This is a genomic window from Streptomyces bacillaris (assembly GCF_003268675.1).
Classification (GTDB): Bacteria; Actinomycetota; Actinomycetes; order Streptomycetales; family Streptomycetaceae; genus Streptomyces; species Streptomyces bacillaris.
The window spans coordinates 6,877,869-6,935,539 of the sequence record NZ_CP029378.1 but is presented as its reverse complement, the minus strand read 5'-3'; the positions used below and the strand labels follow the sequence as shown (position 1 = coordinate 6,935,539).

Below are 57,671 nucleotides of genomic sequence, written 5' to 3'. Positions count from 1 at the left end.
ACGCCCAGGCGCTGGTGGTCAGCGCGTCACCGCCACCGCCGTCCCGCCCGAGCCACCGGGTGAGCAGGGTGATCGCCGCGTACCCGGCGGCGGACAGCAGCGCGAGCAGCACGCCGGACGGCACGACCTCGCCGCCCTCCCCGCCCAGGACGAGCACCGCGAGCCCGGCCAGCGCACCGGCCACGGCGGCGAGACCGCCCGGGCCGAGGCGTTCGCCGAGCAGCACGCGCGCACCGACGGCGATCAGGACGGGCCCGGCACCGAGGGTGACGACGGTCCCGACGGCGAGGCCGGTGGCGTCCACCGCCGCGAAGTAGGCGCTCTGGAACACGGTGAGCCCCACCCCCGTACCGAGGATGCGCAGCACCCGGCGGCTCCGGGGCTCGACCGGCCGGGGCGTACGGCGGGGACGCAGGGCGAGCGCCCCGGCCAGCAGGACGAGGCCCCCGGCGCAGCGCCAGAAGGAGAGGGCGAGGGGACCGAGATCGCTGACCCGGAAGATCAGGGAGGCCGCCGCACCGGCGGTGCCCCAGGCGACTCCGGCGACGACGAGATACAGCAGGCTCCGCCCGACGGGCAGAGCGGGAACACCAGGCATGGCCATGTGACTTCTCCAGAGGAAGACAGGGTGGTGGTCGCTCGACTCCGCACGCGGGCAGCGACGGACCGCTCGGGGACTGCCCGAGCCCGGTCTTCGTCAGGAGTGGCCGCCCGCGCTAGGCGGCAGGCGGCGGAAGCACAGTCAGATGCATGGCCGACACACTAATGTGAGGCCCGCCCGGCGGACAACTCGCTCTCGGCGGCCCCCGCCGCCGCACCCACACCCGCGGCCACCGGCCCCGCAGGCGGCTTGGGCGTGGCCGACTGGGCAATGAACGCCCCGGTCAGAACGACGAACCCGCCGATGAGCTGCGGGGCGGAGAGATGTTCCCCGAGCAGCACCCAGGCCAGCACGGTCGCGATGACCGCTTCCAGACAGGCGACGACCCCGGCGACCTGAGGCGAGAGCATCCGGACGGAGACGACGCCACTGCCGTACGCGAGCACGGTGGCGACCAGCACGATCCAGCCGAGCAGCACCCAGGCGGGGACCACATCGCCGTCCATGCCGGCGCTCCCGCCGAGCAGCGACCAGTCCATGCCCCACGGCCGCGCGACGACGGTGAGGATCAGGGCACCGACGATGAGTCCGTACGCGATGACGCCGAGCGGATGCGGAGGTTCGACGCGCCGCCCGTCACTCCCCTTGCCCCCCTGGCCACCGTGGTCGGAGAGGACGAAGTACCCCACCTGGCAGCAGGCCGCACCGAGGGCGAGCAGCAGGCCCAGGGCGTCGAAGCCGAGCCCGGCCCAGACCTCGACGACACAGGCGAGTCCGCCGACCGCCAGGACCACGCCGACGGCGGCCGCCCGGGTGACGGGCCTGCGCTGGACGAACCGGACCCAGCCGAGGACCAGCGCGGGGGCCAGATACTCGACGAGGAGCGCCACCCCGACCGGGATACGGGAGATGGCGGCGAAATAGCAGGCCTGGACACCGGCCACGGCGAAGAGCCCGAACCCGGCGAGGAGGGCGGGCCGCTCCCGTACGAGATTCCGGTGGCGCCAGGCGACCGGCAGCATGATGAGGGCGGCGCCCGCCACCCGTAGCCACACCACGTGCAGCGGGTCGAGCCCCGCCTCGATCAGCGGCTTGGCGGCCACCCCGGAACCGCCGAACGCGAAGGCCGACAGGAGGGCGAGCCCCAGGCCTGCGCTTCTCCTCTGAGTACCCCGAGACGCGTGCATCGGCACATCATGACAGCACGCGACAGCACCGTCATCTCTGTGACGCCTGACGAGACGCGCACCTCTATGGCACCTGACGAAACACGCGTCCCTGTGACACCTGCTGAGACGCGCGCCCCGCACGCCGCGGCCTCACACAGCAGCCGCCCCGGCACCGTCACGCGGAAGCCGTGCCCCGCACCCGGCGTTCCGTCGGCCGCACCGTCACACCCACCAGGACGCCTCCGCCGTACGCTCCTCCGCCCGCTCCCCCAGCCACCGCGCGTCCACACCGGCCCGGCTCAGCACCTCCACCGCACGGCACTCCCCGTCGGCGGCCAGGGCGGCGAGGAGGTCGAGGCCCCGGGCCCGCCGCTCCCCACGGAGGCCGGCACGGTGCAGCGCCCCCTCCATCGCGGCGACGGCGGACGGCGACCACCCCTCGGCGCCCGCCGCCACGTCCCGAGCCGGGTCCCGGACGACGGGAACGGCCCCGGAGTCCTCCACCGACCCCTGCCAGCGGAGCCCGTAACCGATGCTGCGCTGCACGAGGTAGCCGAGCACCTTCGCCAACTGCGGTCCGCCGTCGAAGACTTCACGGACCTCGGAGTCGCTCTCGACGAGAGAGTGCAGCAGGTGGGCGGTGTCGATCTGCCGGTCGCCGTCCCGCAGCGCACGCCTGCGCGCACCCGTCACCACCGTGGCCAGTTCGACGGTGAATCTGGCCTCGGGGCTGTCGGGCCCGTGGGGTCCGACGGGGTTCGGGGCGGGCTGTTCAGGGATCCGCGGCGTCCGGTTTTGCACTACTCCACCCCATCAGTCCCGGGCCACGGAAGCATCGGCAGGGCGGCCCATTCACGCGTCCCACCCAAGTTGGGCCCACCGGAACACCCCCTCCTCCTTGCGGATGAGATCGCCCCGAGGCGTACAACCATGGCTCTCAGGGGGGCGCGCCGCCTTGCGCCGCACTCCCCCGGGCAACCGCCACCCCCCGCGCACACGTCCCTCACACCACAGGGCGTGACAGCTCGCAACGCAAGGCAACGCACGTAGGGCAACGGCACGCATCGGCTCCGGGCGGAGGGAACCACGGGTGTTCTGGATGGTCGCACTGCTCGCGGAGGACGGGATGCAGTACGTCTACCGTGTGTACGCGCCGGACGACGCCCTCCCCGCCGATCTGTTCTGGGCCGCCTTCCACTGCCATGACGACGGCCCGCACCCGCGCGCGTCGGACCGCTTCGACGCGGCGGAGATCTGGCGGAACCGACAGCCCCAGCAGATCTGACGATGTATCAGTATTGAATGTTGGAGCCGCCGCCGTTACGTTCCGCGGCACCGTGACACCGTTACCGGACGAACCAGGGGTGGTCGCATGGCCGAAGTCAGCGCGGAGGCACGTATCGAAGCACCCGCCGGGAAGGTCTGGGCGCAGCTGACGGACTTCTCGTCGTACGGAGAGTGGAACGCGACCCACACCGGCTTCCCCGAGGGCGGCCCGGCCACGCTGGAGAAGGGGGCCGTCTACGAGGAGAACATGAAGCTCATGGGCTTCCCCGCCGAAGTGACCTGGACGGTCGACGAGCTGGAGAGCGGCCGGCTGCTGACGACCCGGGGCAAGGGCCCGATGGGGGTCGCCCTGGCCATGCGCTACTCGCTCGCCCCTTCCCCGGGCGGGGAGGCCACCACGGTGCGCATCGAGGGGGAGTTCACCGGCGCGGCGGTCTCGATGATGGGCGGCAAGCTCAAGGACTCCGCGACGGCGGCGCTCCAGGAGTCGCTGCGCAAGCTCGACGGCCTGGTCACCCCTTGACGATCACCGCGTAGACACGTCGGGGGCCCCGCCATCCGCGGGGCCCCCGACGTCGCCGGCGACCGAGCACGTGGAACACACAGGCTCAGTGCTCGTCGGCCAGGATCAGATAGAGCTTCTTACGGGCGTCGTTGATGACGGCCAGCGCCTTCTGCCGCTGGTCGGGGGAGCCGGTCTTCCAGACCTGCCCGAACGCCTCCATCAGCCCGAACCCGGCCTGCCGGATCTCGTTGACACCCTCCCAGTCCACGCCGCGCCCGGCCTCCTCCCAGGGAGCCTCGGGCCCGGACTCGGCCTCGCCGCGCCCGGATTCGGTGAGCGTGAAGAGCTTCTTGCCGCCCTCGCTCGCGCTGACGATCAGCCCTTCGTCCTCCAACAGCTGGAGGGTGGGGTAAACCGAACCGGGGCTGGGCTTCCACGCCCCGCCGCTGCGCTCTCCGATCTCCTGGATCATCTCGTATCCGTGCATCGGCCGGTCCTTCAGCAGGGCCAGGATCGACGCCCGCACATCACCGCGCCGCGCCCTCCCCCGACCGCCACCCCGGCCACGCCCGCCACCGAAGGGCCCGCCACCGAACGGCGGCCCGAACGGCCCGAAGGCGGCCCGGCGCCCGTCAGGGCCACCCCGACCGTGACGGCCCTGATGACCGGGCCCGTAATGCCCCGGTCCGTACTCATGCTCGTGCTCATATCCCTGTGAACGCATCGCTACGCTCCTTTCATCTTCGATCCATCGCGATGCTTCAACGATATATCGGAAGCTATCGCCTGACAAGACGCTGCCGACCCGGCCCGCCGACAGCGCCCACCGGCCACCCCCGCCGGCATGAGGTGCGCCACAGGAACCCGTACGATACGGAGCCGCCGCCGACGCCCCCGTACCGGCAACCGCCCGCCCCCACCCACCGATCGGCCGGGTCCGGCGCCCCCACCGGCCCTCACCGGGCGACTTAGGTCACCCTTCCCTGTCGTGGTGGAGGCCTGGTACAGATGGTGAGGTTTCCCCTGATACCCACCGGAAGCACCGCCATGAGCCAGGACCAGAGCCCCCCCTCGTCCCCCTCACCATCGACCTGACCTTCGAAGAAGCCTGGCGTCGAGCCGAGGTCGTCGCCGCGCTGGGGCCCGACTGGGATCCGGTGGCCGCCCTCCGCAGCGAGAACGAGGCCTACGCCCTGCTCTACTCGGGGCTGGACGCCGAGCAGCAGCGCACCTACGACCGGCTGGTGGCCGCCGGTGTGCTGCCGGACGAGGGCCCGGGCCGTGCGGCTGCCCATTGATCCGCAGGCGGACATCGCCCGGCGCGCCTGGGTGGCCTGCCCCGCCTGCGACGACGCCCGCCACTGCGCGGCCTGCGCGGACCGCCGCACCTGCGGCGAGCACTGGCGCTATCTGATCGCCAACACCGGTCCGGTCCTGCACCTCCAGTGCCCCGGCTGTACGCACACCTGGTCGCTGGACACCTTCGCCCACCGGGGCGGCACCGCCTCCCGCGCCTGAGCAGACAGCACGACGGCGGCAGGGGCCAGCGACCCCGAATTGGCCTTGGTCCACGGCCGCGCGGGCGTTCTACGGTCGCCCCATGAGAATTCGTATCGTCGACGCGTTCACCGACCGCCCCTTCTCCGGCAATCCCGCAGGGGTCCTGCTGCTGGAGTCCGCAGCCTTTCCCGACGCCGAACGGCTCCAGGAGATCGCCACCGAGGTCAACCTCTCCGAGACGGCCTTCGCCCACCCGCTGCCGCCCGGCGGCGAGGCCGACTGGGCGCTGCGCTGGTTCACCCCGGCCACCGAGGTCGACATGTGCGGGCACGCCACGCTCGCCACCGCGCACGTCCTGCACACCACGGGGCGGGCCACCGGCACCGTACGGTTCACCGCGCGCTGCGGGCTCCTCACCGCCACCGCCCACCCGGACGGCACCCTCACGCTCGACTTCCCCACCGCCCCGCTCCGCGAGGAGGCCGCACCGCCGCCCGGCCTCGCGGCGGCGCTGGGGGCGGAGCCCGTCTCGGTCCACGACACCGGTGAACACATCGGCGACCTCCTCGTCGAGGTGCGCGACGAAGCGACCGTACGGGGACTCGCCCCGGACTTCGCCGCCCTCGTCGCCCACTCGCGGCGCGGCATCATCGCCACGGCCGCCGCCGAGGACCCGGCCCGTGGCTACGACTACGTCTCGCGCGGCTTCTTCCCCGGCGTCGGCATCGACGAGGACCCGGTGACCGGCAGCGCCCACACCGCGCTGGCCCCCTTCTGGTCGGCGCGGCTGGGCCGGGACGATCTCACCGGACTCCAGGCGTCCGCCCGCTCCGGCCTCGTACGCACGGCTCTGCGCGGCGAGCGCACCCTGCTGACCGGCAACGCGGTCACCGTGATCGACGGCGAGCTGCTGACCACCCTCTGAGTCCCGAAGCGGGCCACTACGGCTGAGCCCTCGACCGGCCCACTGCGGCTGGGCCCTCGATCAGGCCGCCCCTACGGCGTCGGCAGCCAGTCCACCTTCCCCGCGAGCAGCGCGTACCCGACGAACGCCCCGATGTCGAGCAGCGTATGGGCGACCACCAGCGGCCCCACCCGCCCCCAGCGCCGGTACAGCAGGACGAAGACGACGCCCATCACCATGTTGCCGATGAAGCCGCCGATGCCCTGGTAGAGGTGGTACGAGCCGCGGAGCACGGAGCTGGCCACCAGCGAGGCCATCGGGGTCCAGCCGAGCTGGTCCAGTCTCCGCAGCAGATACGCGACGACGATCACCTCCTCCACCACGGAGTTCTCCGCCGCCGAGAGGATGAGGACGGGGAACTTCCACCAGACGTCGGGCAGCGACTCCGGTACGACGGTGAGGTTGAAGCCGCTCGCCCGGGCGACCAGGTAGAAGGCGAGCCCGGCGCTGCCGATGCCGGCCGCGACCAGCGTCCCGCGGCCGAGGTCGGACCACGGCCTGGTCCGGTCGAAACCGATGGTCCGCAGCCCCGCCCCCTCCCGGATCAGCAGATGCGCCACCAGGGCGACCGGCACCAGGGCCGTTGCGATCCCGAACATTTGCCACGCCAGATCAAGCCATGGACGGCCCGGCGCGTAGGAACCGTTGAGCGTCGCCGCCTGGTCCTTCAAACCCCCCGGTTTCGTCAGTGATCCGACAAAACTGATGAGTGAGGACACGGCACTCGCGCCCAGGGAGAGGGCCAGGACCAGCAGCGTCTCCGACCGCAGGATCCTTCGCGAATCGCCCACTTGGGGATAGGAATCAGCCACGCGCCCCACCTTCACCGGTCCACCTGCCTTTTGTTCTGCAATCGCGTCTCATCCCGCCCACCGTCCCGCTAGGGTCTCGAATGCAGGTACGAAGATCATGCGCGACAGGCCGGGGGACGACCACCATCACCGATGGTGCGGTCCCCCTTTTTCCTTGCTCACCGTTCATCTTTCGCCTTCAGGGGGGCTCCACCGACATGGGACGTCACAGCTTGCCCGACGCCTACGCGCCGGAAGAACGCGGGGAGGCGTCTCCGCGGCGCAGGCGTCGCACGATCGCCATCGCCACGCTGCTCGTCCTCGCGGTGGCGACGGGGGCCGGGGTGGCGGTCAAGGGCGGACTGCTGTCGTTCTCCGAGTCGTGCGAGGACTCCGCCGTACGCCTCTCGCTCGCCGCTTCCCCGGACATCGCACCGGCGGTCCGGGAGATCGCCGAGCAGACCCGGGCGGACGAGGTGACGTCGGACGGCCACTGCCTCGACGTGGAGGTGGTCGCCCGTGACTCCTACAAGGTGGCCGACGCGCTCGCGGGCGGCGAGGCGCCCGGCTTCCAGGTCTGGCTGCCCGACTCCGACCTCTGGCTGGACCGCGCCGAGGGACTCGGTACGGGCATCCCGATCTCCCCCTCGGACTCCATCGCCTCCTCGCCGGTGGCCCTCGCCATGGTGCCGTCCGCGGCCGGGCGTCTGGGCTGGCCGGAGAAGACGTACTCCTGGGCCGAGCTGGTCGCCACGACCCTCGGGACGGAGAAGGTCCGCCTAGGCGCGGCCGATCCGGCGCGCAGCGCCACCGGTCTGCTCGCCCTCACCAGCATCGGCGGCTCGTCCGCGCAGCAGGGCGGGGACAGCGACATCCGCGTCGCGGAGACGGCGAAGGTGCTGGCCGAGCGGATGTCGGACAGCGACGCCCAGGTGCTGGAGACCCTGGCGCGCAGCGGCTCCGGCGCCGAGGAGGGCAACCCGAAACGCAACCAGGCGGTCCTCATATCCGAGCAGGCCGCCTTCACCCACAACGCGGAGGCCGCCGACAGCGGCAGGCTGAACCTCTTCTATCCCGAGGACGGCACCCCGCTGCTGGACTACCCGTACACCCTGGTCGACGAGGAGAAGCTGACCCTCACCCAGTCCCGGGCTGCCCTGCGCTTCATGACCCTGCTGAACGACAGGGGTTCGCGGGCGGTGTTCGCGCGGTACGGGTTCCGCCCGGCGGACGGGTCGGCCGAAGACACGGTGGTCGCGTCGGCGGGCGCCAAGTCACCGCAGCCGTACGCCACATCGGCGGCCGAGGCCCCGTCGGCGAAGCAGCTCCAGGAGATGCTGGGGATGTGGACGATCACCGTCCAGAGCGCCCGGCTGACCACGGTGGTCGACGCCTCGGGTTCCATGTCCACCCCGGTGCCCGGGCGCGGCCGGTCACGGATGGACGTCACCAAGGAGTCGCTGATCCAGGCTCTTGCCCAGTTCACCCCGGACGACGAGATCGGCCTGTGGGAGTTCGCCACGACGCTGGACGGCACGAAGGACTACCGGAAGCTGATGCCCACCCGTCGGCTGGGCGACCCGGCCCAGGGCGGCTCGACCCACCGGGAGAAGCTGTCGGCGGCGTTCGCGGGTCTGCAGCCCGTGCCGGGCGGGGCGACCGGGCTGTACGACACGGTACTGGCCTCGTACGAGGAGGCCCGATCGACGTATGTGAAGGGCAAGTTCAACGCCCTGGTGATCCTCACCGACGGCTCGAACCAGGACGAGGACGGCATCTCCCGGAGCGCGCTGACCGCGCGGCTGAAGGAGCTGGCCGATCCCGAGCGCCCGGTGCCGATCATCGCCATCGCGGTGGGCCCGGACGCCGACCGCGAGGAGGTAGCCGAGATCGCCCGGATCACCGGGGGCGACGGCTACGAGGTCAGCGACCCGGCGGAGATCCAGGCGGTCATCTTCCAGGCCATCATGACGGCCGGACAGAACGGGCGCGCCGCCCAGGAGTGAGGGCGGGGCGGCGCGTGCGCGGGGGTACGGCGGGCCTGCCCACTCCGCGTACGTACAGCGCCCCGCCGCCCCCGTCCGCGTACGGAAGCCACCGAGCCGACCCGCGTACAGGACCACGCCCCGCCGTACGGAATCGCACCCTCCCGTACGGGACCACGCCCCGCCGTACGAGGGCGCGCGCCGGCGTACGAGAACACGCCCCCGTACGGGACCACGCCCGCCGCGCCCCGCTCAGGGTGCCGGGAACCCCACCGGCCAGGTGTGCACCGGCTCCCCCGCGTGCATCAGCTCGGCGTAGCGCCGGGTGGTCGCCGCCAGGGCCGCGTCCCGGCCGAGTCCGGCCTCCAGGGCCCGGCGGTAGGTGGCGACCTGCCAGGAGGCCCCGTTGACCCGCCGCTTGCACCGCTCCTCGATGACCCCGAGGTAGCGGTCCCGGTCGGCGGGCTCGATCTGCCAGGCGTCGAGCCCGGCCGCGGCAAGCGGCAGCAGTTCCTCCCGTACGAGCTGTACGGCGGGGATCTTCGCCAGCCCGCCCGCGCGGCCGGGGCGTGGCCAGAGCAGTTCGGCGTCGATGCCGTGGCGGCAGGCCTCGGTGAAGTTCTCAGCGGCGGCCTCGAACGGCAGCTTGCTCCACACCGGCCGGGACTCCTCGGCGAGCGCCCGTACGAGCCCGTAGTAGAAAGCGGAGTTGGCGATCACGTCGGTGACGGTGGGGCCGGCCGGGAGCACCCGGTTCTCCACCCGCAGGTGCGGGACGCCGTCGACCGTGCCGTACACCGGGCGGTTCCAGCGGTAGACCGTGCCGTTGTGGAGGACCAGCTCGGCCAGCTCCGGCACCCCGCCCTCGTCGAGGACCCGCAGCGGCTCCTCCTCGTCGCAGATCGGCAGCAGCGGCGGGAAGTAGCGCAGGTTCTCCTCGAACAGCTCGTAGGCGGAGGTGATCCACCGCTCCCCGAACCAGGTCCGGGGCCGTACCCCCTGGTTGGCCAGCTCCGGCGGCCGTACGTCGGTGGCCTGCTGGAACAGCGGCGGCCGCGACTCGCGCCACAGTTCCTTGCCGAAGAGGAACGGGGCGTTGGCGCCCAGCGCGATCTGCACGGCGGCGACCGCCTGGGCCGCGTTCCACACGTCCGCGAACCGGTCGGGCGTCACCTGGAGGTGCAACTGCACCGAGGTGCAGGCCGATTCGGGGGCGATCGACGGCGAGGAGCAGACCAGATGGTCGACGCCTTCGATATCCAGGGCGAAATCCTCCCCCCGGGCGGCCGCCATTTGATCGTTGAGCAGGGTGTAGCGGTCCACGTCGGAGAGATTGGCCGAGACCACGTCGTGCTCGCCGAGCGTGGGCAGGATTCCGATCATGACGATCCCCGCGTCCACCTCACCGGCCTTGCGGTGCGCATAGGCGAGACCGGTCCGCAGCTCCTCCGAGAGCTGATCGAATACCCGGCCGCCGAGCCGGTGCGGAACGATATTTACTTCCAGATTGAACATCCCGAGTTCGGTCTGGAAATCCCGGCTCGCGATGCGCTGGAGCACTTCCTGATTCATCATCCGCGGCAGACCGTCGGTTCCCGCGAGATTCAGCTCTATCTCCAGCCCCATCAGGTTTCGGGGACGGTCGAACCTCCGCTCCGCCAGCAGTCTGCCCAGCCCCTCCAGGCACTGGTTGAGCTTGGTGCGGTACGCCTGCCGATCGGACAGGTCAACGGCGCCCGCCACGACCTTCTCCCCCATCGAGGGGTCCCTCCTCCAGTGGTCGGCCCGCCGACCGGGCCGCTCGCATCACGATCGATAATGCCCAGCGGGAGTGATCCGTAACGCCCCACACGCCACCGGAAACCCGCTAGGCTGGATGAAGGAGACCTGGGGCACATTCCGGTGGCACGCGACGGACGGCATTTTCCTCCGGAAAGTGCCCGCCGGAAACACCGGTGAGTTTCGGCCTACCGCTCCACCGAAAGAAGCCCAGGCAGGGACCGGAAACAGCCGAACAAATCGCCAGGAAAACCGCGTTCCGAAGTCCGGATGTCGCCTTGCGCGAAATATCCCCGGCGGCTAGCGGAAACACTGAGTGAACACCCGTCGTATAAACTCCACCTGACGAGGCAGAGAGTTGACGCAACCGGCCCGTCATCGGCCTCATCCGGCCCCGCATGCCGACAGCGCCGTCTGCACCGCACCCGCCCCGTTTCACCGTGTCTCCGAAGTGAGAGGCGACCCACCATGCCGCTGCATGTCCCCTCGGCTCCCGCGCCCGCCCTGCGCAGCGTGTCCGCGGCCCTCGGTTCTCCCACCGCGGTCCGCCAGGCCCGCACCTCCGCTCTCCGGTCCGCCCAGGGACCGCTGAGCCCCGAACTGCCCCTGCCCGTCCACGTCCTGGACCGGATCGCGCCGACCGGGGCCGTGCCCCGGACCCGTCTGGCGGCCTGGCGCTTCCTGATCCGGAGCGAGGGCCGCGCGATCGCCGCCGCGGACACCATGCTCACCCCGGACGGCTGGAGCTTCTCGCACTTCTTCGAGGGCCCCTACCTCGCCTCGACGGAACTGGCGGTCCGTCAGGCCGAGGCCTCGCCCACGACGTACCAGGCGAGACTTCTCTCCGTCCCCGAGCTGTACATGCTCACCCTCTGGCTGCACGACGACCCCGCGGACGACGCCTCCACCGGGGTGCTCGCCCCGGCCGACGTCCTGGTGCCGCTGGCTCCGGCGCCGCCGGGCATCGCCGCGCACCGGCCGCACCGGGTCGCCGATCTGCTGCCGGTCATGACCCTGCGCGTGGGGCCGGGACCGCTGCTCAGCTCCGCCTGACCGGCGGCCGGGGAGGACACAGCCCCCGTGGTGACCGCCCGCTGGCGGGGCGGTCACCACGGGGGCTTTCCCCTACCCACTCGGACTAGCCCCATCCGGCCACCCCGAACCACCCGAAGGGACAGTGCAGTTGCGGTGAACCATCCGCGCGGGTGACGCGTCATGGGAGGAGTAAGGGAGCTGGAGCGAAATCCCTGCGGAATCATCCCCGTGGGGCAACACTGGGACCGGACCGACTGATACGGGGGCGGCCATGAACCTCTCATCCAGCCGCAGGACACTCGACTCGACGCAGCGAAAGAACGCAGCCATGTGCCAACACCAGCCACCCTGCCCCACCGCCGACTCCCCCGACCGGGAGGCGGCCCGCCTGACGGCCCACCACCCGGAACAGGGGTGGAGCCTTCTGTGCAACGGCGTCCTGCTCTTCGAGGACACCGGCGAGCTGCTGCCCGACGGGCAGATCATCGCACCGCACCGGCCGCTGGCGACGAGCAGCGTGGTGAAGGCCGCCTGAGAACGGCCGCACGGACGACAGAGCAGTACAGACAGCACAGTACGAACAGCGCGGTACGGAGAAGGGGCCGGCCCGGGGAACTCCCCGCACCGGCCCCGACGCATGTCAGCGCCCCACCCCGCAGGGTCAGCCGTCGTACTCCTCCAGCGGCGGGCAGGAGCAGACCAGGTTCCGGTCACCGAAGGCACCGTCGATCCGGCGCACCGGCGGCCAGTACTTGTCGGCGGCCGAGACCCCGGCCGGGAAGACGGCCTCCTCGCGGCTGTAGCCGTGCGCCCAGTCGCCACCGAGCGCGGCGGCGGTGTGCGGGGCGTTGGCCAGCGGGTTGTCGTCCGCGCTCCACTCGCCGGAGGCGACCTTCTCGATCTCGGCGCGGATCGCGATCATGGTGTCGCAGAACCGGTCCAGCTCCGCGAGGTCCTCGCTCTCGGTCGGCTCGATCATCAGCGTGCCGGCCACCGGGAACGACATGGTCGGCGAGTGGAAGCCGTAGTCGATCAGGCGCTTGGCGACGTCGTCGATGGAGACGCCGGTGGCCTTGGAGATCGGCCGCAGGTCCACGATGCACTCGTGGGCGACGAGCCCGGCCGGGCCGGTGTAGAGGATCGGGTAGTGCGGCTCCAGGCGCTTGGCGATGTAGTTGGCCGCCAGCACCGCGACCTGCGTGGCGCGCTTGAGCCCCTCGCCGCCCATCAGCCGGACGTACGCCCACGAGATCGGCAGGATGCCCGCCGAGCCCCAGGGAGCGGCCGAGATCGGGCCCACACCGGTCTCCGGGCCCGCGGCGGGCTGGAGCGGGTGGTTGGGGAGGTACGGGGCGAGGTGGGCGCGGACGCCGACCGGGCCGACGCCGGGGCCGCCGCCCCCGTGCGGGATGCAGAAGGTCTTGTGCAGGTTCAGGTGCGAGACGTCGCCGCCGAACTTGCCGGGCTTGGCGAGCCCGACCAGCGCGTTGAGGTTGGCGCCGTCCACGTAGACCTGGCCGCCCGCGTCGTGCACCTCACCGCAGATGTCCGCGACGTGCTCCTCGAAGACGCCGTGCGTCGACGGGTAGGTGATCATGAGGACGGCCAGCTCGTCGCGGTACTGCTCGATCTTGGCGCGCAGGTCCGCGACGTCGACCTCGCCGTCGTCGGCGGTCTTCACCACGACGACCTTCATGCCCGCCATGACCGCGCTGGCGGCGTTGGTGCCGTGCGCGGAGGAGGGGATCAGGCAGACCGTGCGCTGGTCGTCGCCGTTGGCCCGGTGGTACGCGCGCACGGCCAGGAGGCCCGCGAACTCGCCCTGGGAGCCGGCGTTGGGCTGGATGGAGACGGCGTCGTAACCGGTGACCTCGGCCAGGCGCTCCTCCAGCTCACGGATGAGCGTGAGGAAGCCCTGGGCCTGGTCGGCCGGGGCGAAGGGGTGCAGCGCGCCGAACTCGGGCCAGGTGATGGACTCCATCTCGGCGGTCGCGTTCAGCTTCATGGTGCAGGAGCCGAGCGGGATCATGCCCCGGTCCAGCGCGTAGTCGCGGTCGGCGAGCTTGCGCAGGTAGCGCAGCATCGCGGTCTCGGAGCGGTGCTGGTGGAAGACCGGGTGGGTCAGGATGTCGTCGGAGCGCAGCAGCGTCCCGGGCAGCGCGTCGGCGGCCGAGCCGTCCAGCGCCTCGATATCGCCGTCGGCGCCGAAGGCGGCCCACACGGCGGCGATCTGCGCCCGGGTGGTGGTCTCGTCGCAGGCGATGGAGACGTGGTCGGCGTCGACGCGGCGGAGGTTGACCCCGCGCTCGCGGGCGTCCGCGACGATGTCGGCGGCCTTGCCGGGCACACGCACGGTCAGGGTGTCGAAGAAGGAGCCGTGCACGACCTCCGCACCGGCGGCACGCAGGCCCTCGGCGAGGATCGTGGCGTAGCGGTGGGTGCGGCGGGCGATCGTGCGCAGCCCGTCGGGGCCGTGGTAGACGGCGTACATCCCGGCCATGACGGCGAGCAGCACCTGTGCCGTACAGATGTTGCTGGTGGCCTTCTCGCGGCGGATGTGCTGCTCGCGGGTCTGGAGGGCGAGGCGGTAGGCCTTGTTGCCGTCGGCGTCGACGGAGACGCCGACGAGGCGGCCGGGCAGGGAGCGGGCGAACTTCTCGCGGACGGCCATGAAGCCGGCGTGCGGGCCGCCGAAGCCCATGGGCACGCCGAAGCGCTGGGTGGTGCCGACCGCGATGTCGGCGCCGAGCGCGCCGGGCGAGGTGAGCAGGGTGAGGGCCAGCAGGTCGGCGGCGACGGTGACGATCGCGCCCAGCTCGTGGGCCTGCTCGATAACGGGCTCGATGGTACGGACGGCCCCGGAGGCGCCCGGGTACTGGAGCAGCACGCCGAAGACGCCGCGCTCGGCGATCTCGGCGGGGATGCCCTCGCTGAGGTCCGCGACGACGACCTCGACGCCGGTCGGCTCGGCGCGGGTCCGGATCACCGCGACGGTCTGGGGCAGGGTGTCGGCGTCGACCAGGAAGACGCCGTTCTTGACCTTGCCGACGCGCCGGGAGAGCGCCATGGCCTCGGCGGCGGCGGTGCCCTCGTCGAGCAGGGAGGCGCCGGAGGTGGGCAGCCCGGTGAGGTCGGCGACCATCGTCTGGAAGTTGAGCAGGGCCTCCAGGCGGCCCTGGGAGATCTCCGGCTGGTACGGCGTGTAGGCCGTGTACCACGCGGGGTTCTCCATGACGTTGCGCAGGATGACCGGCGGCGTGAAGGTGCCGTAGTAGCCGAGGCCGATCATCGGGGCGAGGACCTTGTTGCGGTCGGCCAGCGAGCGCAGCTCGGCCAGCACCTCCGCCTCGGTGCGGGCCGAGGGAAGGTCCAGGGCCTCCGCACTCTTGATCACATCGGGCACCGCGGCGGCGGTCAGCTCGTCGAGGGAGCCGTAGCCGACCTGGGCGAGCATCTTCGCCTGGGCCTCGGCGTCGGGCCCTATGTGGCGCTGCTCGAACGGAATGCCCTGCTCCAGCTGGGAGAGCGGAGTGCGACGGGGGGTCATGGTGGAGGCCTCCTGGTCTGTCACGACCTGCGAGGGGCACCACGGCGCGGGTGCCCGGACGGCCTCCCCCTCTGTCATCTCAACCTGAGAGCTTCACCGGCCCGCCCGGGGGCGTGCCGACTTTCACCGTCGGTGAGGGTCGAGTCCGTCCCGGCCTGCGCCCGCACGAACCCGCCCTGCTTTCCAGAGTGACCTCGTCCGTGCGGTACGGGGGCCTGAGAGATTCCGGGGAGGATTTGCTCCTTCGGCGCCTCCGGATTCTGCACCGGAGGACTCTCCCGCACGGGGTCAGCAGCCACTTGCCAGCCTACCAGCGGCCATCCCGGCGGAGTCCTCGAGTGGCCGACGCCACGGATCTGCACTTGTCTTGGTCCTGGTGGAGCGAGAGGGGCCCCTGGAGTGACCGGGATCCACCCTTGAGCAGTTGCGACCAGTGGGAGGCACCGTGCAGACCGATATCGATCCGCGCCGCCTGATCGGCCGCAAGGCGTTCGATCGCAAGGGCACCAAGATCGGGACGGTGGATGAGGTCTATCTCGACGACGCGACCGGTGTGCCCGAGTGGGCGGCCGTACGCACCGGCCTCTTCAGCCGGGACGCGTTCGTCCCGCTGGAACCCAGCGAGTTCGTCGACGACACCCTGCGGGTCCCCTTCGACCGCGCGCTGATCAAGGGCGCCCCGGACTTCGGCGTCGGCCGGCACCTCTCCCCTGAGCAGGAGCTGCAGCTCTACCGGCACTACGGTCTGGACTCCTCCCCGGCCGCGGAGACCGGCCCCGACCGCGACTTCGGCAGGCTGGCCGGCCAGGAGGAGTAGTCGACCGGGTCGCGGACCAGCGGCAGCGGGTCGGCCGGGGTCAGCTCCGGGTCGTCGATCCGGAACGTGCGGACCCGGCCGACCGGCCCGCCGGGCTCCTCGAACCGCACGGTCACCCGGCCCACCCCGCTCCCCTGCACCCAGCCGTGCCCGTGCGCCGCGTGGTGGACGTCGTGTCCGGCGGGCCAGCGCCGGGCGGCGAGCTGCTCGGCGCTCTCGGGCTCCTCCTCGGCGGGCCCGGTCCCTTCCGTACCGCTCTCCGGAGCCTGCCGCTCCGGCTCCGGCTCCCGCGCCCGCCCGGCCAGCTCCCGGGCGTCCGCGGCCTGCGCGAACAGATCCTCCTGGGTGAAGTCCGCGAGCCCCGTGACGCCCACCCCGAGCAGCCGTACGCCGCCGGTGGTGTCGACGGCCTCCAGCAGCCGCGCGGCGGCCTCACGGACCACCGTGGGGTCGTCCGTGGGGCCCCGGAGGGTCTCGGAGCGGGTCAGGGTGGAGAAGTCGTACCGGCGGACCTTGAGCACCACCGTGCGCCCCGACCGGTGGGCGGCCCGCAGCCGCTCCACGCACCGCACGGCCAGCCGCTCCACCTCCGCGCGCACCCGCACCCGGTCGTGCAGGTCCACGTCGAAGGTGTCCTCGACCGATACGGACTTGGCGTCCCGCTCGGCGACCACCGGCCGGTCGTCGAGCCCGAGCGCCATCCGGTAGAGCCCGCGGCCGTGGGCCTTGCCGACCAGCCGTACGAGCTCGTCCTCGCCCGCCTCCGCCAGGTCGTGGACCGTCGTCATCCCGGCGCGCCGGAGGTGGTCCCCGGTGGCGGGCCCGACGCCGGGCAGTGTCCGTACGGGCATGGGGGCCAGCAGCTCGCGCTCGGTGCCGGGCTCTATGAGCACCAGCCCGTCCGGCTTGGCCTGCTCGGAGGCGATCTTGGCGAGCATCTTGGAGCCGGCGAGCCCGACCGATCCGCTCAGCCCGGTCACCGCCCGGATGGCCGTACGCAGCCGCTCCCCGGTCCTGCGGGCCGAGGCCGAGTCGTCCGCGGCCCCGCCCGCCTCCAGGTCGACGAAGGCCTCGTCCAGGCTCAGCGGCTCCACCAGCGGCGAGAGCCGCCCCAGCAGCTCCATGACCTGCTCGCTCACCGACCGGTACAGCTGGAAGCGGGGCACCAGATAGGCGGCGTTCGGCGCGAGCCGCCTCGCCTGGGCCGTCGGCATCGCGGAGTGGACGCCGAGGACGCGCGCTTCGTACGAGGCGGTGGCGACCACCCCCCGGGGGCCCAGGCCCCCCACGACGACGGCCTTCCCGCGCAGGCTGGGCTTGGCCGCCTGCTCCGCCGAGGCGTAGAAGGCATCCATGTCCAGGTGGAGGATGGTCGGCGCGGGTCTCACCCCTCCGATGCTGCCCTACGCCACTGACAACGGGGCGGCCCGGCACTCCGTGGAGTGCCGGGCCGCCCCGTTCCGTCCGCTCAGCCGCTCACCCGGCGCGGTTGCGGCGCCGGGCCAGCTCGTCGGCCGGGTTGTGGCCGATGAGGGTCTCACCGGTGTCGACCCGCTCGCCGTGGAGCTGGGAGAGCGCCGCGTCCACATCCCGCCAGACGACACCCACGGCGATCCCGAAGACGCCCTGACCGCCCTGGAGGAGGCTGACGACCTCGTCCGGCGAGGAGCACTCGTAGACCGTCGCCCCGTCGCTCATCAGAGTCATGCGTTCGAGGTCCTGGAAGCCCCGGGCCCGCAGGTGCTGGACCGTGGTGCGGATGTTCTGCAGAGCGACCCCGGTGTCCAGGAACCGCTTGACGATCTTGAGGAGGACCACGTCCCGGAAACTGTAGAGACGCTGGGTCCCCGACCCGTAGGCCGGCCGGACGCTCGGCTCCACCAGCCCCGTACGCGCCCAGTAGTCCAGCTGGCGGTAGGTGATCCCCGCCGCCGCGCACGCCGTCGGTCCGCGATAGCCGATATCGCTCGCCGCTGCCACACCGTCCGTCGCCACCGCGGCCGGCGCAGCCGGCTGCCTGATGGCGTGGTCGGCTCCACTGCCGTGCTGCGGATACGGCCCACCCGCCGCCGTACCGTCGCCGCTGCTTCTCACGCCGACCTCCGTCCTTGACCTGCCCACTCGAAGGTAGGCAGTCACTGGGGGTGCGTCAACGATCGCCACACTCGGCACGCCGAGTGATAATCACCCTGAGGGTGGTTTCCCGTGTCCGACTTCCGGGAAAGGCTTCTCGAATGCGCTGACAGAACCCCCTGCGGGGGCGTCACTGGCTGTTGGTCCCGAAGTCCTCCGGTGAGATCTGGTCGAGGAATTCGCGGAACTTCTCCACCTCGTCCTCCTGCTCGTCGGGGATCGCGATGCCCGCGTCGTCCAGCACACCGTCACTGCCGTAGATCGGCGTGCCGGTCCGCAGGGCGAGCGCTATGGCGTCGGAGGGCCGGGCGCTCACCTCGACCCCGCTGGCGAAGACCAGCTCCGCGTAGAAGACCCCTTCGCGGAGGTCCGTGATCCGGACCTCGGTCAGCTCCTGGCCCACGGCCTCGAGCACATCCTTGAACAGGTCATGGGTCAGCGGCCTGGCCGGAGCCATGCCCTGCTGGGCGAAGGCAATGGCGGTCGCCTCCCCAGGACCGATCCAAATGGGGAGGTACCGGTCGCCTCCCACTTCACGCAGGAGAACGATCGGTTGGTTGGAGGGCATTTCCACCCGGACACCGACAACGTCGAGCTCGTTCACACAGCAACCCTAGGACGTGCTCGCCATGTTTGGGTAGTCGGGCTCCGCCGACCTCAGTGCAGACGGCTGCGCAGAGCGGTCTGGACGAGCGCGGCGTGCAGCCGTACGGAGAGTTCGGCCAGCTCGTTCGCCGTGGCCTCGGCATGGGCTCTGGTCTGCGGATTCCGGTGCAGGCGCAGCGGCGCGACCAGCTGCTCGACCAGGCCCGCCTCACGGTCGGCGGAGGCCCGCATGGCCCGCAGATGGCGCGGCTCCAGGCCGAAGCGGCCGAGATCGGCCACCAGCTTCGCCACGGTCACCATCTCGGCGTCGTAGCCGCCCTCGGGAGCCGCGACGATGAGCCCGTAGGACTCCCACTCCGCCAGCTGCTCCTCGTCGACCTGGGCGGCCGCCAGCAGCTCGGCACGCCCGATCCGGGCGGCGGTCGCCGCCCCGGGTCCGGACTCCCACACAGCGTCGCCGAGATCCCGCTGCGTGCCCGGCGAGGGCAGTACGGGCTGCTCACCCCGGGCGAGGGCGTCCAGGTACTCCCGGATGACCTTGAGCGGCAGATAGTGGTCCCGCTGCATCCGGAGGACCTGGGCCAGCCGCTCCACGTCACCGGGAGCGAACTTCCGGTAGCCGGACGGAGTCCGCTGCGGCTCGACGAGCCCCTCGGCCTCCAGGAAGCGGATCTTGGAAATCGTCACTTCCGGAAACTCTTCGCGCAGCCGGGTGAGCACCGTACCGATGCTCACCCAGCGCGTGTCCGCGGTGGCGGTGCCGTCACCGGCACCGCCTGTCGGTGTTCGCAGCATGGGCCTTCCTGGGGGTCCCCCCGGACGGTTCCGAGGGCTGGTCACACGCCCCGCGGGCTCGCATAGAAGACCAGACGGTACTTCCCGATCTGGACTTCGTCGCCGTTGGACAGCAGGACCGAATCGATGCGCTCACGGTTGACATAGGTGCCGTTGAGACTGCCGACGTCACCCACGGTGAAGCTACCGTCCGGACCCCTGTGGAACTCCACATGACGCCGCGACACGGTCACGTCGTCGAGGAAGATGTCGCTCTGGGGGTGACGGCCGGCGGTCGTGAGATCGCTGTCGAGCAGGAAACGGCTGCCGGAGTTCGGGCCGCGGCGCACGACCAGCAGCGCCGAGCCGCCGGGGAGCGCGTCGACGGCGGCCTGGGCCTCCGGGGAGAGCGAGGGCAGCGCCGTCTGGCCCGTCGCCTCGGCGTCGTACGCCTCAAGACCGGAGATGGAGATCGTGGACGTCGTCTCCGAGGCGCGCTCGGGGACACCGCCCCGCAGCGGCGTACCGCAGTTGGAGCAGAAACGGCTGGCCTCCGCGTTGCGGTGGCCGCACCTCGTACAGACCGGCATCGACGAGCCCTCCGGGGTGAACCCTCCACCCGTACTCGAGGCTGATGGTTCGCCGAAACCTATGCGCCCGGCACCGGCAGGGTCAACGGACGACACGCCGGGACCACCCGGAGCACCGCCACCGGACACCTCATCGCGGAAGAGCGGACGCTCCGCCTCCTGCTCGCCGCCCTGGCCGTGGCGCGGAGCGCGGTGGCGGGCAGCACTGTTGCTGTCCTCGCGTGCGCTCTTCCCGAACAACTTCGCAAACAACTTCACGGGCGATTCCCCTTGACCGACATAGACCCGCCCGTGGGGCAGGACGAACCCTGAATGAACACACCTGCCGACCCGGACATCTTCACAACGTCCGTATCCACCCGACAGTTTCCACCACGCACCACCAATCCGGTGCGCCGACCCCCCGCAACCCCCCGCCCTCGTCCACCGGCACTCCGGCCCGGCGCGATCACGGGGACGACGACCGAGCGTAGTCAGGCCGCTTCGCCGCTCGCAAGGCGTCGACGACGATGTCCTCGGAGCGCTCCACCACGGCGGTGGCCTGCTCCTTCTCCAGCGTCTGCACCACACCGCCGGGAATGTTGAGGGCGGGCTCCAGGTCCTGCGGCTTGCCGATGACCTTGAACTCGTACGGTGCTTCGATCTTCTTGCCGTCCACCTGGATGTCACCCCCCTCACCGGCGAAGTACGTATCGGCCACCACCCGGACGCCGTTGACCTCGATGGCCTCGGCCCCGGCCGCACGCAGCTCCTGGACGGTGTCGAGGAGCTTGTCGGCCGCGACCGCGCCGGACGGGTCGCTGATCGTCAGCGTGATCCCGGGCCCCTGGGCCGCCACCGTACCCGCGAGGATCCCCAGCTGCCGTTCCTTCTCCAGCGTCTGCTTCCGGGCCTCCTCGGCCTGGTCGGAGCTGTTCTCCAGCTCGGTGCGCTGGTCGTCCAGGCGCTGTTTCTCGTCCTCCAGGCGCTGGGTGCGGTCATCGACCTCGTCGAGGATCCGGACCAGGTCCTCCTGGCGTGCACCACGCAGGGCGCTGTCGTCCCCGGTGGACCGCACCTGGATGGCCAGTCCCAGACCAAGCCCGAACAGCAGCACGGCGACGATGAGTTGAGCCCGGCTCACCCGCGGCGGCCAGAGGCCCGCCAGCAGCCGCTGACGCCCGGAGACCTCCTCGGCCGCGGGCGGCCGCGCGGGGGCGTCCGGGGCGGCGGGCGGGACGGTTTTCGGCTGCTCCGGCTGCTCCGGCTGTTCGCTGCGGGGGTTCTCGTCGTGGTTCATCGGCCTCAAGCCCGGAAGACGTGCCGGCGGATCGCGGCGGCGTTGGAGAAGATCCGGATGCCGAGCACGACCACCACACCGGTGGAGAGCTGAGCGCCGACACCCAGTTTGTCGCCGAGGAACACGATCAGCGCGGCGACGACGACGTTGGAGAGGAACGACACCACGAAGACCTTGTCGACGAAGATGCCGTCGAGCATGGCCCGCAGACCTCCGAAGACCGCGTCCAGCGCGGCGACCACGGCGATCGGGAGATAGGGCTCGACCACCGCCGGTACCTCGGGCCGGACCAACAGTCCGACCACGACTCCCACGACGAGGCCCAGTACGGCGATCACGATGTGCCCTTCCCTGATTCTGCCGCATCACTGCCGGCGGCCTTCGGCTCTGCTGTACGGACGATCAGGCTGGGGGCAGCGGGGAGCCGCACCTTCGCCTGATCGGACAAGCTGGTGCGGATGTCGAAGCTCTCCTTGAGCGCGTTGAGGTACTGGCCGTCGGCACTGTCCCGGAACGCGGCGGCGAGGTTCTTCCCGTCCCCCACCGCGAGCACCGTGTACGGCGGGACCAGCGGCCGGTTGTCGACCAGTATGGCGTCGCCCGCGGCGCGGATCGCCGACAGTGCCGTCAGCCTTTGCCCATTGATGGCGATGGCCTCGGCGCCGGCCTCCCAGAGACCGTTGACGACCCGCTGCATGTCCCGGTCGCGCACCCGGCCGGTGTCGGCGAAGCTCGACGACTCACGGGGCCCGCCGCCGCCCTGATCGGTGTTCTTGGCGTCGTCCACGACGAGCTTCACCCCGGGCCCCTCCACCGGGGTCGCCCCGGAGAGCAGGGCCACCAGCTCCCCCTGGTCCCCACCGTGCTGCTCCAGGGCCTTGCGCTGCCGCTCGCTCACGTCGTGGCGGAGCGCATCGACCTCGGACTCCAGGGTGTCGGCGGCCCGCGTCTCGGCGTTGATCCGGTCGATCAGCTCCTCGCGCTCCTTGGCGACGACCGGGGCGGAAACCCGCGCCTCGGCGGCACCGAGGGTCACCACGAGGGCGGCCACCACCAGACCGGCGGCGAGCCACAGCTTCGACCTGAGCGTACGGGGCAGCCCGGCGCTCCCGTCGGCCTTGCGGCGGGCCGAGGCCTCCGCGTACCCCTCGTCGAGGCTGTGGTCCATCACGTTGTTCAGCAGCGACATGGAGGCGTCGGGGCGTGCGGGCGGCGAGGGTGTGCTCCGATCGGGGGGCTGCTGCGACATGCCGCACATCGTCGCACGTCACCACGGCTGCCGCCGAATGGCCCCACCGGTGCACCGGAACGCCCCCGGCGGGGAGTTCTGGTGCACCGGCCTCAGCAGGTCACTCGCCCGCGCTCTCCACGACGGCGGACCACTCGTCGAGCAGCGCCTGCGCCGAGGCGTCGTCCGGGCCCTCCGCCCACAGATGGGTGACGGCCTCCGCCCGGTCCGGCAGCACCATGATCCACCGCCCGTCCGCCTCGACCACCCGGACGCCGTCGGTGGTGTCCACGCAGCGGTCCCCGGCCGCCTCGACGACCCGGCGCATGACGAGCCCCTTGACCGCCCACGGCGTCGCGAGGTCCCGGCGCAGCACATGGGCCCGGGGGATGCGGGCGTCGATCTGGCTCAGGGTGAGCTGGGTCCGCGCGACGAGACCGATCAGCCGGACGAAGGCGGCCGTCCCGTCGAAGACACTGCTGAATTCGGGAACGATGAACCCGCCGCGCCCGTCTCCCCCGAAGATGGTGGTTTCCTCGCGGCCCACCCGGGTCAGGTCGTCGGGCGAGGTGGTCGTCCATTCCACCTGCGTGCCGTGGTACGCGGCAACCTGCTCGGCCACACGCGTGGTGGTCACCGGCAGGGCGACGCGTCCGCTGCGCCGCTCGGCGGCGACGAGGTCCAGCATCACCAGCAGGGCCCGGTCGTCCTCGATGATCCGCCCCAGCTCGTCCACGAGGGAGAGCCGCTCACCGACCGGGTCGAACCGCACGCCGAAGGCGGCCCGCGCCGAGGAGACGATCTCCCCGAGGCGTACGAGGCCGGCGCGGCGGGTCTCGGCGGACTCGGTGGGCCGCGACTCGTCGAGGCCGGGGTTGATCGTCAGCGCGTCCACACCGAGCCGCCCGAGGAGGCTGGGCAGAACGAGCCCGGCCGACCCGTTGGAGGCGTCCACGACGACCTTGAGCCCGGAGTCGGCGATGCCCGCGATGTCGACGTTGCGGAGGAGGGAGCCGGTGTACGAGTCGAAGACGCTGGACGGGAAGTGCAGGTCCCCGATCTCGCCGGGGAATGCCCTGCGGTACTCCTGCCGGGCGTAGACCCGGTCCAGCTTGCGCTGCTGCGCCTGCGAGAGGTCGGCGCCCCGCTCGTCGATGAACATGATGTCCACCGAGTCGGGCACCCCCGGCGACGTACGGATCATGATGCCGCCCGCGCTCCCCCGCGCCGTCTGCTGCCGGGCGACGGGCAGCGGTACGTTCTCCAGGTCCCGTACGTCGATGGCGCTGGCCTGGAGGGCCGAGATCACGGCCCTCTTGAGCGCCCGCGCGCCTCGGGAGTGGTCACGGGCGGTGGTGACCGTCGACCCCTTCTTGAGGGTCGTGGCGTAGGCGCCCGCCAGCCGGACCGCCAGCTCGGGGGTGATCTCGACGTTCAGGATGCCGGAGACACCGCGCGCCCCGAAGAGGTGCGCCTGGCCCCGGGACTCCCAGATCACCGAGGTGTTGACGAACGCGCCGGCCTCGATGGTCTTGAACGGGTACACCCGCACATTGCCCTGGATGATCGACTCCTCGCCGACCAGGCATTCGTCACCGATGACAGCGCCGTCCTCGATCCGGGCCGCCCGCATGATGTCGGTGTTCTTCCCGACGACGCAGCCGCGGAGGTTGCTGTGCTGTCCGATGTAGACGTTGTCGTGGACCACGGCCTTATGGAGAAAGGCACCCGTCTTGACGACGACGTTGGAGCCCACGACCGTGTGCTCGCGGATCTCCACGTCCGCTTCGACCTTGGCGTAGTCACCGATGTACAGCGGCCCGCGCAGTACGGCGTCGGGGTGGACCTCCGCTCCTTCGGCCACCCACACCCCGGGCGAGATCTCGAAGCCGTCGAGTTCGACGTCGACCTTGCGCTCGAGCACGTCGGCCTGGGCCTTCACATAGCTCTCGTGCGTGCCCACGTCCTCCCAGTAGCCCTCGGCGATATAGCCGTAGATCGGCTTGCCTTCCTTCATCAGCTGGGGGAAGACATCACCGGACCAGTCGACGGAGGTGTCGGCCTGGACGTAGTCGAAGACCTCGGGCTCCATGACGTAGATGCCCGTGTTCACGGTGTCGGAAAAGACCTGGCCCCAGGTCGGCTTCTCCAGGAAGCGCTCGACCTGACCGTTCTCGTCCACGATGGTGATGCCGAATTCCAGCGGATTGGGGACCCGGGTCAGACAGACCGTGACGAGTCCGCCCTTCTCCTTGTGGAAGGCGATGAGATCGGTGAGGTCGAAGTCGGTGAGCGCGTCACCGGAAATGACGAGGAAGGTGTCGTCCTTCAACGCCTCCTCGGCGTTCTTCACACTCCCTGCGGTGCCGAGTGGCTTCTCCTCGTTGGCATAGGTGAGCTCCATCCCGAGCTCCTCGCCGTCCCCGAAGTAATTCTTGACGAGGGAGGCGAGGAACTGGACGGTCACTACGGTCTCATTGAGCCCATGCCTCTTGAGAAGCCGCAGTACATGCTCCATGATCGGCCGATTGGCCACGGGCAGGAGCGGCTTGGGCATGCTCGAGGTCATGGGGCGCAGGCGTGTGCCTTCGCCACCAGCCATCACGACGGCCTTCATGTCGGAAACGTCCTCCTAGAAGAGACGACGGTCAGCCGATTTCGCCCGTCGGGGCATCACGCACTCAAGACATCAGACCAGGGGCCGGCCACACTGCACGGCACCACATCAACGAGCTGGATCGGCTACTGCATCCGCCTTGACGAGTCGGCGGACCTGGACCACGTAGAGGATCCCTGCCCACCAATACAGAGTTGTACCCCATCCTGCGAACGCCCATCCGAAAACGGCGGCCACAGTAGCCAGCCAACCACTCCCGTCGCTGAGCAGCAACAAGGGGAAGGCGTACATCAGGTTGAAGGTTGCAGCTTTTCCGAGGAAGTTGACCTGCGGCGGCGGATAGCCGTGGCGTCGCAGGATTGCCACCATCACGAGCAGCATCAGCTCACGGGCCAGAAGGGCGGCGGTGAGCCAGAGCGGCAGGATCTCGCGCCAGGTGAGGCCGAGAAGGGTGGAGAGGATGTAGAGCCGGTCGGCAGCCGGGTCCAGGAGCCGGCCGAGGCTGCTGATCTGGTTCCACCGCCGGGCGAGCTTGCCGTCCAGGTAGTCGCTGATGCCACTGAGCATCAGCACCAGCAGCGCCCAGCCATCGCTGTTGGGGCCGCCGAACACGGGGCGGAGAATCAGCCACAGGAAGAGCGGTACCCCGACAAGGCGAGCCATGCTGAGGATGTTGGGGATGGTGAGGACCCGATCCGTCTGGACCCGAGTCTCCTGGACCTCCACCCGGGGGCCTCCTGTGAAGAACGTGCGAATGATGCCCCCCGACCTTACCCTTACCCTCGGTCGCCACCCGCACAGGGGTAGGGGCAGAGCGCTGGGGAGGGGCAGAACGCAGGAAAGCCCCGCACCATACGGTGCGGGGCTTTCCCACAAAAATTGTTCGGCGGCGTCCTACTCTCCCACAGGGTCCCCCCTGCAGTACCATCGGCGCTGAAAGGCTTAGCTTCCGGGTTCGGAATGTAACCGGGCGTTTCCCTAACGCAATGACCACCGAAACACTATGAAAATTTGAACACCGGGTGTAATCACGGCTGTTCGTTATTTCAGAACTAACACAGTGGACGCGAGCAACTGAGGACAAGCCCTCGGCCTATTAGTACCAGTCAGCTCCACCCCTCACAGGGCTTCCACATCTGGCCTATCAACCCAGTCGTCTACTGGGAGCCTTAACCCCTCAAGAGGGTGGGAATACTCATCTCGAAGCAGGCTTCCCGCTTAGATGCTTTCAGCGGTTATCCTTTCCGAACGTAGCCAACCAGCCATGCCCTTGGCAGAACAACTGGCACACCAGAGGTTCGTCCGTCCCGGTCCTCTCGTACTAGGGACAGCCCTTCTCAATATTCCTACGCGCACAGCGGATAGGGACCGAACTGTCTCACGACGTTCTAAACCCAGCTCGCGTACCGCTTTAATGGGCGAACAGCCCAACCCTTGGGACCGACTCCAGCCCCAGGATGCGACGAGCCGACATCGAGGTGCCAAACCATCCCGTCGATATGGACTCTTGGGGAAGATCAGCCTGTTATCCCCGGGGTACCTTTTATCCGTTGAGCGACAGCGCTTCCACAAGCCACTGCCGGATCACTAGTCCCGACTTTCGTCCCTGCTCGACCCGTCGGTCTCACAGTCAAGCTCCCTTGTGCACTTACACTCAACACCTGATTACCAACCAGGCTGAGGGAACCTTTGGGCGCCTCCGTTACTCTTTAGGAGGCAACCGCCCCAGTTAAACTACCCATCAGACACTGTCCCTGATCCGGATCACGGACCCAGGTTAGACATCCAGCACGACCAGAGTGGTATTTCAACGACGACTCCACAACCACTGGCGTGGCCGCTTCACAGTCTCCCACCTATCCTACACAAGCCGAACCGAACACCAATATCAAACTATAGTAAAGGTCCCGGGGTCTTTCCGTCCTGCTGCGCGAAACGAGCATCTTTACTCGTAGTGCAATTTCACCGGGCCTATGGTTGAGACAGTCGAGAAGTCGTTACGCCATTCGTGCAGGTCGGAACTTACCCGACAAGGAATTTCGCTACCTTAGGATGGTTATAGTTACCACCGCCGTTTACTGGCGCTTAAGTTCTCAGCTTCGCCACCCCGAAGAGCAGCTAACCGGTCCCCTTAACGTTCCAGCACCGGGCAGGCGTCAGTCCGTATACATCGCCTTACGGCTTCGCACGGACCTGTGTTTTTAGTAAACAGTCGCTTCTCGCTGGTCTCTGCGGCCACCCCCAGCTCACGGAGCAAGTCCGATCACCAGGCGTGGCCCCCCTTCTCCCGAAGTTACGGGGGCATTTTGCCGAGTTCCTTAACCATAGTTCACCCGAACGCCTCGGTATTCTCTACCTGACCACCTGAGTCGGTTTAGGGTACGGGCCGCCATGAAACTCGCTAGAGGCTTTTCTCGACAGCATAGGATCATCCACTTCACCACAATCGGCTCGGCATCAGGTCTCAGACTTATATGCACGACGGATTTACCTACCGTGCGTCCTACACCCTTACCCCGGGACAACCACCGCCCGGGCTGGACTACCTTCCTGCGTCACCCCATCGCTTACCTACTACAAGTCTGGTTCATCGGCTCCACCACTACCCTCAACTCCGAAGAGATCGGGCCGGCTTCACGGACTTAGCATCGCCTGATTCAGTACTGGGCGTTTCAAAGCGGGTACCGGAATATCAACCGGTTGTCCATCGACTACGCCTGTCGGCCTCGCCTTAGGTCCCGACTTACCCTGGGCAGATCAGCTTGACCCAGGAACCCTTAGTCAATCGGCGCACACGTTTCTCACGTGTGTATCGCTACTCATGCCTGCATTCTCACTCGTGAACCGTCCACAACTCGCTTCCGCGGCTGCTTCACCCGGCACACGACGCTCCCCTACCCATCCATACTCCCGTTGAGGATATGTGTATGAATGACACGACTTCGGCGGTACGCTTGAGCCCCGCTACATTGTCGGCGCGGAATCACTTGACCAGTGAGCTATTACGCACTCTTTCAAGGGTGGCTGCTTCTAAGCCAACCTCCTGGTTGTCTCTGCGACTCCACATCCTTTCCCACTTAGCGTACGCTTAGGGGCCTTAGTCGATGCTCTGGGCTGTTTCCCTCTCGACCATGGAGCTTATCCCCCACAGTCTCACTGCCGCGCTCTCACTTACCGGCATTCGGAGTTTGGCTAAGGTCAGTAACCCGGTAGGGCCCATCGCCTATCCAGTGCTCTACCTCCGGCAAGAAACACACGACGCTGCACCTAAATGCATTTCGGGGAGAACCAGCTATCACGGAGTTTGATTGGCCTTTCACCCCTAACCACAGGTCATCCCCCAGGTTTTCAACCCTGGTGGGTTCGGTCCTCCACGAAGTCTTACCTCCGCTTCAACCTGCCCATGGCTAGATCACTCCGCTTCGGGTCTAGAGCGTGCAACTCAAACGCCCTGTTCGGACTCGCTTTCGCTACGGCTTCCCCACACGGGTTAACCTCGCTACACACCGCTAACTCGCAGGCTCATTCTTCAAAAGGCACGCAGTCACGACTGACAGCACAAGTGCTGCCAGCGACGCTCCCACGGCTTGTAGGCACACGGTTTCAGGTACTATTTCACTCCGCTCCCGCGGTACTTTTCACCATTCCCTCACGGTACTATCCGCTATCGGTCACCAGGGAATATTTAGGCTTAGCGGGTGGTCCCGCCAGATTCACACGGGATTTCTCGGGCCCCGTGCTACTTGGGTGATTCTCAAACGAGCCGTCAATGTTTCAGCTACGGGGGTCTTACCCTCTACGCCGGACCTTTCGCATGTCCTTCGCCTACATCAACGGTTTCTGACTCGTCTCACGGCCGGCAGACCGCAAAAGAGAACTCCCACAACCCCGCATACGCAACCCCTGCCGGGTATCACACGCATACGGTTTGGCCTCATCCAGTTTCGCTCGCCACTACTCCCGGAATCACGGTTGTTTTCTCTTCCTGAGGGTACTGAGATGTTTCACTTCCCCTCGTTCCCTCCACACTGCCTATGTGTTCAGCAGCGGGTGACAGCCCATGACGACTGCCGGGTTTCCCCATTCGGAAACCCCCGGATCAAAGCTTGGTTGACAGCTCCCCGGGGACTATCGTGGCCTCCCACGTCCTTCATCGGTTCCTGGTGCCAAGGCATCCACCGTGCGCCCTTAAAAACTTGGCCACAGATGCTCGCGTCCACTGTGCAGTTCTCAAACAACGACCAGCCACCCACCACCCCGTCCCTGAGGACGAGTTCACTGGGGCCGGATCAGAAGGAACAACCTTACGGCCGCACCCTCAGACACCCAACAACGTGCCCGACACAATCCCTCGTCCTCTGTGTTCCACGCCGAAGCAGTACTGACAGAAACCGATTGATCGTGCCGAATAGTCAACGTTCCACCCATGAGCTGACCACCGTCGAACATTTGCCGACGTAGTGGCTCTCGATTCCTTACGGAATCTAGATGCTCCTTAGAAAGGAGGTGATCCAGCCGCACCTTCCGGTACGGCTACCTTGTTACGACTTCGTCCCAATCGCCAGTCCCACCTTCGACAGCTCCCTCCCACAAGGGGTTGGGCCACCGGCTTCGGGTGTTACCGACTTTCGTGACGTGACGGGCGGTGTGTACAAGGCCCGGGAACGTATTCACCGCAGCAATGCTGATCTGCGATTACTAGCAACTCCGACTTCATGGGGTCGAGTTGCAGACCCCAATCCGAACTGAGACCGGCTTTTTGAGATTCGCTCCGCCTCACGGCATCGCAGCTCATTGTACCGGCCATTGTAGCACGTGTGCAGCCCAAGACATAAGGGGCATGATGACTTGACGTCGTCCCCACCTTCCTCCGAGTTGACCCCGGCAGTCTCCTGTGAGTCCCCATCACCCCGAAAGGCATGCTGGCAACACAGAACAAGGGTTGCGCTCGTTGCGGGACTTAACCCAACATCTCACGACACGAGCTGACGACAGCCATGCACCACCTGTATACCGACCACAAGGGGGGCACCATCTCTGATGCTTTCCGGTATATGTCAAGCCTTGGTAAGGTTCTTCGCGTTGCGTCGAATTAAGCCACATGCTCCGCTGCTTGTGCGGGCCCCCGTCAATTCCTTTGAGTTTTAGCCTTGCGGCCGTACTCCCCAGGCGGGGAACTTAATGCGTTAGCTGCGGCACCGACGACGTGGAATGTCGCCAACACCTAGTTCCCAACGTTTACGGCGTGGACTACCAGGGTATCTAATCCTGTTCGCTCCCCACGCTTTCGCTCCTCAGCGTCAGTAATGGCCCAGAGATCCGCCTTCGCCACCGGTGTTCCTCCTGATATCTGCGCATTTCACCGCTACACCAGGAATTCCGATCTCCCCTACCACACTCTAGCTAGCCCGTATCGAATGCAGACCCGGGGTTAAGCCCCGGGCTTTCACATCCGACGTGACAAGCCGCCTACGAGCTCTTTACGCCCAATAATTCCGGACAACGCTTGCGCCCTACGTATTACCGCGGCTGCTGGCACGTAGTTAGCCGGCGCTTCTTCTGCAGGTACCGTCACTTGCGCTTCTTCCCTGCTGAAAGAGGTTTACAACCCGAAGGCCGTCATCCCTCACGCGGCGTCGCTGCATCAGGCTTTCGCCCATTGTGCAATATTCCCCACTGCTGCCTCCCGTAGGAGTCTGGGCCGTGTCTCAGTCCCAGTGTGGCCGGTCGCCCTCTCAGGCCGGCTACCCGTCGTCGCCTTGGTAGGCCATTACCCCACCAACAAGCTGATAGGCCGCGGGCTCATCCTTCACCGCCGGAGCTTTCAACCCCGTTCCATGCGGAACAGAGTATTATCCGGTATTAGACCCCGTTTCCAGGGCTTGTCCCAGAGTGAAGGGCAGATTGCCCACGTGTTACTCACCCGTTCGCCACTAATCCACCACCGAAGCGGCTTCATCGTTCGACTTGCATGTGTTAAGCACGCCGCCAGCGTTCGTCCTGAGCCAGGATCAAACTCTCCGTGAATGTTTACCCGTAATCGGGTGCACACATCACGAGAGCGGAACAACAAGGTCGGAATAAGACCCGTCGTTCACAGCGTCCTCGCTGTGTATTGCCTACCGCCACACATGGCGACCGTAGGACTTTTCAAAGGAACCACCAACCTGCCGAAGCAGGCCGGGGTATCAACATATCTGGCGTTGACTTTTGGCACGCTGTTGAGTTCTCAAGGAACGGACGCTTCCTTCGGTCCCGTATCACCGGGCCCCTCCGGGCGCTTCCCTTCATTCACTTCTTTTGTGTCCTGCTGTCTTGCGTTTCCGACTCTATCAGACGCTTTCCAGTGTCCGATCCCGGTCGAAGCGGGTCCTGCTACTCGCTTTCCGGGGTTCTTCGCTTTCGCGCTTTTCCCTTTCCGGCGAGTCCGACTCTATCAGGCCTTTTCCGTTTCCTTGACCACGTCCTGCGGGCATGCCGAAGGAGCATTCATGGTTAGGATCTGGGCTTGAAGGTCGCCGCCGACCCCCGACTCAAAGTCGCGTTGGGGTCAGGCAGGAGTACGACAGTACAGGCCGCCGGGGATCGAGGCAAATCGCTTGCGGTGCACCCCTAGGCCTGTCAACCGGGCGGTCTCGGGCGGAACCGGGACTTCATATGACTTACTCTGCTGAGCAGTACGCCGTCCCCACATCAGCCGCGGCGGCGACACCTGAATCTCCACCCCCTGGGAGGCTCCCCATGACCAACGTGACGTCCCCTCTTGCCGGCCGCGCCATCGGACTCACCGAGGTTCCCGACCCGGTCTTCTCCGGCGCGATGGTCGGTCCCGGTACCGCCATCGACCCCGTACGTGAGCCCTCCGAGGCCGTATCCCCCGTCGACGGCATCGTCGTCTCCCTCCACCCCCACGCGTTCGTCGTTGTCGACAGCGAGGGGCATGGGGTGCTGACGCACCTCGGTATCGACACCGTCCAACTCAACGGCGAGGGCTTCGAGCTTCTCGTGAACAAGGGGGACACGGTCTCCCGCGGTCAGAGCATCGTGCGCTGGGACCCGGCGGGCGTCGAGGCCGCAGGCAAGTCACCCATCTGCCCCATCGTGGCCCTGGAGGCCACCGCCGAGTCGCTCTCCGACGTCCGTGAGGACGGGGACGTGAAGGTCGGCGACGCGCTGTTCGGCTGGCAGTAACTCCTCGGGCGCAGTGACAAGGCAGTTGCACAACCACCGCGGTGACACGGTCGCCGCACAACCGGAGACGGGTGAAATGGAGACAACGCTGCGAGGCGTCGGCGTGAGCCACGGTGTGGCCATCGGCGAGGTTCGGCACATGGGTACGGCGGTGCTGGAGCCGCCCGCCAAATCGATTCCCGCCGAGGAGGCCGAGCGCGAACAGGGGCGCGCCCGCCAGGCGGTGGAGGCCGTGGCCGCCGATCTGATCGCGCGCGGCAACCTGGCCGGCGGCGAGGCACAGCATGTGCTCGAGGCGCAGGCCATGATGGCGCAGGACCCCGAGCTGATGTCCGATGTCGAGCGGCGGATCGCCGTGGGCAGCACCGCCGAGCGCGGGGTGTACGACGCGTTCGCCGCGTACCGGGCGCTCCTCGCCAACGCCGGTGAGTACCTCGCGGGTCGGGTCGCCGACCTCGACGACGTACGGAACCGGATCGTGGCGCGGCTGCTCGGGGTGCCGATGCCCGGCGTGCCTGACAGCGACGAGCCGTACGTGCTGATCGCGCGTGACCTGGCTCCGGCCGACACCGCGCTGCTGGACCCGACCCTGGTGCTCGGCTTCGTGACCGAGGAGGGCGGGCCGACCAGCCACAGCGCGATCCTGGCGCGGGCGCTCGGTGTGCCTGCCGTGGTGGCTCTGCCCGGCGCCGGTGAGCTGGCCGAGGGCACGGTCGTGGCGGTGGACGGCTCCACGGGCGAGATCTTCGTGAACCCGAGCGCCGAGAAGCGGGAGGAGATGGAGAGCGCCGCTGCCGCCCGTAAGGCCGCGCTGTCCGCGTCCACCGGTCCTGGTGCCACCTCCGACGGGCACAAGGTGCCGCTGCTCGCCAATGTCGGCGGTCCGGGCGATGTGCCCGCGGCCGTCGAGGCGGGGGCCGAGGGTGTGGGGCTGTTCCGCACCGAGTTCCTCTTCCTGGACGACAGCAAGCAGGCTCCTTCCGAGGAGAAGCAGGTCGCGGCCTACCGCGCGGTGCTGGAGGCGTTCCCCGAGGGGCGTGTCGTCGTCCGCGTACTGGACGCCGGGGCCGACAAGCCGCTGGACTTCCTGACGCCGGCCGACGAGCCGAATCCGGCGCTGGGTGTGCGGGGGCTGCGAAGCCTGCTGGACCACCCCGAGGTGCTGCGTACCCAGCTGACCGCGCTGGCCAAGGCGGCCGAGGGTCTGCCGGTGTACCTGGAGGTCATGGCGCCCATGGTGGCCGACCGCATCGACGCCAAGGCGTTCGCGGACGCGTGCCGTGAGGCGGGGCTGCGGGCGAAGTTCGGCGCGATGGTGGAGATTCCGTCGGCCGCTCTGCGGGCGCGGTCGATCCTCCAGGAGGTGGAGTTCCTGTCCCTGGGCACCAACGACCTGGCGCAGTACACCTTCGCCGCCGACCGTCAGGTGGGCGCGGTGTCGCGGCTCCAGGATCCGTGGCAGCCCGCGCTGCTGGACCTGGTGGCGCTGTCCGCCGAGGCGGCTCGTGCCGAGGGCAAGAGCTGTGGTGTGTGCGGTGAGGCCGCTTCGGATCCGCTGCTGGCCTGTGTGCTGACGGGGCTGGGGGTCACCTCGCTCTCGATGGGTGCCGCGTCCATTCCTTATGTGCGCGCCACGCTGGCCAAGTACACGCTGGCGCAGTGCGAGCGTGCGGCGAACGCCGCACGCTCGGCCGACTCCGCCGACGAGGCCCGCAAGGCCGCTCAGGCGGTGCTGTCCGGCGAGTAGGCACCCCGCGGGTGGTGTGGTGGTGCAGGAGGGGCTCTCCGCCGAGGGGCGGGGAGCCCCTCCTGTCGTGTGTCCGCGTCAGCGGTGCGGTTCCGCCGGGTCGGCTCCGATGTCGAATCCCGCGCAGTACTCCACGCCGGATTCCGGGGAGACGGGCTCTCCGGTGTCGGCGTCGGTGCAGTAGGCGTTGAAGACCTCGCCCGCGGTGAGCGGGGCGAGGGCGCCGTACGCCAGGCGCCAGCCGTGGACGCGGTCGGAGGTGTCGGGGGCGCTGGTGCGGAGGACCACTCCCCCGGGTGTCTCCAGGGCGATGGCCACCGCGAGGACGCTGGCGAACTCCGCCCCCTCCGAGGCGTCGAGGCGCGCCGGTCCTGTCGCGTCGCGGTGGGTGTTGAGGACCGCCAGGAGCTGGTCGTTCTCCGTGGGGGTGGAGCAGACCAGGTGGTGCGTGCCGGGGCCCGCCGTCTCCAGCAGGCGGGTGAGGAGGTGGGAGGCCCGGTCGAAGGCGGCGCGTCCGATGTCCTGGCCGCAGTCGGCGCAGGCGCCGAGGTCCGCGAGGAGGAGGGTGGCGTACTCCCAGGTGGCCTGGCGGACCGCGCGGGAGACCAGGAGCGGGATGAGGTCGGTCAGGCGTTGGCCGGTGTAGGTGACGGTGGCTCCGGCCGCGGCGATCTCGGCGGTGAAGCGGCTGCGGCAGGCGCCGGTGTCGGCGTCGAGTCCGGACTCCGCGCAGAACTCGGCGTACTCCTCGGGGTCGAAGAGGGCGACCGTGGTGTGGATGCCCTGGGCCGTGAGGCTCTTGAGCAGGGTCTCGACCTGGTGGAGGTAGGTGGTGTGGTCGTCGAAGGGGAAGGTGCGGTAGCGGCGCATGGCCGCGAAGTCCTGCTCGTCGGCCAGCAGGCCGACGGTGCTGGGGGCTTCGCGGCGCAGGAGGCGTCGCAGGGTCGTGCCGTGTGGCGTGCGGCGTTTCCGGCCGTGCCGGGTGTCCGGCTTGATGGTGCGCTTGGTGTTCTCGTGCTGCGCCATGTGTCATGTCCCCCTGTGCGCGGTGAATCCTTGCTCACTCAGCGTAATCAGGGGGACTGACAACCGGTCCGGGACGGGTTACCGGCGGCGGCTCGCGGCCAGTTCGGCGTAGAAGTGGAGGAGGTCGAGGTTGTCGACCGAGCCCGGGTTGACCGCCTTGGCCAGCTCGGTGCCCTGGAGCAGGCGCTTGACCGGGACCTCGATGCGCTTGCCGGTGAGGGTGTGCGGGATGGCGGGGACTTCGATGACCTCGTCCGGGACGTGGCGCGGGGAGAGGTTCTCGCGGATGGTCGCCTTGATCGCGGCGCGCAGGTCGTCGTCGAGGGTGGCGCCTTCGGCGAGGTGGACGAAGAGCGGCATCCAGTAGCCGCCGTCGGGCTCTTCGAGGCCGATGACGAGGGACTCGCGGATCTCGGGGAGCCGTTCGACGGCCTCGTAGATGTCGGCGGAGCCCATGCGGACGCCCTGGCGGTTGAGGGTGGAGTCGGAGCGGCCGTGGATGACCACCGAGCCGCGGCCGGTGATGGTGATCCAGTCGCCGTGGCGCCAGACGCCGGGGTACATGTCGAAGTAGCTGTCGTGGTAGCGGCTGCCGTCGGGGTCGTTCCAGAAGCGGATCGGCATGGACGGGAGCGGGTTGGTGACGACCAGTTCGCCCACCTCGTCGGTGAGCGGCTTGCCCGAGGGGTCCCAGGACTGGAGGTCGGTGCCGAGGCAGGGGGCCTGGAGCTCCCCGATGTGGACGGGGAGGGTGGGGACGGCTCCGGCGAAGCACGAGCAGACGTCGGTGCCGCCGCTGACCGAGGCGATCCAGAGGTCGTCGGCCACCTCGTCGTGGAGCCAGCGGAAGCCGTCGGGCGGGAGCGGTGAGCCGGTGGTGGCGACGCACTGGATTCGGGAGAGGTCGAAGTCGCGGCCCGGGTGGATGTCGGCCTTGCGGCAGGCCATGACGTAGGCGGCGGAGGTGCCGTAGAGGGTGGCGCCGGTCTGTTCGGCCACCCGCCACTGGGCGCTGACGTCGGGGTAGCCGGGGCTGCCGTCGTACAGGACGACGGTGGTGCCGGTGAGGAGGCCGGAGACGAGGAAGTTCCACATCATCCAGCCGGTGGAGGTGTACCAGAAGAACCGGTCCTCGGGGCCGAGGTCGCAGTGGAGGCCGAGCTGCTTGAAGTGTTCGAGCAGGATGCCGCCCTGGGACTGGACGATGGCCTTGGGCAGGCCGGTGGTGCCGGAGGAGTAGAGGACCCAGAGCGGGTGGTCGAAGGGGACCTGTTCGAAGACCGGCTCGGTGTCGGCGGAGGTGAGCGCGGCCCAGGCGAGGGCGCCTTCGGGGGCGTCGGTGCCGAGCAGCGGGATGTGGACGACGGCGCGGAGGGTGGGCAGTTCGCGGCGGAGTTCGGCGACGGTCTCCGTACGGTCGTGCTCCTTGCCGCCGTAGCGGTAGCCGTCGACGGTGAAGAGGACGACGGGTTCGATCTGCTGGAACCGGTCGAGGACGCTGCGGGCGCCGAAGTCGGGGGCGCAGGAGGTCCAGACGCCGCCGACGGCCGCGGTGGCGAGGAAGGCGACGACGGCCTGCGGGATGTTGGGGAGGTAGCCGCTGACGCGGTCGCCGGGGGTGACGCCGAGGGCGCGGAGTTCGGCGGCCAGGGCGCCGACCTGGCGGCGGAGGTCGGACCAGCTGATCGGGACCTGGGTGTGCGTCTCGTCGACGTACAGGAGGGCCGGGGTGTCGGCGCGGGCCGGGTCCTCGGCGGTGCGCAGGGCGTGTTCGGCGTAGTTGAGGGCGGCGCCGGGGAACCAGGTGGCGCCGGGCATCGCACGGTTGCCGAGGACGCTCTCGTACGGCGTGGAGAAGCGGATGTCGAACCACTCCGCCACCGCCTGCCAGAAGGTGTCCAGCTCGTCGACGGACCAGCGGTGCAGGGCCGCGTACCCGCCCTCGGCCGGGGCGCCGAAGCGGTCGGCGGCCCAGCTCTGGAAGCGGGTGACGGCGGCCGCGGCGACGCGGTCCGGGCTCGGCTCCCAGAGGGGGGCGTCGGGCGTGGCTGCGGTCATGGGGCGGCTCCCTGGCTGGACGGGTACGCGGGTGGCGTGTCGGCGCGCACGGGCTGGGGTGTGCGCGTGAGCGGCTGACACGGACGATGCCATGTGATCGTCTTCGGCACCAGGGTGGGTCGGCGTGACGCGGGGCTCCGCAGGGGCCCACGAGGGTGGGTGGCGGGCCGTCGGTGGGCCGGGCGGTTGCGCGGCGGAGCGGGTGAACGGGAGTTGAACGGGAGGTTCTGCGGTCCTGGCGGGTGGCATGGTGTGCGCCATGGACGGTCGTGACCTGGTGCGTCGGGTGAGTTTGGTCGGTTCGGTACGGGGGCTGCGCACGCTGCGCGCGGCCTGGCGGCGCCGGTCGGCGGATGCGAAGGCGCTGCCCGCGCGCGGTGCGGAGCGGGCCCGGGTGCCCGGTGCTCTGGTGGGGGCGGAGCCCGGGCCGGGCGGGGGCGTGGTGCGGTTCGCCCGTTCGGAGCTGCGGGTGCGGGTGGCGGTGGGCGGTGCGGTGTTCTGGGCGTGGGACGGGGCCGATCCGCTGCCGTCGTACGCGCTGGCGGGCGAGGTGCCCGCGGCCGATCCGCGGGCGGTGCTGGAGCCGGGCCAGGACGGTGGCTGGCAGGTGGTCTCCGAGCGGCTGACGGTGGTGGTCTCGCGGACGGGTGCGGTGGAGCTGCGGACGCCGGGCGGGGTGCTGTTGCGGCGGGAGTTGCCGCCGCGCTGGTGGGAGCCGGTGGGCGGGGGCCCGGTGCGGTGGGTGCAGCGGTCGGAGGTGCCGGCGGACGCCCGGTTCTTCGGGCTGGGCGGGCGGGCGTCGGGGCCCCGGCTGCGGGACGGGGCGTACGGGCTGTGGAACACCGATCCGGGCGGCCGGTTCGGACCGGGGGACGATCCGCTGTATCTGACGATGCCGGTGCAGGTGGTGGTCTCGGACGCCGGGACGCATCTGGCGTTCCACGACAACACCTGGGCGGGGCGGGTGGTGGTGCGTGAGGGCGCGGAGGGGGCGGGCTCGGGGCACGACCGGCCGGGCACGTGCGAGGTGCGGATGGAGGGCGGGCCGCTGCGGTGCTGGGTGGTGGCGGGGACGCCGGCCCGGGTGCTGCGCGGGTGGACGGCGTTGACGGGCGCGCCCGCCGTGCCGCCGTCGTGGGCGCTGGGGCCGCAGCACGCCCGCTGGGGGTTCGGCAGCGAGCGGGAGGTGCGGCGGGTGGTGGCCGGGTACCGGGAGCGGGGACTTCCGCTCTCCGTGCTGCATCTGGACATCGACCACTACGACGGCCACCGGGTGTTCACGGTCGACCGGGAGCGGTTCCCCGGTCTGCCCGGGCTGGCGAAGGAGCTGCGGGCGGAGGGGGTGCGGCTGGTGTCGATCGTGGACCCGGCGGTGAAGGCCGAGCCGGGGGACGAGGTGTTCGACGCGGGGCTGGCGGTCGGGGAGCGCGGGGCGTACGTCCGGGACGCTCGGGGCGGGTGGTGGTGGGTGAGGTGTGGCCCGGGGCCTGCGTCTATCCGGATTTCACCGATCCGCTTGTGCGGGAATGGTGGGGATCTCTGTACGAGGAGCGGCTTGCGCAGGGCTTCTCGGGGGTCTGGCACGACATGAACGAGCCGGTGTCGTTCACCGCGTTCGGGGACCCGTCGCTGCCCCGTTCCGCCCGGCATAGCCTGGAAGGCGCGGGCGGCGACCACCGCGAGGCGCACAACGTGTACGGGCTGGCGATGGCCCGTGCCGGATACGAGGGGCTGCTCCGGCTGCGCCCCGAGGAGCGGCCGTTCCTGTTCTCCCGGTCGGGGTGGGCGGGGATGCAGCGGTACGGGGGCACCTGGTCCGGTGATGTGTCGACCGGGTGGCCGGGGCTGCGGGCCTCGCTCTCGCTGGTGCTGGGCCTGGGGCTGTGCGGAGTGCCGTACTCGGGTCCGGACGTGGGCGGGTTCGACGGGTCGCCGTCGCCGGAGCTGTATCTGCGCTGGTTCCAGCTGGGCGCGTATCTGCCGTTGTTCCGGACGCACTCGGCGATCGACGCGGGGCGGCGGGAGCCGTGGGAGTTCGGGCCGGAGGTGCTGGAGCACGCGCGGGCGGCGCTGGTGGAGCGGGAGCGGCTGCACCCGTACTTCGTGACCCTGTCGCAGGTGGCGCGGCTGTCGGGGGCGCCCTATGTGCGGCCGGTGTGGTGGGCGGCGCCGGGCGACCGGGGGTTGCGGGGGTGCGAGGACGCGTTTCTGCTGGGCGACGCGCTGCTGGTGGCGCCGGTGATGGAGGCGGGTGCGGACCGGCGGGTGGTGCGGCTGCCCCGGGGGCGCTGGTACGACACGGTGACCGGGCGGGCGTACGAGGGGCCGGGGCCGGTGGTGGTCGACGCCCCGCTCTCCCGGATTCCGGTGCTGGCCCGGGCGGGGGCGGTGATTCCGGTACGGGACGCGGACGGGGAGCTGGAACTGGAGGTGTGGGCCCCGGCTCCGGGGCGGTCCGGGGGCGGGCTGGTGGTCCGGGACCCCGGTGACGGGTGGGCGGAGGCCGAACTCGAACGGTATGTGGCGCGGTGGGAGGGGGACCGCGTGGTGGTGGAGCGGGACGGTGGCGGGGAGGGGGGCCCGGCGGTCGGTCTTCCGGTGCGGGTGCGGGGGGTGGCGGAGGGGTAGGGGGCGGACGGCGGAGGGTTGTCGGGTGGGGTCCCGTACGTCCCGGAGGCCGTGCGGGACCCGTACCTCTCAGCCGTAGCGGCCCGCGAACCAGGCGTTGGCCGCCTCCGTGTGCAGCGGGAACGTCAGCGGGCGCGGGGCGGGGAGGATCTCGTACCCCGAAGTCTCGTGCGTGGGGACGGAGGGCGGCAGGCTCGACAGGGGGCGGGGCGGGAGGAGCCCGAAGAGCAGGAGGTGGCCGGCGGTGTCGCTGAGGGCGTCGGCGAGGCGGACGTCCTGGGCCGCCGCCTCGATGCCGGTCTCCTCGCGCAGTTCCCGGACGACCGCGTCGCGCCAGTCCTCCGTGTGGTCGACGAAGCCGCCGGGGAGGGCCGTACCGCCCTTCTGCGGTTCGATGGTGCGCGTGATGACGACGAGTCCGGTCGGGCCGGGGCCGCTCACGGGGAGCAGGGCCACGGCGACCGGGAGCGGGTTGCGGTAGGCGGTGGTGCCGCAGCGGGCGCAGGTGCGGGGCCAGGTGCCGGGAGAGGCGAGGGCGGTGTACGGGGCTCCGCAGGTGGAGCAGTGGGAGTCCCTGACGTACGGGGACAGCGGGCGGTCGGGCGGCGGGGCGGGGCTGCTGGTGGGCTCGGACACGGGCGGACTGTAGCCGATCGTCCTTCCGCCGGGGGCGGGAAGCTGATAGACGGTGTGCCCATGACAGGAATGCGTACCGCTCTCCGCGCCCTGGCCACCGCTGCTGCCGCCACTGCCCTGCTGGTCGGCGTGGCCGTCTCCCCCGCGCCCGCACAGGCCCCCGCTCGACCCGTGAAGGCGCCCGAAGGGTTCGTGGCGTTGCGGTCGGTGGATCCGACGATCATCCAGGAGATGCGCTACACCACCGCGCACACCTTCCTCGGTGAGCGGGTCGAAGGCTATCGGCAGCCGGTCTGCATCCTCACCCGCCCCGCCGCCCAGGCTCTGCACCGGGCGCAGCAGCGGCTGCTGCGGCAGGGCTACTCACTGAAGGTGTACGACTGTTACCGGCCGCAGCGGGCGGTGGACCACTTCGTGCGCTGGGCGAAGGATCCCGACGACCAGTCCATGAAGGGGGAGTTCTATCCGCGGGTCGACAAGTCCCGGCTGTTCGAGGACGGTTACATCGCGGAGAAGTCCGGGCACAGCAGGGGCAGCACGGTGGACCTGACGCTGGTCCGGCTGCCGGCGCTGCCGACCAGGCCGTACCGTCCGGGCGAGAGGCTGACGCCCTGCTTCGCGCCGAAGAGCGAGCGGTTCCCCGACAACTCGGTGGACATGGGCACCGGTTACGACTGCTTCGACACGCTCTCGCACACGGACGATCCCCGGATCCAGGGGGTGCAGCGCGCCAACCGGCAGTTCCTGAAGCGGACGTTGGCCGAGGTGGGGTTCGTGAATCTGCCCGAGGAGTGGTGGCACTTCACCCACAAGCCCGAGCTGTTCCCGGACACCTATTTCGACTTCCCGGTGGATCGCCGGGCGGTCGCCGGGCGCTGAGGGGGCGGGTACCGAAGAGGGGCCCGGAGGGGGTGGTGAACGGGCGGACCGGGACCACCCCCGTGGGCTCCGGCCCGCCCGTTCTTCCTTTCGGACGCGCAAGGGGCGTGTTCGGTTGCCGATCGGGCGGCTACGGTGCCCGTATGTCACAGCAGACGTTCGATTCGTACGAGGAATTCTGGCCGTACTACGTCGCGATGCACTCCCGTGCCGCCACCCGCTGGGTCCATCTGACCGGCACGCTGACCGGTCTCGCGATCTCCGTCTACGGGCTGGCGCGGGGCCGGAAGCGGTATCTGGCGGCGCTGCCGCTGATCGGGTACGGCACGGCCTGGCCGGCCCACTTCCTGATCGAGAAGAACAACCCGGCGACCTTCGGGCATCCGGCGTGGTCGCTGCGCGGGGACGCGCAGATGATCCGGATGATGCTCGCGGGCCGCGACGCGGAGCTGGCGGAGACGGCGGCGAAGTGGCTGGCCGAGCACGGCAGCGACTGAGCGCCGGGACCGCCCGGAGGTTCCGTCCGGGCTCTCGCCGTGCGCGGACGACCGTGGCACACTTCTGACGTTCCGTCAGATTCGGTGTCGGGGAGGCGCTTTGTCGCGTACGCGGATACCCGTCGTGGCCGGTTGGTTCACCGAGGGCGCCACCGAGGAGGAGTTCCGGCTGCTGGGCACCCGCTGCTCGGCGTGCGGGACGGTGTACTTCCCCCGGGAGGACGGCCACTGCCGCAACCCGCTGTGCGAGGGCGGGGAATTGGCGGAGGTCGCGCTGTCGAAGCGGGGCACGGTGTGGTCCTGCACCGACGGGCGGTACCGGCCCCCTCCCCCGTACGTCAGCGATCCCGGGGTGCCCTGGGTGCCGTACACGCTGGTCGCCGTGGAGCTGGCGGCCGAGCGCATGGTGGTGCTGGGGCAGGCCCCACCCGGGGTGGGCGTGGCGGATCTGCCCGTCGGGTCGGTGGTGGAGGTGGTGCCGGGCGCGCTGGACGAGGACGCGGCGGCCGGCACCGTCCATACGACCTGGCACTGGCGGCCCGTGGCGGCGGAGGCTCTGTCGTGAGCGGCGATGTGGCCGTGCTCGGGGCCGGGATGCACCCGTGGGGCAAGTGGGGGCGCAGCTTCGTCACGTACGGGCGGGCCGCCGCGCACGCCGCTCTCGCGGACGCGGGCATCGGGTGGCCCGAGGTGGGGTCGGTGGTGGGCGCGCAGACGGTCCGGGGCGGCTATCCGGGGTACGTGGCCGGGGCGACGTTCGCGCGGGCGCTCGGGTGGCAGGGGGCGCGGGTGACCTCCGTCTACGCCGCCTGTGCGTCGGGGGCGCAGGCCATCGACACCGCGCGGGCCCAGATCCTGGCGGGGATGGCCGATGTGGTGCTGGTGGTGGGGGCGGACGCGGCGCCGAAGGGATTCTTCGCCCCGGCGGGCGGGGAGCGGCCGGACGATCCGGACTGGCTGCGGTTCCGGGTGCTCGGGGCGACGAACCCGGCGTACTTCGGGCTGTACGCCCGGCGCCGGATGGCGGTGCACGGGGACTCGCCGGAGGACTTCGCGCTGGTCAAGGTGAAGAACGCGGCGGCGGGGGCGCTCAACGCGTACGCCCGTTACCGAACTCCCGTGACGGCGGAGGAGGTTGCGGCCTCGGCCGTCGTCGCGGATCCGCTGCGGCTGCTGGACATCTGCGCCACCTCCGACGGGGCGGCGGCGCTGGTGCTGTGCGGCATGGAGTTCGCGCGGCGGCGCGGAGTGACCGACCCGGTGCGGATCCGGGCCGTCTCCACCGTGACGCCGACCTTTCCGAGGACCGTGCTCGATCTGCCGGACATCGGCACCGACTCGGCGGTGGCCGTCGAGCCCTCGCCGGTGGGCTTCCGGGCGTCGATCGCGCGGGCCACGTACGAGGAGGCGGGGATCGGGCCGGAGGACCTGTCGCTGGCGGAGGTCTACGACCTGTCCACGGCACTGGAGTTGGAGTGGTACGAGGACATCGGGCTCTGCGCTCCGGGCGAGGGCGCCCAGCTGGTACGGGAAGGGGTGACCGCGCTGGGCGGGCGCGTCCCGGTCAACGCGAGCGGCGGTCTGGCCTCGTTCGGTGAGGCCGTGCCCGCGCAGGCCATCGCCCAGGTGTGCGAACTGACCCAGCAGTTGCGGGGCCGGGCCGGGGGACGTCAGGTGCCGGGCGCCCGGGTGGGCATCACGGCCAACCAGGGGCTGTTCGGGCATGGTTCGGCGGTGATCGCCGTCCGCTGAGGAGTTCCGCCGGGAAGTCGCGTCGAGGGAGTCGCGTTGGGGAAGTCGCGTCGGAGTCGCATGGGGGAGTTCTTTTGTATACCCATGACTTGACGGGGCGTCACGATCGCAGAACACTCACAGCCCGGCCCGTCCGGACGATGTGCGGCCCGTACCCCTGTCGGCGGGGGTACGGGCCGTACGCGTACCCCCGGGTCGTCAGGGGTTCAGGTGGCGACGGGCGGGCGGTCCCGGGCCGCGCGCTCCAGGGCGTGCTCGACCACCGCGACCAGGACGTCACGGACTGACGCGCGGTCCCGTGCGTCGCACAGCAGCACCGGGACCTCGGGGTCGAGGTCGAGCGCGGCCCGCACGGTCTGTGCGGGGAACCTGCCCGCCCCCTCGAAGCAGTTGACGGCCACCGTGAACGGGATCCGGCGGCGCTCGAAGTAGTCAACCGCCGCGAAGCAGTCCTCCAGGCGCCGGGTGTCCGCGAGGACCACCGCGCCCAGAGCACCCTGGGCCAGCTCGTCCCAGAGGAACCAGAAGCGGTCCTGGCCCGGCGTGCCGAAGAGGTAGAGGACCAGGTCCTCGCGGAGCGTGATCCGGCCGAAGTCCATGGCGACCGTGGTGGTCGTCTTGGACTCGACGCCCGCGAGGTCGTCGACCGGACGGCCCGCCTCGGTGAGGCGTTCCTCGGTGCGCAGGGGCCGGATCTCGCTGACCGCGCCGACCGCGGTCGTCTTGCCCACCCCGAAGCCTCCCGCCACCAGGATCTTCAGGGTGATGGGCTCGACGGGCCGCTGCTTGGCGCGGCTAGAGCGCCCGAAGGCCATTGATCACCTCACGGAGAATGTTCACGTCCGGCAGTTCGGCCGGCGGAACGGGGCGGGTGACGTGCACCAGCTCGTCCTCGACGAGATCGCCCACCAGGACCCGTACCACCCCTACCGGGAGGTCGAGTTCGGCGGCGAGTTCGGCGATCGACTGGGGCGCGTCGCTGCAGAGTTCGACGATGGTGACGTGTTCGGGCGAGAGCGTCTGGTCCCGGCCGGGGTCCTCGGCCGCCGGTTCGGGCACGACGAGCGCGATGAGGTCGAGCCGGTGCCGGGACGCGCTGCTGGTGCGACCCCGGGTCATGGCGTACGGGCGGACCACGGGGCCGGCCTCCGCGTCGTACCAGCGCGAGGACTGAGGGTCGGCGGTGGCCGCCGACAGGGCGTCGGGGCTCCCGGCTCCGCCGTCCGTGCCGAAGCCGGGGGCCGGGTCGCGGGGGGAGTCAGCGCTCATGCCCGCCCCTCACCCTCCGGCGGGCTGACCGGTCGTCCGCGGGGCGTTGGCCAGGTGGGCCCCCACACGCTTGACCATGAGTGTCATCTCGTACGCCACCTGGCCCACGTCGGAGTCCGCGTCGGCCAGCACGGCGAGACAGCTGCCGTCCCCGGCCGCCGTGACGAAGAGGAACGCCTCGTCGAGTTCGACGACGGTCTGGCGGACTCGGCCCGCCTCGAAGTGGCGTCCCACCCCCTTGGCGAGGCTGTGGAACCCGGAGGCGACGGCGGCCAGATGCTCGCTGTCCTCCCGGGTCAGGTCCTGCGAGGCGCCGGTGGCCAGCCCGTCGCTGGAGAGCACCAGCGCCTTGCGGATGCTGGCGACGCGCTGGACGAGCTCGTCCAGCAGCCAGTTGAGTTCGCCCGAGCCCTGGCGTGCGGAGTTGGGTGCTGCGGCGTTCGGTGCGGTCATCGACCGTCCCCTCCCGGAGTGGTTCCTGGTGCTGTTCCCTCGGGGCCGGCCGCGTCCTCGGCGTTCTGCCGACGACCGCGCTGCCAGCCGCGCTGGAGTGATGCCATGCGATTGCGTACTTCGTCCGCGTCCCGGTCGAAGTCGTCGACCGTCTCGGCGGGCGCCCGGTACGGAGTCCGGTCGGCGGAGTCCTCACGGAGCTGGGGGGCGAGGCTGGCCTGCCGGACCCGCCGGGGCAGGCCGCCCACGGTGTCGGGGGCGGTGCCGGGTCTGGCCTCGGTGGTGGTGCGAGGTGGTTCCGGGGTGTGCGGCGGCTCGGGTGCGGTGAGCGGTACGGGGTTGCGCCGGGCGGCACGGGCGGCCCAGGGGGTGGTGTGCGCGACCGGGCCGGTCGGGGTGCGGGGCGCGGTGGCGGGCGGCTCGTCGGCGGGGGCGTCCGGGGCCTGGTCGTCCACGCGGCGGCCCCGGTCGGTGACCAGGGTCGGCGGCGTACGGCGCGGCAGCGGCACGGGGCCCTTGGGGCGCATCGGGCGGACCTCCGCCTTGCGGCCTTCGCCGTCGTGGTCGCGGGCCTGCTGGTGCTGGTCGCGGCGCGCCTCCCAGACCTCGTCCTCGCGGTTCGGGCCCCGTCCGTCCCGGTCGTCGTCCTTGCGGCGCGTGCCCCTGCCCTCGCCGTGGCGCGTGCCCCTGCCGTCGTCGTGGAACGGGTCGCGGCCGTCCTCGCGGCGCAGGTCGCGGGCGCGGAAGATGCCGCCGCGCTCGCTCTCGGTGTCCTCCAGGTCGGAGACCCCGTCGAGCACCGGTCCCAGAGCGGGGTCCAGGGCCGGGTCGGAGGCTCGGTCCAGCGGGTCGCCGGCGAGGTCAAGGGGGCCGATCGGGGCCTCCAGTTCGACCGGGCCGTCGAGCACCGCCGGACCGGTGAGGCCGGTGGGGACCGGGGAGAGGACGGCGGACCTGCCGTTGGCCCTGCGGTCCCCGCCCGACGGCGCGGTGCCCTCCGCCTTCCGGCCCGCGTCGGCTCCCCGGCCGCTGCCGATCGCCCGTTCGGCCCGGCGGTCGAGCCGGAAGCCGGTGCCGTGGGTGTCGGGGGCCTCGGTGAGGAGGGCGGCGGGGATGAAGACGACCGCGGTGGTGCCTCCGTACGGCGATTTCTGCAGGGAGACCCGGACGTTCTGGCGCTGGGCGAGGCGGCTGACCACGAAGAGGCCGAGGCGGTCGGTGTCGGAGAGCTCGAAGTCGGGGGTCTCCGCGAGCCTCAGGTTGGCGTCGAGCAGGACCTCGGGGGGCATACCGAGGCCTCGGTCGTGGATTTCGAGGGTGAAGCCGTTGGAGACGCGTTCGCCGTGCACCTGGACCGCGGTGTGCGGGGGTGAGAAGACGGTGGCGTTCTCCAGGAGTTCGGCGATGAGGTGGGTGAGGTCGGCGACGGCGGGGCCGCCCACGCCGATCCGGGGCAGCCGCCTGACCTCGATGCGCTCGTAGTCCTCGACCTCGGCGACGGCGGCCCGTACGACGTCCATGAGCTGGATCGGCTTGCGCCACTGGCGGGAGGGGGCGGCGCCGGAGAGGATCACGAGCCCCTCGGCGTGGCGGCGCATGCGGGTGGTGAGGTGGTCCAGGCGGAACAGGTCGGCCAGTTCGTCGCTGTTCTCGGTGCGGCGCTCCATCGCGTCCAGCAGGGTGAGCTGGCGGTGCAGGAGGACCTGGTTGCGGCGGGCGAGGTTGACGAAGACCTCGGAGACGCCGCGCCGCATGTCCGCCTGCTTGACGGCGGCCTCGACGGCGGCGCGCTGGAGGGTGTTGAGCGCCTGGCCGACCTGGCCGATCTCGTCGCGGTCGTAGGTGAGGTGCGGGGCCTCGGTCTCGACGTCGACCTGCTCACCGGCGGCCAGTCGGCGCATGACGCTCGGCAGCCGGACGCCGGAGACCTCGTGGGCGTCCTTGCGGAGCCGGGAGAGGTCGCGGACCAGCTCACGGCCGATGCGTACGGAGACGAAGATCGAGACGATCAGGGCCAGGAAGCCGAGGACTCCGGCGACCCCGGCCTGGGCGAGGACCCGGTAGCCGGCCGGTTCCGCACGGTCCTGGAAGCGGTCGCTCATCTCCGTGGAGTCGGCCGCGAGCCGGTCGAGGACGGGCGGGGCGACTTCCTGCCAGCGTGCGGTGTCGACGGCGCCCGGGCGCTTGGTGGGTCCGGCGGCGATCAGGGCGTCCTCGGCGGTGCGCAGCGGTTCGGCGTCCGGGCTGCTCCAGAACTGTTCGACGCGGCGGCGTTCGGCGGCGGGGAGGTTCTCCAGGCTGACGTCGTACAGCAGTTGGCGCTGGGCCACCAGGCCGGATATCTGGCGGAGTTCGGCGGTGGTGAAGCGGCCCGTGATGAGGCCGGAGGCGACGAGGGCGTCCTCCCGCGACAGCATCTCGCGGGCCCGGGATATCCCGACCAGCGCCCGCATCTCCTTGTCCAGTGAACCGTTCTTCGTGGTGTGGAGACCATTGAGGAAACGGTACGCGGGGTCGACGAGGCCGTTGTAGAAGTCCAGCGCCTTCGCCCGGCCGATGGTGCGCTTCTCGACCGATTCGCGCAGCGAGCCCAGTCCGTCGACTGCGGTCAGGATCGCGTCGAGACGGGTGCGGGACTCGGGTTCCAGCGCCTCGCGGACGTCGCTCTGCCCGGCGCTCTCCTTGACCTCGGCCACGATTCGGTCGGTGTCGGCGCGCCGGCTCAGCAGGAGGGGCAGGGCGTCGGAGGCGCGGGGATCGGCCAGGAAGACGAGGGTCTGACGGCGCTCGGCCTGGACGGTGCGGACCGCCTCCTCCAGGGGTCCGGCGACCTTCTCGACGGTGTTGCCGACGTTGATCAGCTCGGCCGCCTGGCGGCCGGTGACGTAGGTGGCCAGGCCCCAGAGGCCCGTGAGGGAGACGAGCGGCACCAGCAGCAACGCCACGATCTTCCTGCGGATGGACTTCCCGCGAAAGCGCATGGCCTCCCCCAGATCGGCCCCGCTCCGCGGGGGTGGTCTTCTCCCGGTCGTCCCTCGACCCTGCCCCGACGTTCGCCCCGTATACACCGGTGCGCATCGGACCGACGCGGGCGAGGGTCCGTCCTACGTCAATAAACGGCGCGAGCCTACTACTGACACAGAGACAACTCGAAGACACGTCCGGATGATTTTCAGCCGTCCGAACGGGATTTGGTGATGACTTGCCCCGGTATTCCCGGAGATGAAGTTCGCGAAAGCGGCAGAGGATACCCAACGACCCCCCGCCCAGGGGCCCATATCAGTTGGCTGGAATTATTCGTTCCGTAGCCTTCTGGGCCCAGAGGTGGCTTTCAGGGGGAATCTTCGGGGCGGGTGGTTCGTCCATATGTACGGGGTAGACGCACGACGGGGCACGCGCGGCAGTACGAGCTCGTCCGCCCGCGTAGAACCGGCGCAAGCCGGGCAGCCACCCTGAAGTCGGACAGTGGTGGGGAGTTGAAGGACGTGAGCACGCAGGAGCGCGGGAGCGCCGGAGCACCGGTCGGCACCGCGAGCGCGGACGCCGGGGACGAGGCACGGATTCCGCGGCAGTTGTGGGTGGAGGAGCCGGCGGGAAGACGGCGGATGCCGGACGCGGTGCGGACGGCGGCGGTGCGCGCCGTGCTGATCATGGCGCTGACGATCATCCAGGCGGTGATCGCTTTTCTGTGCACGCTGGCCGGCTCCTGGCTGGCCTTCCCGATGGTGCTCAGCAGTGTGGCCAGCACGGTGGTCGCCACCTGGGCGGTGCTGGACGTGTGGGTCACCCGGCAGGTGTGGAACCAGCGGCACGGCGTGGTGTCCGTGCCGAGCAGCACCGCCCGGCAGATGCGCCGGGAGCGGCGGCGGGCCCAGCGGGCGGCGCGAGCGGCGGAGCGGGACGAGGCGGACGGCAGGATACGCGGGCGGCGCGGGGCCGGTGATCTCTCGCGGGCGTGAGCTTCCCGGGTGCGGTCTTGGCCGGGCGTGGTCTCTCGCGGGCGTAAGGCCGCATCGCCGTACCGCAGGCCCGATGAGAGGCCATCGGGCCTGCGCGAGGCGGACGTTGCCCCCCGCACCGGGGGCTGCGGTGTCACGGCCGGGCGTCATGCCTCGGGTTGCCGCGCCCCGGCCGGGCGTCACGCCTCCGACTGCGGCTGCGGCTCCTCGCTCTGCGGTGCGCTCCGCTTGAACATGCGGGTCGCCGTGATCTCGCCGTGGACCGTCTCGCCCTCCGGGTCCTGCTGGGGCAGCCCGGGGCGCAGGTGCTCCTCCACGCTGATGTACTTCAGCCCGGCCCGCAGGTCCGCGTCGTTACGCAGGCGGATGACCAGCGGGAATTCGGCGAGCGCGGTCGTGTCGAAGAGGCCGGTCGTGTAGAGCAACTGGACGCCCAGCGCGTCGGAGACCGCGCGCTGGAGTTCCAGCAGATACGTGGCGTTGGCCCGGCCGATCGGGTTGTCCAGGAACAGCGTGCCGGCGTGCCGGTGGCGGTCGCGGCCCCGGTCGTTGCTGCGCAGCGCCGCCATCGTGCAGTAGAGGGCGATGGCGGCGGTGAGCAGCTGGCCGCCGGAGAAGACGTCGCCCATCTGCCCGACCGGGACCCGCTCGGCGCGGAGCACCGCGTCCGGCTTGAGGATCTCCACGGCGATGCCCTTGGGCCGCAGAGCCGCCTCGACGCCCCGCAGCAGCAGGGACATGCCGTCCCGGCGCAGGTCGGAGTTCTTCTTGAGGGCGGCGCGCGTCGCCTCGTCGATGACCTCACCGAGGCGCTCGGTCAAGGTGGCCTGGTCGGGCTCCTCGAACCGGATCCGGAGGAATTCCTGTCCCGACCACTCCCCCAGCCCCTCGGGGAGCTGCGAGAGCCGCTGGGCGGAGCGGAGCGTGGCGAGGGCCGACTCCACCAGGCCGCGCAGCCGGTCGACGATGGAGTCGCGGTTGCGCTCCAGCTGGACCAGCTCGTCGGTGAGGACGCGGAGCCGGGGGGCGAAGGCGTCGGCCCACTTCTGGGCGTGCTCCGGGAGCGCCGACGCGGGCAGTTCGCGGATCTGCTGGCGGGCCGGGGTGCGGACCTGCTCGTAGCGGGTGGAGTTGGCGTGCCGTACGAGGACGTCGCTCGCTTCCCGTACGGCGCTCTCGGCGGCCGAGAGGTCGGTGGCGCAGCCGCGCAGGGAGCGGCGGGCCTCGGCGGCGGAGTGCCGGGCCTCCTCCAGGGTGCCCGGGTACGGCTCGGGGGCCTCGGTGGCCTCCTCCGTACCGTGGTCGCGGAGCAGGTCGCGCAGGAGGGCGGCGGTCTCGTCGAAGCCGCCTGCGGAGTCCTCGGCGGTGCGGTGGGCGTGGAGCAGCTCGCTGTGGGCGGCGCGGGCGGTCTCCAGGGCTGCGGTGGCGGCGGCCAGCTCGGCGGTGGCCGTCCGCAGGAAGGCCTGGGCCTGTTCGGCGTCGGCGGGGACCAGTTCGTCGGGCAGCTCGGTGTGGTGCGGCCGCTCGTCGTCGGGGGCCAGCCGCTCGGCCTCGCCCCGGAACCGGCCCAGTTGCTCGCTGGCGGTGGAGGCCCGGGTCTCCAGGAGCTGTACGTGGGACTCGGCGCGGGCGGCCGCCGCCTGGCGGGAGGGGCCGTCGGCGCCGTCGGTGCCTTCCAGGAGCTGGGCGGCGCGGGTGCGGACCTTGTTGGTGAGCCGGTCCAGCTCCGCGAGGGCGGCGCTCTCGTCGCTCTCGGCGCGGGCCTGCTCGGCGCGGAGGTCGGCGCCGACGCCGACCTTCTCGTACAGCTGGGATGCGGCCCGGTAGGCCTCGCGGAGGGTGGGCAGCGCCGTGCGGGGTTTGGTCGCGTCGGGCTCCGGGAGGGTCTCCGGGGCCCCGGCGATCTCGGCGCGTTCGGCGCGCAGGGCGCGGGCGGTGCGGCGGGCGTCGTCCCCGGCGCGCTGGGCGGCCCGGCGGTCCTCGTCGGCGGAGCGGGCCAGGTCCAGGCAGACGGCGGCGCGGGCCTCGGCCTCGGCGGCCTCGTCGGCCAGTTCGCGGAGGCGGACCTGCCAGCGGGCCCGCTCCCGCAGCCGGTGTGCGAGCCCGGCCAGCGCGTCGGCGACCCGGCGGGCGCGCTGGGCGGCCTCCTGGCGCTCGTCGCGGACGCGGGCGGTGTCGGCGGCGGCCTCGTCCGCCTCGGCGCGAGCGGTACGGGCCTCCGCGAGGGCGGCTTCGGCACTCTGGGCGGCCGTACGCGCGGTGGCGGCGGCCTCGGCCAGCTCCGCGAGCATGCCGGGCGGGCAGTCGGCGCGCCAGGAGCCGATGCGGGCGGCGAGGGCGCGGTCGCCGGAGAGCCGGGCGGCGAGCGTCCGGATGTCCTCGTCGCGGGCGGCGGCGCGGGACCGCAGGGCGTGACGCTCCTCGTCGGCGGCGTTCTCGTCGTGCATGGCCGGGTTCGGGGGGACGAGGAAGACACCGTCGTGCTGGGCGTCGGAGCCGGTGGCCGGGTCCGGGACGGGGGCGAGGAGGGCGGCGGCGGTGCCGACGGCGACGGCCGAGCGGGGCAACAGGGCCGCGCTGCCCAGGACTTCGCGGGCGCGGGTGTGGGCGTCGGGGTCGGTGATGACGACGCCGTCGACCAGCTCCGGGCGGGCGGCGAGGACGGCGGCGTGGTCGGCCGGGTCGACGGCCTGGGCGAGATAACGCCAGCCGGGCAGGGCGGGGATGCCGTGCTCACCCAGATATTCGACCGTGGCGAGGACGTCGGGGCCCGGGGGCAGCAGCCCGCCCTCACCGAGGGCGCCGAGGATGCGGGCGTCGTCGGCGGCGGCGGTGCGCAGGTCGAAGAGGCGGCGCTCGGCGGCGGCGACGGACTGGTCGAGCAGCTCGCGCAGTTCGTCGGCGCTGCGGTCGAACTCCTCGGCGCTGAGCGGCTGGTGGGCGGGGGCGGGCTGGTCGGCCAGGGCGACCGCGCTGTCCGGGGCCTCCTCCGCCGGGCTCGCTCCGGTGCCGTCGTCGCCCTGCGAAGCCGTACGGGAGGGGGCACCCCGGTCCGGTGCGGACGGCTCGTCGGCCGCTTCCCGGCGGGGGTGCGGGACGCCCGGGCCGGTGGGCAGGCCGAGCAGGTCCGCGAGGCGCGGGTCGGCGGCGATGGAGGCGGCGGCCCTCAGCTCGTCCTCGTAACTCTGCTCCGCCGCCTTGGCCCCGTCGGCGGCGCGGGCGGCGGCCAGTTCGGCGCGGCTCTCGGCGGCGGCCGCCTCACGGGCCTGGTCGGCGGCGGTGCGGGCGGCCTCGCGGGCGGTGTCCCAGGCGGCGACGGCGGCCTGTTCGGCGTCGCTGGCGGCGAGGGCGGCGCGGGCCGGGTCGGCGTCGGGGGCCGTGTTGTCGAGCCACCCGGCCCGGACGGCCTCGCCGGTCTCCTGCTCGACCTCCGCGAGGCGCTGGCGCAGATGGCCGGCCTCGCTGCGGGCGCGCTGGGCCTCGGTGGCGGCGGTGGTGGCGTCGCGGTGGGCGCGCTCGCCGGTCGCCTGGAGGGTCTCGGCGCGCTCCTCCTGCTCGTTGGCGACGCGCTCGCCGTCCTCGGCGGCGAGGTGCAGCGCCCGTACGAGATCGGCGGCGGCGGTGGCGCGGGCGGCGAGGGCGGGGGCGGCGTCGCGCTCGGCCTCGCGGATGGCGGCGGCGACCCTGGCGGAGCGGTCGGCGGCGGCGCGGTGGCGCAGGACGGCCTCGGCTGCCTGCCAGGCGGCGTGCAGTGTACGGGCCTCGGCCAGCTCCTTGCGTCCGGCGGCCGCGCTCTTCTCGGCTCCGGCGAGGGCCAGGGAGGCGTGGCGGTAGGCGAGTTCGGCGGCGATCAGGGAGCGGCGGCCGCGGGCGGTCTCGGCCTCGGTGACGGTGTGGGCGGCGGCGGTGACCCGCTCGGCCAGCTCGGCGGTGCGGCCGCGCTCCTCGGCGGCGCGGGCGGAGAGGCGGCGGGCCAGGGTGCGGGTGCGGCGCTCGGCTGCGGCGTGGATGTCGCGGGCGCGGGCGCGGGCGCCGGTGGCCTCGACGATCCGGCCGAGGAGGTCCACGGAGCCCGCGGTGAAGTCGCGTTCGGCGGTCAGCTCGGCGCGGCGGCCCAGCTTGTTGCCGAAGCCGCTGACCAGGTCGGCCAGGCCGTCGGTGTCGCGGGTGTCGGTGACGGCGCGGAGCAGCAGGTCGGTGAAGTCGGAGTCCTTCTTGACCGCGAAGAGCCCGGCGGCCTCGCCCTCGTCGGCGTTCATCTCGCGCTGGTAGCGGAAGAGTTCGGGGTCGAGTCCGAGGTCACCGAGGTGTTCGTTCCAGCGGTCGTGGATCTCTTCCCAGTGCACGTCGAGGTGCTGGTAGAACTTGCCCGCGTCCACCAGGGCGTCGCGGAACCCCTTCATGGTGCGGCGCCTGCCCCGGGCGCCGGAGACCCCTTCGGCGGGGCGGCCGACGGCGGTGGCCTCCGCGACGGGCAGGCTGTCCAGGCTGAGCCCGGGGCCGGGGCGGAAGGAGTACCACGCCTCCGCGAACTTCCGGGGGTCGTTGGAGACCTGCCGCCCGCGCCACTCGCTGACCTTGCCCACGACGACGCATTCGCCGGTCAGGGTGTGCTGCCACTCCAGGGCGACATGGCCGCAGTCGTCCGCGAGCAGGAACTTGCGGAGCACGCCGGAGCTGGCGCCGCCGAGGGTGTTGCGGTGGCCGGGGAGCATCACCGAGAAGATCAGCTTCAGCAGGACGGACTTGCCGCCGCCGTTCTCCAGGAAGAGCACACCCGCCGGGGCGGGGCGGCGCGGCGGGCCGACCGGCTCGTCCTCGAAGAACTCCGCCTGCGCGGGGGCCGGGCTGGGGACGGGTTCACCGACGCCGCGCAGGTCGAGGACGGTGTCGGCGTAGCGCGCACCGGCAGGCCCGATGGAGTAGAGGCGGACCCGGGACAACTCGTACATGGCGGCGGACTCTCGTCGTTCGGAGAAGCGGTGGTGGAGCGGCAGATCTCGAAGGCGGGGCGGGGCAGGTCAGCGCGAAAGCGGGGTGGGGCGGGTCAGGAGGCGTGGAAGGGCAGGCCCGCGTCGGCGGCCAGCTCCAGGTCGTCGGCGTCGGGCGGCGGGAGCAGGGTGGCGGAGCCGTCGGTGACGGGGACGATGCCCAGCTCCAGCAGCTCGGCCATGGCGGCGCTGCCCGCCATGTCGCGGACCTGGAGCTGGTAGCGGGCGGTGGTGCGGTAGGCGCCGCCCGCGTCGTCGCCGGTGCGCTGGAGGAAGCCGGAGTCGGTGAGGAAGGCGACGGCCTTGCCGATGATGCCGGTGGTGGATCCGGCGAGGCGGCGGGCGTCCTTGGTGGCGCCGGTGGCGCTGCGGCGGGCGTAGATGCGCCAGCCGGATTCGAGGCCGGGGGTGTCGGTGGCGGGGTCGGTGTTGTCGCCCTGCTCCTCGGCGCGCTCCTCCAGCCGCTTGCAGGCCTGGCGGACGAAGGCGTCGACGCCGTTGACCGTGATGCGGCCGATGTACGTGTCGTCGGCGAGGTCCTCGGGGCGGGGGAAGGCGAGGGCGGCGACGGCGAGGTGGGCGAGGCCGTGGAGGAAGCGGTCGGCGGCGTCGGAGGAGGCGCGGCGGGCGTAGTCGCCCATGCGGACGGCGAAGACGGAGTCCTCGGCGGCGGTTACGGCCATCCCGGCGCGCGGGGAGACCTCCAGGACGATGAGGCCGAGCCCGGTGGCGACGGCGTCCGCGAGCCGGGCGAAGGCGCTGTCCTCCCGGTAGCGGCGGAGCAGCTCGGCGTACTCGGCGTCGCGGGCGGGCAGCAGCTTGGGCTGGAGGCCGAAGGAGACCAGGCGGGCGGCGTCGGCGGCGTCGGCCGGGGTGACGGGCGCCGATCCGCTGGGCTCGGCGGCGGAGTCGCCCGCGTAGGGGGTGGCGGAGCCCGCGTACGCGGTGGCGGAGGGGCCTGCGTACGAGGTCGGGGAGGCGGCGTGCGCGGAGGGCTCGGTCCACGCGTCGGGGTGCTCGGCGTCGTGGTCGCTCACGGCTGGGACTCCTCGGTACGGAAAGGGTGGTGCGGGTGGAGGGAGCGGGCGGCGGGGGCGGTGGAGGGCGCGGGGCCGGTCATGAGGCCTCCTGGCGGTCCGCGGCCATCCCGGCGGCGTCCAGCAGGGCGGTGCCCACGATCAGGTCGGCGCCGCCGAACTCCGGGTCCTCCAGCTGCGTACCGTCGTCCACCGCGAAGAGCAGACGGCGCTCGCCCTGGCGGTAGGCGGTGCCGACGGGCGGGCTGGCGGCGTGGACGGCGAGCAGGGCGACCAGATACGGCAGGTCGGGGTCGCTGCGGCGGGCCTCCGCGAGCAGCCCGGAGAGCCGGCGCGGGGCGTCGTGCTCCAGGTCGAGCAGGGCCATGGCGCTCGCCAGCTGGGCGTCGCTGAAGCGGCTGTCGTCCGGGGTGGCGATCAGGTCGGGCTCGGGCATCTCCATGCCGAGGTGCTCGCGCTCCAGGGGCGGGGTGAGCAGCATGTCGACCAGGTCCCCGACGCGGACGGAGGTGGGGGTGCGCAGCCCGGTGCCGTGGGCGAAGAAGGCGTCCGTGGCGCGGGTGGACCGCTCGACGGGGAGCGGGAGGAGCGGGGCGAGGAGCTGCCCGTACAGATCGAGGCCCGCGTGGGCGGCGGGGGTGGCGAACGCCTGCCGGTCCTGCTCGGCGCGGAAGAGCGGCCCGGCCTCCAGCAGCCGGGACTGGAGCTGGGTGTGGCGGCGGATGCAGTCCTTGACGATGTCGACCAGCTCGGCGGCGCGGCGCTTGTGCTCGGGGTCCTCGGCCTCGTCGCGCGCCTTGCGGATGTTGGTGAGGATCGCGTTCTCGTGGCGGTAGCGGTCGGCCACGTGGTCCAGGGCCTCGGCGATCATGTCCGGGACGGTGTTGAGCCAGTCGACCGCGCGGACGTTGCGCCGAGTGGCCTCCAGGGTGCGGCGCAGCGTCTCCGCGTACTGCACGGTGCGGTAGCGGGCCTGTTCGGCGGCGAGCTGGGCGTCCGCGAGGCGGCCCCGGCTGATCAGGACCTCCAGCTTGACCTCGGCGGCGATCTGGGCGCTGGTGACATCGGTGTCGAGGGCGCCGACGAGGACGTTGACCGCTTCGTCGGTGGCGCGGAGGTAGACCGTGCCCCCGTAGCCGGGGACCTCCTCGATCAGCTTGAAGTCGTAGTCCCGGCGGATGTAGACGCCGTCGGGGCCGAAGGTGCCGTAGACGGCGCGGAAGCCCCGGTCGACGCTGCCGACGTTGATCAGGTTCTCCAGGACCCAGCGGGCGACCCGCTCGTGCTCGGCGGCGGGGCGGTCGGGGGCCTGGGCGGCGACGCGGGGCAGCAGCTTGGCCACTATCTGGTCGTGGTCGGCCCCGGTGTCGAAGTCCATGTTGAGCGTGACGTGGTCGATCGCGGCGAGGGCGACCTCCGCCATGGTGTAGACCGTGTACTCCCCGGCCAGATTCGCCTTGCGCGCGTCGAGGTCGTGCAGCGGCGCCGTGCAGGCGAGCGCGCGCAGCCGACGTGCGAGCCCCTCGTCGGCGGCGGGGCCCGGGGCAGGCCTCGGCCCCGCGCTGAGCTGCGGCGCAGCGATGTCCGTGTCGGCAGGCGAAGTCACGAGGGACAGATTAGGTCCTCGCACTGACAACGGTCGAAACGGCGTTTATGCGACCGGCGCCGGACGGTACCCCGACGATCGGAGCGCGCCACATCGACGGGACCGCACCAGAACGACCGGACCGCGCCACGACGATACGGAGCTACTCCCCCACCGCCCCGTACCCCCCGCCCCCCGGCGTCCGCACCACCAGCACGTCGCCGGCGGCCAGCTCGGCGGTGTCGCACCCCTCCAGCGGGTCCACCCCGCCGTCCGCCCGCTCGATGTGCTGCTCCCCGAGCGCCCCCGGTCCCCCGCCCCCGGCCCCGTACGGCGGGATCCGGCGGTGCCCGGAGAGCAGCGCCACCGTGACCGGCTCCAGGAAGCGGAGGCGGCGCTCCACTCCCCCGCCGCCGTGCCACCGCCCCGCGCCCCCGCTGCCCTCGCGGACCGTGAAGCTCTCCAGGCGTACGGGCAGCCGCCACTCCAGGATCTCGGGGTCGGTGAGGCGGGAGTTGGTCATATGGGTCTGTACGGCGTCGGTGCCGTCGAAGCCGTCGCCCGCCCCGGAGCCGCTGGCGATGGTCTCGTAGTACTGGACGCGGTCGTTGCCGAAGGTGAGGTTGTTCATGGTGCCGGACCCCTCGGCCTGGCCGCCGAGCGCCCCGTACAGGGCTCCGGTGACCGCCTGGGAGGTCTCCACGTTGCCCGCGACGGTGGCCGCCGGGTAGGCCGGGTCGAGCATCGAGCCGGGCG

44 protein-coding genes, 3 rRNA genes, 1 pseudogene and 1 riboswitch (2 of these 49 cut by a window edge) are annotated in these 57,671 nt (G+C 70.9%); of the genes and pseudogenes, 17 read left to right on the top strand and 31 right to left on the bottom strand.

What is annotated here, in order from left to right; translation table 11 throughout:
• The 3 genes from DJ476_RS30275 to DJ476_RS30265 form a co-directional block, all read right to left on the bottom strand.
• Nucleotides 1-604, bottom strand: partial view of a DMT family transporter gene (locus tag DJ476_RS30275; protein ID WP_112491983.1) — the 5' portion only. The gene continues 374 nt to the left of window position 1, outside the view; the window shows 604 of its 978 coding nt (coding positions 1-604); its start codon is at nucleotides 602-604; the stop codon falls past the left edge of the window.
• A 158-nt stretch (nucleotides 605-762) separates the two neighbouring features.
• Complete coding sequence (locus DJ476_RS30270; protein WP_112491982.1) at nucleotides 763-1,788, bottom strand: EamA family transporter; 1,026 nt, start codon at nucleotides 1,786-1,788, stop codon at nucleotides 763-765.
• 204 nt (nucleotides 1,789-1,992) lie between these two features.
• On the bottom strand, nucleotides 1,993-2,571 hold the full coding sequence (locus tag DJ476_RS30265) for a Clp protease N-terminal domain-containing protein (RefSeq protein WP_112491981.1): 579 nt from the start codon (nucleotides 2,569-2,571) through the stop codon (nucleotides 1,993-1,995).
• Nucleotides 2,572-2,860: 289 nt separating this feature from the next.
• Between DJ476_RS30265 and DJ476_RS30260 the strand changes: the two genes are divergently transcribed.
• Both DJ476_RS30260 and DJ476_RS30255 read left to right on the top strand, forming a co-directional pair.
• The gene (locus DJ476_RS30260) at nucleotides 2,861-3,055 is read left to right on the top strand and encodes a hypothetical protein (protein ID WP_018492660.1); all 195 of its coding nucleotides are present in this window, start codon (nucleotides 2,861-2,863) and stop codon (nucleotides 3,053-3,055) included.
• 87 nt (nucleotides 3,056-3,142) lie between these two features.
• Nucleotides 3,143-3,580: a type II toxin-antitoxin system Rv0910 family toxin gene (locus tag DJ476_RS30255; protein WP_112491980.1), complete on the top strand. Its 438-nt coding sequence runs from the start codon at nucleotides 3,143-3,145 to the stop codon at nucleotides 3,578-3,580.
• 85 nt (nucleotides 3,581-3,665) lie between these two features.
• On the opposite strand, the gene DJ476_RS30250 is transcribed toward DJ476_RS30255, so the two are convergent.
• Nucleotides 3,666-4,286, bottom strand: a complete 621-nt coding sequence (locus DJ476_RS30250; protein ID WP_079167434.1) for a PadR family transcriptional regulator — start codon at nucleotides 4,284-4,286, stop codon at nucleotides 3,666-3,668.
• Between the two features lie 202 nt (nucleotides 4,287-4,488).
• Here DJ476_RS30250 and DJ476_RS36135 point away from each other — a divergent pair, with 202 nt between their 5' ends.
• The 3 genes from DJ476_RS36135 (at nucleotide 4,489) to DJ476_RS30235 (ending at nucleotide 5,987) form a co-directional block, all read left to right on the top strand.
• Nucleotides 4,489-4,860, top strand: a complete 372-nt coding sequence (locus DJ476_RS36135; protein ID WP_404827598.1) for a DUF6400 family protein — start codon at nucleotides 4,489-4,491, stop codon at nucleotides 4,858-4,860.
• Nucleotides 4,844-5,080, top strand: coding sequence for a hypothetical protein (locus DJ476_RS30240; RefSeq protein WP_112491978.1), 237 nt, complete (start codon nucleotides 4,844-4,846; stop codon nucleotides 5,078-5,080). Before DJ476_RS36135 ends, DJ476_RS30240 begins: the two co-directional genes overlap by 17 nt.
• An 82-nt stretch (nucleotides 5,081-5,162) precedes the next feature.
• A complete protein-coding gene (locus tag DJ476_RS30235) occupies nucleotides 5,163-5,987 on the top strand; it encodes a PhzF family phenazine biosynthesis protein (RefSeq protein ID WP_070202480.1) in 825 nt (274 codons plus the stop codon).
• 71 nt (nucleotides 5,988-6,058) lie between these two features.
• On the opposite strand, the gene DJ476_RS30230 is transcribed toward DJ476_RS30235, so the two are convergent.
• A complete protein-coding gene (locus tag DJ476_RS30230) occupies nucleotides 6,059-6,838 on the bottom strand; it encodes a CPBP family intramembrane glutamic endopeptidase (RefSeq protein ID WP_112492660.1) in 780 nt (259 codons plus the stop codon).
• Nucleotides 6,839-7,035: 197 nt separating this feature from the next.
• Between DJ476_RS30230 and DJ476_RS30225 the strand changes: the two genes are divergently transcribed.
• Entirely contained in the window at nucleotides 7,036-8,823 is a 1,788-nt protein-coding gene (locus DJ476_RS30225) for a substrate-binding and VWA domain-containing protein (protein WP_167480408.1), read from the top strand.
• 231 nt (nucleotides 8,824-9,054) lie between these two features.
• Here the strand turns inward: DJ476_RS30225 and DJ476_RS30220 are convergent, their stop codons facing one another.
• Nucleotides 9,055-10,560 (bottom strand): glutamate-cysteine ligase family protein, encoded by a 1,506-nt coding sequence (locus DJ476_RS30220; RefSeq protein ID WP_103417780.1) that lies wholly within the window; start codon nucleotides 10,558-10,560, stop codon nucleotides 9,055-9,057.
• Between the two features lie 489 nt (nucleotides 10,561-11,049).
• Here DJ476_RS30220 and DJ476_RS30215 point away from each other — a divergent pair, with 489 nt between their 5' ends.
• Nucleotides 11,050-11,634 (top strand): hypothetical protein, encoded by a 585-nt coding sequence (locus tag DJ476_RS30215; RefSeq protein ID WP_103417779.1) that lies wholly within the window; start codon nucleotides 11,050-11,052, stop codon nucleotides 11,632-11,634.
• Between the two features lie 310 nt (nucleotides 11,635-11,944).
• Complete coding sequence (locus DJ476_RS30210; protein WP_112491976.1) at nucleotides 11,945-12,151, top strand: DUF5999 family protein; 207 nt, start codon at nucleotides 11,945-11,947, stop codon at nucleotides 12,149-12,151.
• Between the two features lie 126 nt (nucleotides 12,152-12,277).
• Here DJ476_RS30210 and gcvP read toward each other — a convergent pair whose 3' ends face one another.
• Nucleotides 12,278-15,163 (bottom strand): aminomethyl-transferring glycine dehydrogenase, encoded by a 2,886-nt coding sequence (gcvP, locus tag DJ476_RS30205; RefSeq protein ID WP_103417778.1) that lies wholly within the window; start codon nucleotides 15,161-15,163, stop codon nucleotides 12,278-12,280.
• Between the two features lie 193 nt (nucleotides 15,164-15,356).
• A riboswitch (glycine riboswitch) is annotated at nucleotides 15,357-15,454 on the bottom strand.
• Between the two features lie 154 nt (nucleotides 15,455-15,608).
• On the opposite strand from gcvP, the gene DJ476_RS30200 reads away from it, so the two are divergent.
• Complete coding sequence (locus DJ476_RS30200) at nucleotides 15,609-15,980, top strand: PRC-barrel domain-containing protein (protein WP_103417910.1); 372 nt, start codon at nucleotides 15,609-15,611, stop codon at nucleotides 15,978-15,980.
• Here DJ476_RS30200 and DJ476_RS30195 read toward each other — a convergent pair.
• The 13 genes from DJ476_RS30195 to DJ476_RS30135 all read right to left on the bottom strand — a co-directional run bounded on the left by DJ476_RS30195 (nucleotide 15,902) and on the right by DJ476_RS30135 (nucleotide 31,234).
• Nucleotides 15,902-17,368: a DNA polymerase IV gene (locus DJ476_RS30195; protein WP_112491975.1), complete on the bottom strand. Its 1,467-nt coding sequence runs from the start codon at nucleotides 17,366-17,368 to the stop codon at nucleotides 15,902-15,904. The genes DJ476_RS30200 and DJ476_RS30195 overlap by 79 nt on opposite strands.
• An 88-nt stretch (nucleotides 17,369-17,456) precedes the next feature.
• Nucleotides 17,457-18,074 (bottom strand): MerR family transcriptional regulator, encoded by a 618-nt coding sequence (locus DJ476_RS30190; protein ID WP_070202474.1) that lies wholly within the window; start codon nucleotides 18,072-18,074, stop codon nucleotides 17,457-17,459.
• 169 nt (nucleotides 18,075-18,243) lie between these two features.
• Nucleotides 18,244-18,717 (bottom strand): bifunctional nuclease family protein, encoded by a 474-nt coding sequence (locus DJ476_RS30185; protein WP_006123076.1) that lies wholly within the window; start codon nucleotides 18,715-18,717, stop codon nucleotides 18,244-18,246.
• A 53-nt stretch (nucleotides 18,718-18,770) separates the two neighbouring features.
• A complete protein-coding gene (gene ftsR, locus DJ476_RS30180) occupies nucleotides 18,771-19,514 on the bottom strand; it encodes a transcriptional regulator FtsR (RefSeq protein WP_103417775.1) in 744 nt (247 codons plus the stop codon).
• 41 nt (nucleotides 19,515-19,555) lie between these two features.
• On the bottom strand, nucleotides 19,556-20,341 hold the full coding sequence (locus tag DJ476_RS30175; RefSeq protein ID WP_079167433.1) for an FHA domain-containing protein: 786 nt from the start codon (nucleotides 20,339-20,341) through the stop codon (nucleotides 19,556-19,558).
• A gap of 190 nt (nucleotides 20,342-20,531) precedes the next feature.
• Nucleotides 20,532-21,362 carry a DUF881 domain-containing protein gene (locus tag DJ476_RS30170; RefSeq protein WP_112491974.1) on the bottom strand — a complete coding sequence of 277 codons (831 nt, stop codon included), beginning with the start codon at nucleotides 21,360-21,362 and terminating at the stop codon, nucleotides 20,532-20,534.
• A 5-nt stretch (nucleotides 21,363-21,367) separates the two neighbouring features.
• The gene (locus DJ476_RS30165) at nucleotides 21,368-21,700 is read right to left on the bottom strand and encodes a small basic family protein (protein WP_003970459.1); all 333 of its coding nucleotides are present in this window, start codon (nucleotides 21,698-21,700) and stop codon (nucleotides 21,368-21,370) included.
• On the bottom strand, nucleotides 21,697-22,611 hold the full coding sequence (locus DJ476_RS30160) for a DUF881 domain-containing protein (RefSeq protein ID WP_053562051.1): 915 nt from the start codon (nucleotides 22,609-22,611) through the stop codon (nucleotides 21,697-21,699). Before DJ476_RS30160 ends, DJ476_RS30165 begins: the two co-directional genes overlap by 4 nt.
• 100 nt (nucleotides 22,612-22,711) lie before the next feature.
• Nucleotides 22,712-25,207: a sugar phosphate nucleotidyltransferase gene (locus DJ476_RS30155; protein WP_112491973.1), complete on the bottom strand. Its 2,496-nt coding sequence runs from the start codon at nucleotides 25,205-25,207 to the stop codon at nucleotides 22,712-22,714.
• A gap of 108 nt (nucleotides 25,208-25,315) precedes the next feature.
• Nucleotides 25,316-25,933, bottom strand: a complete 618-nt coding sequence (locus tag DJ476_RS30150) for a CDP-alcohol phosphatidyltransferase family protein (protein ID WP_018492679.1) — start codon at nucleotides 25,931-25,933, stop codon at nucleotides 25,316-25,318.
• 155 nt (nucleotides 25,934-26,088) lie between these two features.
• A 5S ribosomal RNA gene (gene rrf, locus DJ476_RS30145) occupies nucleotides 26,089-26,205 on the bottom strand.
• A 78-nt stretch (nucleotides 26,206-26,283) separates the two neighbouring features.
• Nucleotides 26,284-29,409, bottom strand: a 23S ribosomal RNA gene (locus DJ476_RS30140).
• A 297-nt stretch (nucleotides 29,410-29,706) separates the two neighbouring features.
• Nucleotides 29,707-31,234 (bottom strand): 16S ribosomal RNA (locus DJ476_RS30135).
• Together the 16S, 23S and 5S rRNA genes form the textbook arrangement of a ribosomal RNA operon.
• Nucleotides 31,235-31,948: 714 nt before the next feature.
• Here DJ476_RS30135 and DJ476_RS30130 point away from each other — a divergent pair.
• Both DJ476_RS30130 and ptsP read left to right on the top strand, forming a co-directional pair.
• Complete coding sequence (locus tag DJ476_RS30130; protein ID WP_070204914.1) at nucleotides 31,949-32,398, top strand: PTS sugar transporter subunit IIA; 450 nt, start codon at nucleotides 31,949-31,951, stop codon at nucleotides 32,396-32,398.
• Between the two features lie 76 nt (nucleotides 32,399-32,474).
• Nucleotides 32,475-34,145 (top strand): phosphoenolpyruvate--protein phosphotransferase, encoded by a 1,671-nt coding sequence (gene ptsP, locus DJ476_RS30125; RefSeq protein ID WP_070204913.1) that lies wholly within the window; start codon nucleotides 32,475-32,477, stop codon nucleotides 34,143-34,145.
• A 78-nt stretch (nucleotides 34,146-34,223) separates the two neighbouring features.
• Here the strand turns inward: ptsP and DJ476_RS30120 are convergent, their stop codons facing one another.
• Nucleotides 34,224-35,171 carry a hypothetical protein gene (locus DJ476_RS30120; RefSeq protein ID WP_112491972.1) on the bottom strand — a complete coding sequence of 316 codons (948 nt, stop codon included), beginning with the start codon at nucleotides 35,169-35,171 and terminating at the stop codon, nucleotides 34,224-34,226.
• A 78-nt stretch (nucleotides 35,172-35,249) separates the two neighbouring features.
• On the bottom strand, nucleotides 35,250-37,229 hold the full coding sequence (locus DJ476_RS30115) for an acetoacetate--CoA ligase (protein WP_103421813.1): 1,980 nt from the start codon (nucleotides 37,227-37,229) through the stop codon (nucleotides 35,250-35,252).
• 259 nt (nucleotides 37,230-37,488) lie between these two features.
• Here DJ476_RS30115 and DJ476_RS30105 point away from each other — a divergent pair.
• Nucleotides 37,489-39,857 (top strand): annotated as a pseudogene (locus DJ476_RS30105) (glycoside hydrolase family 31 protein).
• 69 nt (nucleotides 39,858-39,926) lie between these two features.
• Here DJ476_RS30105 and DJ476_RS30100 read toward each other — a convergent pair.
• Nucleotides 39,927-40,493, bottom strand: coding sequence for an NUDIX domain-containing protein (locus DJ476_RS30100; protein ID WP_112491970.1), 567 nt, complete (start codon nucleotides 40,491-40,493; stop codon nucleotides 39,927-39,929).
• Between the two features lie 60 nt (nucleotides 40,494-40,553).
• On the opposite strand from DJ476_RS30100, the gene DJ476_RS30095 reads away from it, so the two are divergent.
• The 4 genes from DJ476_RS30095 to DJ476_RS30080 all read left to right on the top strand — a co-directional run bounded on the left by DJ476_RS30095 (nucleotide 40,554) and on the right by DJ476_RS30080 (nucleotide 43,621).
• On the top strand, nucleotides 40,554-41,372 hold the full coding sequence (locus DJ476_RS30095; protein WP_112491969.1) for a M15 family metallopeptidase: 819 nt from the start codon (nucleotides 40,554-40,556) through the stop codon (nucleotides 41,370-41,372).
• 143 nt (nucleotides 41,373-41,515) lie between these two features.
• Nucleotides 41,516-41,869 (top strand): DUF962 domain-containing protein, encoded by a 354-nt coding sequence (locus DJ476_RS30090; RefSeq protein ID WP_028419719.1) that lies wholly within the window; start codon nucleotides 41,516-41,518, stop codon nucleotides 41,867-41,869.
• A gap of 124 nt (nucleotides 41,870-41,993) precedes the next feature.
• Nucleotides 41,994-42,434: a Zn-ribbon domain-containing OB-fold protein gene (locus DJ476_RS30085; protein ID WP_112491968.1), complete on the top strand. Its 441-nt coding sequence runs from the start codon at nucleotides 41,994-41,996 to the stop codon at nucleotides 42,432-42,434.
• On the top strand, nucleotides 42,431-43,621 hold the full coding sequence (locus DJ476_RS30080; protein WP_112491967.1) for a lipid-transfer protein: 1,191 nt from the start codon (nucleotides 42,431-42,433) through the stop codon (nucleotides 43,619-43,621). Before DJ476_RS30085 ends, DJ476_RS30080 begins: the two co-directional genes overlap by 4 nt.
• A gap of 206 nt (nucleotides 43,622-43,827) precedes the next feature.
• Here the strand turns inward: DJ476_RS30080 and DJ476_RS30075 are convergent, their stop codons facing one another.
• Genes DJ476_RS30075 through DJ476_RS30060 form a run of 4 tightly spaced genes read right to left on the bottom strand, consistent with a single transcriptional unit; the run spans nucleotide 43,828 to nucleotide 48,324 of the window.
• Complete coding sequence (locus DJ476_RS30075; RefSeq protein WP_070204905.1) at nucleotides 43,828-44,436, bottom strand: GTP-binding protein; 609 nt, start codon at nucleotides 44,434-44,436, stop codon at nucleotides 43,828-43,830.
• On the bottom strand, nucleotides 44,417-44,890 hold the full coding sequence (locus DJ476_RS30070; RefSeq protein ID WP_103421820.1) for a DUF742 domain-containing protein: 474 nt from the start codon (nucleotides 44,888-44,890) through the stop codon (nucleotides 44,417-44,419). Before DJ476_RS30070 ends, DJ476_RS30075 begins: the two co-directional genes overlap by 20 nt.
• 9 nt (nucleotides 44,891-44,899) lie before the next feature.
• Nucleotides 44,900-45,343 carry a roadblock/LC7 domain-containing protein gene (locus DJ476_RS30065; RefSeq protein ID WP_070204902.1) on the bottom strand — a complete coding sequence of 148 codons (444 nt, stop codon included), beginning with the start codon at nucleotides 45,341-45,343 and terminating at the stop codon, nucleotides 44,900-44,902.
• Nucleotides 45,340-48,324 carry a sensor histidine kinase gene (locus DJ476_RS30060; RefSeq protein WP_112491966.1) on the bottom strand — a complete coding sequence of 995 codons (2,985 nt, stop codon included), beginning with the start codon at nucleotides 48,322-48,324 and terminating at the stop codon, nucleotides 45,340-45,342. The genes DJ476_RS30065 and DJ476_RS30060 overlap by 4 nt, the downstream gene beginning before the upstream one ends.
• Nucleotides 48,325-48,948: 624 nt before the next feature.
• On the opposite strand from DJ476_RS30060, the gene DJ476_RS30050 reads away from it, so the two are divergent.
• Nucleotides 48,949-49,302, top strand: a complete 354-nt coding sequence (locus DJ476_RS30050; RefSeq protein ID WP_053562038.1) for a hypothetical protein — start codon at nucleotides 48,949-48,951, stop codon at nucleotides 49,300-49,302.
• A 179-nt stretch (nucleotides 49,303-49,481) separates the two neighbouring features.
• Here DJ476_RS30050 and DJ476_RS30045 read toward each other — a convergent pair whose 3' ends face one another.
• From DJ476_RS30045 to DJ476_RS30030, 4 genes are all read right to left on the bottom strand, one after another.
• Nucleotides 49,482-54,254, bottom strand: coding sequence for a coiled-coil domain-containing protein (locus tag DJ476_RS30045; RefSeq protein WP_112491965.1), 4,773 nt, complete (start codon nucleotides 54,252-54,254; stop codon nucleotides 49,482-49,484).
• A gap of 95 nt (nucleotides 54,255-54,349) precedes the next feature.
• Entirely contained in the window at nucleotides 54,350-55,330 is a 981-nt protein-coding gene (locus tag DJ476_RS30040) for a hypothetical protein (protein WP_112491964.1), read from the bottom strand.
• Nucleotides 55,331-55,409: 79 nt separating this feature from the next.
• Nucleotides 55,410-56,936 carry a hypothetical protein gene (locus DJ476_RS30035; protein ID WP_112491963.1) on the bottom strand — a complete coding sequence of 509 codons (1,527 nt, stop codon included), beginning with the start codon at nucleotides 56,934-56,936 and terminating at the stop codon, nucleotides 55,410-55,412.
• Nucleotides 56,937-57,078: 142 nt separating this feature from the next.
• Nucleotides 57,079-57,671, bottom strand: the end of a protein-coding gene (locus DJ476_RS30030; RefSeq protein WP_112491962.1) for a hydantoinase B/oxoprolinase family protein. Its footprint extends 3,004 nt past the window's final position; only the last 593 of its 3,597 coding nucleotides appear in the window; the start codon falls outside the window, past its right edge; its stop codon occupies nucleotides 57,079-57,081.

Bases quoted from the DNA above. Each gene is read 5' to 3' on its own strand.
- DJ476_RS30225 (WP_167480408.1), top strand. From the start codon at position 7,036: ATGGGACGTCACAGCTTGCCCGACGCCTACGCGCCGGAAGAACGCGGG.
- DJ476_RS30155 (WP_112491973.1), bottom strand. From the start codon at position 25,207: ATGAAGGCCGTCGTGATGGCTGGTGGCGAAGGCACACGCCTGCGCCCC.
- DJ476_RS30170 (WP_112491974.1), bottom strand. From the start codon at position 21,362: ATGAACCACGACGAGAACCCCCGCAGCGAACAGCCGGAGCAGCCGGAG.
- DJ476_RS30090 (WP_028419719.1), top strand. From the start codon at position 41,516: ATGTCACAGCAGACGTTCGATTCGTACGAGGAATTCTGGCCGTACTAC.
- DJ476_RS30065 (WP_070204902.1), bottom strand. From the start codon at position 45,343: ATGACCGCACCGAACGCCGCAGCACCCAACTCCGCACGCCAGGGCTCG.
- DJ476_RS30075 (WP_070204905.1), bottom strand. From the start codon at position 44,436: ATGGCCTTCGGGCGCTCTAGCCGCGCCAAGCAGCGGCCCGTCGAGCCC.
- DJ476_RS30215 (WP_103417779.1), top strand. From the start codon at position 11,050: ATGCCGCTGCATGTCCCCTCGGCTCCCGCGCCCGCCCTGCGCAGCGTG.
- DJ476_RS30045 (WP_112491965.1), bottom strand. From the start codon at position 54,254: ATGTACGAGTTGTCCCGGGTCCGCCTCTACTCCATCGGGCCTGCCGGT.
- DJ476_RS30235 (WP_070202480.1), top strand. From the start codon at position 5,163: ATGAGAATTCGTATCGTCGACGCGTTCACCGACCGCCCCTTCTCCGGC.
- DJ476_RS30060 (WP_112491966.1), bottom strand. From the start codon at position 48,324: ATGCGCTTTCGCGGGAAGTCCATCCGCAGGAAGATCGTGGCGTTGCTG.
- DJ476_RS30270 (WP_112491982.1), bottom strand. From the start codon at position 1,788: ATGCACGCGTCTCGGGGTACTCAGAGGAGAAGCGCAGGCCTGGGGCTC.
- DJ476_RS30050 (WP_053562038.1), top strand. From the start codon at position 48,949: ATGCCGGACGCGGTGCGGACGGCGGCGGTGCGCGCCGTGCTGATCATG.
- DJ476_RS30070 (WP_103421820.1), bottom strand. From the start codon at position 44,890: ATGAGCGCTGACTCCCCCCGCGACCCGGCCCCCGGCTTCGGCACGGAC.
- DJ476_RS30210 (WP_112491976.1), top strand. From the start codon at position 11,945: ATGTGCCAACACCAGCCACCCTGCCCCACCGCCGACTCCCCCGACCGG.
- ftsR (WP_103417775.1), bottom strand. From the start codon at position 19,514: ATGCTGCGAACACCGACAGGCGGTGCCGGTGACGGCACCGCCACCGCG.
- DJ476_RS30250 (WP_079167434.1), bottom strand. From the start codon at position 4,286: ATGCGTTCACAGGGATATGAGCACGAGCATGAGTACGGACCGGGGCAT.
- ptsP (WP_070204913.1), top strand. From the start codon at position 32,475: ATGGAGACAACGCTGCGAGGCGTCGGCGTGAGCCACGGTGTGGCCATC.
- DJ476_RS30120 (WP_112491972.1), bottom strand. From the start codon at position 35,171: ATGGCGCAGCACGAGAACACCAAGCGCACCATCAAGCCGGACACCCGG.
- DJ476_RS30115 (WP_103421813.1), bottom strand. From the start codon at position 37,229: ATGACCGCAGCCACGCCCGACGCCCCCCTCTGGGAGCCGAGCCCGGAC.
- gcvP (WP_103417778.1), bottom strand. From the start codon at position 15,163: ATGACCCCCCGTCGCACTCCGCTCTCCCAGCTGGAGCAGGGCATTCCG.
- DJ476_RS30095 (WP_112491969.1), top strand. From the start codon at position 40,554: ATGACAGGAATGCGTACCGCTCTCCGCGCCCTGGCCACCGCTGCTGCC.
- DJ476_RS30160 (WP_053562051.1), bottom strand. From the start codon at position 22,611: ATGTCGCAGCAGCCCCCCGATCGGAGCACACCCTCGCCGCCCGCACGC.
- DJ476_RS30130 (WP_070204914.1), top strand. From the start codon at position 31,949: ATGACCAACGTGACGTCCCCTCTTGCCGGCCGCGCCATCGGACTCACC.
- DJ476_RS30255 (WP_112491980.1), top strand. From the start codon at position 3,143: ATGGCCGAAGTCAGCGCGGAGGCACGTATCGAAGCACCCGCCGGGAAG.
- DJ476_RS30220 (WP_103417780.1), bottom strand. From the start codon at position 10,560: ATGGGGGAGAAGGTCGTGGCGGGCGCCGTTGACCTGTCCGATCGGCAG.